Annotated in this window: 37 protein-coding genes; 19 read left to right on the top strand and 18 right to left on the bottom strand. The window is 61.8% G+C overall.

The features are described from left to right. Window positions 1-32: 32 nt before the first annotated feature. The 7 genes from urtE (at window position 33) to ureC (ending at window position 5169) form a co-directional block, all read left to right on the top strand. Window positions 33-731, top strand: a complete 699-nt coding sequence (gene urtE / locus ACTJK9_RS15755) for an urea ABC transporter ATP-binding subunit UrtE (RefSeq protein ID WP_039766753.1) — start codon at window positions 33-35, stop codon at window positions 729-731. A gap of 43 nt (window positions 732-774) precedes the next feature. Next, a complete protein-coding gene (locus ACTJK9_RS15750; RefSeq protein WP_440814752.1) occupies window positions 775-1614 on the top strand; it encodes an urease accessory protein UreD in 840 nt (279 codons plus the stop codon). Between the two features lie 33 nt (window positions 1615-1647). Continuing rightward, window positions 1648-1950, top strand: coding sequence for an urease subunit gamma (gene ureA / locus ACTJK9_RS15745; protein ID WP_039766748.1), 303 nt, complete (start codon window positions 1648-1650; stop codon window positions 1948-1950). 9 nt (window positions 1951-1959) lie between these two features. Beyond that, window positions 1960-2493, top strand: coding sequence for a GNAT family N-acetyltransferase (locus ACTJK9_RS15740; protein WP_007950603.1), 534 nt, complete (start codon window positions 1960-1962; stop codon window positions 2491-2493). Window positions 2494-2498: 5 nt separating this feature from the next. Next, window positions 2499-3032 (top strand): GNAT family N-acetyltransferase, encoded by a 534-nt coding sequence (locus ACTJK9_RS15735; RefSeq protein ID WP_039766745.1) that lies wholly within the window; start codon window positions 2499-2501, stop codon window positions 3030-3032. After that, the gene (locus tag ACTJK9_RS15730; RefSeq protein ID WP_085611034.1) at window positions 3032-3337 is read left to right on the top strand and encodes an urease subunit beta; all 306 of its coding nucleotides are present in this window, start codon (window positions 3032-3034) and stop codon (window positions 3335-3337) included. The genes ACTJK9_RS15735 and ACTJK9_RS15730 overlap by 1 nt, the downstream gene beginning before the upstream one ends. 131 nt (window positions 3338-3468) lie before the next feature. Then, entirely contained in the window at window positions 3469-5169 is a 1701-nt protein-coding gene (gene ureC / locus ACTJK9_RS15725; RefSeq protein WP_085685440.1) for an urease subunit alpha, read from the top strand. A 49-nt stretch (window positions 5170-5218) separates the two neighbouring features. Here ureC and ACTJK9_RS15720 read toward each other — a convergent pair whose 3' ends face one another. After that, on the bottom strand, window positions 5219-12268 hold the full coding sequence (locus ACTJK9_RS15720) for an NEL-type E3 ubiquitin ligase domain-containing protein (protein WP_440814749.1): 7050 nt from the start codon (window positions 12266-12268) through the stop codon (window positions 5219-5221). A 178-nt stretch (window positions 12269-12446) separates the two neighbouring features. On the opposite strand from ACTJK9_RS15720, the gene ACTJK9_RS15715 reads away from it, so the two are divergent. Then, window positions 12447-13574, top strand: a complete 1128-nt coding sequence (locus ACTJK9_RS15715) for a sensor histidine kinase (protein ID WP_221398592.1) — start codon at window positions 12447-12449, stop codon at window positions 13572-13574. A gap of 4 nt (window positions 13575-13578) precedes the next feature. Here the strand turns inward: ACTJK9_RS15715 and ACTJK9_RS15710 are convergent, their stop codons facing one another. Then, on the bottom strand, window positions 13579-13884 hold the full coding sequence (locus ACTJK9_RS15710) for a chaperone modulator CbpM (RefSeq protein WP_074689662.1): 306 nt from the start codon (window positions 13882-13884) through the stop codon (window positions 13579-13581). Window positions 13885-13907: 23 nt separating this feature from the next. Then, window positions 13908-14858 carry a DnaJ C-terminal domain-containing protein gene (locus ACTJK9_RS15705; protein WP_064600657.1) on the bottom strand — a complete coding sequence of 317 codons (951 nt, stop codon included), beginning with the start codon at window positions 14856-14858 and terminating at the stop codon, window positions 13908-13910. Window positions 14859-15150: 292 nt separating this feature from the next. Here ACTJK9_RS15705 and ACTJK9_RS15700 point away from each other — a divergent pair, with 292 nt between their 5' ends. Then, window positions 15151-16425 carry an Hsp70 family protein gene (locus ACTJK9_RS15700; RefSeq protein WP_221398591.1) on the top strand — a complete coding sequence of 425 codons (1275 nt, stop codon included), beginning with the start codon at window positions 15151-15153 and terminating at the stop codon, window positions 16423-16425. A gap of 89 nt (window positions 16426-16514) precedes the next feature. Here ACTJK9_RS15700 and ACTJK9_RS15695 read toward each other — a convergent pair whose 3' ends face one another. The 3 genes from ACTJK9_RS15695 to ACTJK9_RS15685 form a co-directional block, all read right to left on the bottom strand. Beyond that, a complete protein-coding gene (locus tag ACTJK9_RS15695; RefSeq protein ID WP_064593159.1) occupies window positions 16515-17528 on the bottom strand; it encodes an AI-2E family transporter in 1014 nt (337 codons plus the stop codon). 229 nt (window positions 17529-17757) lie between these two features. Beyond that, window positions 17758-18063 (bottom strand): PsiF family protein, encoded by a 306-nt coding sequence (locus ACTJK9_RS15690; protein WP_011332224.1) that lies wholly within the window; start codon window positions 18061-18063, stop codon window positions 17758-17760. 63 nt (window positions 18064-18126) lie between these two features. Continuing rightward, on the bottom strand, window positions 18127-18921 hold the full coding sequence (locus tag ACTJK9_RS15685) for an AraC family transcriptional regulator (protein WP_440814745.1): 795 nt from the start codon (window positions 18919-18921) through the stop codon (window positions 18127-18129). Between the two features lie 98 nt (window positions 18922-19019). Between ACTJK9_RS15685 and ACTJK9_RS15680 the strand changes: the two genes are divergently transcribed. Further along, window positions 19020-19907: a DMT family transporter gene (locus ACTJK9_RS15680; RefSeq protein ID WP_085611040.1), complete on the top strand. Its 888-nt coding sequence runs from the start codon at window positions 19020-19022 to the stop codon at window positions 19905-19907. Window positions 19908-20027: 120 nt separating this feature from the next. Here ACTJK9_RS15680 and ACTJK9_RS15675 read toward each other — a convergent pair whose 3' ends face one another. The 3 genes from ACTJK9_RS15675 to ACTJK9_RS15665 form a co-directional block, all read right to left on the bottom strand. Continuing rightward, window positions 20028-20918, bottom strand: coding sequence for an esterase/lipase family protein (locus tag ACTJK9_RS15675; RefSeq protein ID WP_207984881.1), 891 nt, complete (start codon window positions 20916-20918; stop codon window positions 20028-20030). A 91-nt stretch (window positions 20919-21009) separates the two neighbouring features. Next, on the bottom strand, window positions 21010-21315 hold the full coding sequence (locus ACTJK9_RS15670) for a DMT family transporter (RefSeq protein WP_011332220.1): 306 nt from the start codon (window positions 21313-21315) through the stop codon (window positions 21010-21012). After that, on the bottom strand, window positions 21316-21954 hold the full coding sequence (locus ACTJK9_RS15665) for an FMN-dependent NADH-azoreductase (RefSeq protein WP_440814741.1): 639 nt from the start codon (window positions 21952-21954) through the stop codon (window positions 21316-21318). It abuts the gene before it with no gap. Between the two features lie 120 nt (window positions 21955-22074). Here ACTJK9_RS15665 and ACTJK9_RS15660 point away from each other — a divergent pair, with 120 nt between their 5' ends. Next, the gene (locus ACTJK9_RS15660; RefSeq protein ID WP_074689655.1) at window positions 22075-22977 is read left to right on the top strand and encodes a LysR substrate-binding domain-containing protein; all 903 of its coding nucleotides are present in this window, start codon (window positions 22075-22077) and stop codon (window positions 22975-22977) included. A 98-nt stretch (window positions 22978-23075) separates the two neighbouring features. Continuing rightward, complete coding sequence (locus tag ACTJK9_RS15655; RefSeq protein WP_064593148.1) at window positions 23076-23606, top strand: ferritin-like domain-containing protein; 531 nt, start codon at window positions 23076-23078, stop codon at window positions 23604-23606. Between the two features lie 111 nt (window positions 23607-23717). On the opposite strand, the gene ACTJK9_RS15650 is transcribed toward ACTJK9_RS15655, so the two are convergent. Continuing rightward, window positions 23718-25793: an AsmA family protein gene (locus ACTJK9_RS15650; RefSeq protein ID WP_440814738.1), complete on the bottom strand. Its 2076-nt coding sequence runs from the start codon at window positions 25791-25793 to the stop codon at window positions 23718-23720. Between the two features lie 380 nt (window positions 25794-26173). Between ACTJK9_RS15650 and ACTJK9_RS15645 the strand changes: the two genes are divergently transcribed. The 7 genes from ACTJK9_RS15645 to ACTJK9_RS15615 all read left to right on the top strand — a co-directional run bounded on the left by ACTJK9_RS15645 (window position 26174) and on the right by ACTJK9_RS15615 (window position 31281). Then, entirely contained in the window at window positions 26174-26638 is a 465-nt protein-coding gene (locus ACTJK9_RS15645) for a hypothetical protein (protein WP_064379127.1), read from the top strand. Between the two features lie 174 nt (window positions 26639-26812). After that, complete coding sequence (locus ACTJK9_RS15640; protein ID WP_039766718.1) at window positions 26813-27445, top strand: TetR family transcriptional regulator; 633 nt, start codon at window positions 26813-26815, stop codon at window positions 27443-27445. 199 nt (window positions 27446-27644) lie between these two features. Continuing rightward, window positions 27645-28145: an urease accessory protein UreE gene (gene ureE / locus ACTJK9_RS15635; protein ID WP_011332214.1), complete on the top strand. Its 501-nt coding sequence runs from the start codon at window positions 27645-27647 to the stop codon at window positions 28143-28145. Further along, on the top strand, window positions 28142-28816 hold the full coding sequence (locus tag ACTJK9_RS15630) for an urease accessory protein UreF (protein ID WP_085648087.1): 675 nt from the start codon (window positions 28142-28144) through the stop codon (window positions 28814-28816). The genes ureE and ACTJK9_RS15630 overlap by 4 nt, the downstream gene beginning before the upstream one ends. A 22-nt stretch (window positions 28817-28838) precedes the next feature. After that, window positions 28839-29453: an urease accessory protein UreG gene (gene ureG / locus ACTJK9_RS15625; RefSeq protein ID WP_007950645.1), complete on the top strand. Its 615-nt coding sequence runs from the start codon at window positions 28839-28841 to the stop codon at window positions 29451-29453. A gap of 27 nt (window positions 29454-29480) precedes the next feature. After that, window positions 29481-30053 (top strand): HupE/UreJ family protein, encoded by a 573-nt coding sequence (locus ACTJK9_RS15620; RefSeq protein ID WP_064593142.1) that lies wholly within the window; start codon window positions 29481-29483, stop codon window positions 30051-30053. A gap of 100 nt (window positions 30054-30153) precedes the next feature. Beyond that, the gene (locus tag ACTJK9_RS15615) at window positions 30154-31281 is read left to right on the top strand and encodes an AGE family epimerase/isomerase (protein ID WP_085611046.1); all 1128 of its coding nucleotides are present in this window, start codon (window positions 30154-30156) and stop codon (window positions 31279-31281) included. A gap of 30 nt (window positions 31282-31311) precedes the next feature. On the opposite strand, the gene ACTJK9_RS15610 is transcribed toward ACTJK9_RS15615, so the two are convergent. From ACTJK9_RS15610 to amaA, 8 genes are all read right to left on the bottom strand, one after another. After that, window positions 31312-32217 (bottom strand): cation diffusion facilitator family transporter, encoded by a 906-nt coding sequence (locus tag ACTJK9_RS15610; RefSeq protein ID WP_440814734.1) that lies wholly within the window; start codon window positions 32215-32217, stop codon window positions 31312-31314. Window positions 32218-32347: 130 nt separating this feature from the next. Then, complete coding sequence (locus ACTJK9_RS15605) at window positions 32348-33112, bottom strand: SDR family oxidoreductase (protein ID WP_011332209.1); 765 nt, start codon at window positions 33110-33112, stop codon at window positions 32348-32350. Window positions 33113-33851: 739 nt separating this feature from the next. Then, window positions 33852-34568 (bottom strand): ABC transporter ATP-binding protein, encoded by a 717-nt coding sequence (locus ACTJK9_RS15600; protein WP_011332208.1) that lies wholly within the window; start codon window positions 34566-34568, stop codon window positions 33852-33854. Beyond that, entirely contained in the window at window positions 34565-35437 is an 873-nt protein-coding gene (locus ACTJK9_RS15595) for an ATP-binding cassette domain-containing protein (protein ID WP_007950657.1), read from the bottom strand. The genes ACTJK9_RS15600 and ACTJK9_RS15595 overlap by 4 nt, the downstream gene beginning before the upstream one ends. Then, window positions 35434-36735 (bottom strand): high-affinity branched-chain amino acid ABC transporter permease LivM, encoded by a 1302-nt coding sequence (gene livM / locus ACTJK9_RS15590; RefSeq protein WP_064593135.1) that lies wholly within the window; start codon window positions 36733-36735, stop codon window positions 35434-35436. The genes ACTJK9_RS15595 and livM overlap by 4 nt, the downstream gene beginning before the upstream one ends. A gap of 3 nt (window positions 36736-36738) precedes the next feature. Beyond that, complete coding sequence (locus tag ACTJK9_RS15585) at window positions 36739-37653, bottom strand: ABC transporter permease subunit (protein ID WP_039766704.1); 915 nt, start codon at window positions 37651-37653, stop codon at window positions 36739-36741. Window positions 37654-37882: 229 nt separating this feature from the next. Further along, window positions 37883-39016, bottom strand: a complete 1134-nt coding sequence (locus ACTJK9_RS15580; protein ID WP_039766703.1) for an ABC transporter substrate-binding protein — start codon at window positions 39014-39016, stop codon at window positions 37883-37885. Between the two features lie 364 nt (window positions 39017-39380). Then, window positions 39381-40664: an L-pipecolate oxidase gene (gene amaA / locus ACTJK9_RS15575; RefSeq protein ID WP_039766701.1), complete on the bottom strand. Its 1284-nt coding sequence runs from the start codon at window positions 40662-40664 to the stop codon at window positions 39381-39383. Between the last annotated feature and the right edge of the window lie 52 nt (window positions 40665-40716).

Raw genomic sequence — 40716 nt, 5'->3', positions numbered from 1 at the left:
CTCCCACAGGGGGATTTGAGGAGAACTTGAACATGCTGCAAGTCGACAAGCTGCACCAGTACTACGGCGGTAGCCACATCCTGCGCGGCCTGAGCTTCGACGTGAAGGTCGGCGAAGTGACCTGCCTGCTCGGGCGTAACGGTGTGGGCAAGACCACGTTGCTCAAATGCCTGATGGGCCTGTTGCCGGCCAAGGAAGGCGCGGTGAACTGGGAAGGCCAACCGATCACCACGTTCAAGCCGCATCAACGGGTGCATGCGGGGATCGCCTACGTGCCGCAGGGCCGGGAGATTTTCGGCCGGCTGACCGTGGAAGAGAACCTGCTGATGGGCCTGTCGCGCTTTCCCGGCAGCGAAGCCAAAGAGGTTCCGGCGTTCATCTACGAGCTGTTCCCGGTGCTGCTGCAAATGAAACAGCGGCGCGGCGGCGATCTGTCCGGCGGTCAGCAACAGCAGCTTGCGATTGGCCGCGCACTGGCCAGCCGTCCGCGTCTGCTGATCCTCGACGAGCCCACCGAAGGCATCCAGCCGTCGGTAATCAAGGAAATCGGCGCGGTGATCAAAAAACTCGCCGCCCGTGGCGACATGGCGATTCTGCTGGTGGAGCAGTTCTACGATTTCGCCGCCGAACTGGCCGATCAGTACCTGGTGATGTCCCGGGGCGAGATCGTGCAGCAGGGCCGTGGCGAAAATATGGAAGCCGAAGGCGTACGCGGGCTGGTGACTATTTGAGGTTACGGTCTAATCTGTAGCGTCCTAACGATAATCAGAAAACATGAACTTACCTGTTGCGACTGCCCTGTTTACCCCGAGCTGGCACGCCGAGCTGGAGCTGGCGTACGCCCGCTTCGGCGATTGCACGCGGCCGACCCGACGCCGGCACCTCGGCCCGTTGCGGGTGCAAAAGCATCTGTACGCCGAAGGCCCAGAGGTCTGTCAGCACATCATCGTCCACCCGCCGGGCGGGATTGCCGGCGGCGACCGGCTCGACATCAGCGCCCGCGTCGAACAAGACGCCTGGGCGCAAATCACCAGTCCCGGCGCGGCCAAGTGGTATCGCGCGGCCGGCCCCGCCTATCAGTCGCTGAACCTGCTTGTCGCTGATGGCGCGACACTGGAATGGCTGCCCCAGGAAACCATCGTCTACAGCGCCGCCCAGGCGGAACTCACGACCTCGATCGACCTTGAAGGCGATGCGCGACTGTTTTACTGGGACGTGGTGGCGCTGGGTCGTCCGGCCAGTGGCGAGCGCTTTGACCTCGGGCATTTCCAGGCGCATCTGGATATTCGCCGTGATGGGCGGTTGTTGTGGCATGAGCGCCAGCGCATCGTTGGCGATGACGGCTTGCTCGATTCGCCGATTGGTCTCGATGGCAGTCCGGTGTTTGCGACGTTGCTGGTGACCGGCGAAATCGATGCCGAACTGCTGGAGCGCTGCCGCTCGCTGGGGCATGAAGTGCGAGGGGATCTGACGCAGTTGCCCGGTCTGTTGGTCGCCCGTTGCCTGGCCAGTGAAGCGTTGCTGGCGCGAGCCTGGCTGATCGATCTGTGGCGTTTGCTCAGACCTGCGCTGCTCGGCCGCGAAGCCCTGCCCCCCCGAATCTGGAACACCTGATTTTCTTCAACTGCCGACAATGGATTTCAAACGATGGACCTGACCCCACGCGAAAAAGACAAGCTGCTGATCTTCACCGCCGGCCTCGTGGCCGAGCGGCGACTGGCCCGTGGCGTGAAGCTCAACTACCCGGAAGCCATGGCCTACATCTCGGCGGCGCTGCTCGAAGGCGCCCGTGACGGCCAGACCGTGGCCGAACTGATGCACTACGGCACCACCCTGCTGACCCGCGATCAGGTGATGGAAGGCATCCCGGAAATGATCCCGGAGATCCAGGTCGAAGCGACGTTTCCCGACGGCACCAAACTGGTCACCGTCCATCAACCGATCGTCTGAGGCCGCGCCATGACTTACACCATCCGCGATGCCCTGCACGCCGACCTGCCGGCGATCCGCGACATCTACAACGACGCCGTGCTCAACACTACGGCGATCTGGAATGAATCCGCCGTCGACCTCGGCAACCGTCAGGCGTGGTTCAGCGCACGTCAGGCCCAAGGCTATCCGATCCTGGTGATCGTCGACGCCGACAACACCACCCTCGGCTACGCTTCGTTCGGTGACTGGCGGCCGTTCGACGGTTTCCGCCACACCGTCGAGCACTCGGTCTACGTGCGCAGCGACCAGCGCGGCAACGGTCTCGGCCCGCAACTGATGACCGCACTGATCGAACGCGCGAAAACCTGCGACAAACACGTCATGGTCGCCGCCATCGAGAGCGGCAACGCCGCATCGATCCGCCTGCACGAGCGCGCCGGTTTCATCACCACCGGGCAGATGCCGCAAGTCGGCACCAAGTTCGGCCGCTGGCTCGACCTGACTTTCATGCAACTGACCCTCAATCCTGGCGCGGAGCCGCCGCCCGCCCACAAGGAGTGACACCGATGAACCCCGCCCAACTGCGACGCGTCAATGCTGAAAGTTTTGCGCACTATCGTCAGGGCCTGATCGACCTGCTGCTCGACGCCGTGGGGTATGGCGCCAGCGTCGGTTTCATGGCCGACCTCGATGCCACTCAGGCACGCGCCTATTTCGACGACGTGCAGGACAACCTGAACAAGGGCAACGTGTTGCTGTGGGTGGTGGTCAAGGACGAACAGGTGCAGGCCAGCGTCCAGTTGAGCCTGTGCCAGAAGGCCAACGGCCTGAACCGCGCCGAGGTGCAGAAATTGCTGGTGCGTGAACACGCCCGGCGGCGCGGCCTCGGCCAGCAGTTGATGCAAGCGCTGGAACAGACCGCGCGTCAGTACAAGCGCGGCATGCTTTACCTCGACACCGAGGCCGGCTCCCCCGCCGAAGATTTCTACAAGGCCCTGGGTTACACCCGCGCCGGGGAAATCCCCGACTACGCCTGCGACCCGAACGGCACCTATCGCCCGACGGCCCTCTATTACAAAGTCCTGCAAGGAGCGAACTGATGATTCCCGGCGAATACCGGATCCAGCCCGGCGATATCGAACTCAATGTCGGTCGCCGCACCGTCAGCCTGAAAGTGGCGAACAGCGGCGACCGGCCGATCCAGGTCGGCTCGCACTACCATTTTTTCGAGACCAACGACGCCCTGACCTTCGACCGCGACGCCAGCCGTGGCATGCGCCTGAACATTCCGGCGGGCACCGCCGTGCGCTTCGAGCCGGGGCAGAGCCGCGAGGTGGAACTGGTGGATTACGCCGGGCACCGGCGGGTGTTCGGGTTTGCCGGGCGGGTCATGGGTGACCTCTGAATTTTGCGGTGCCGCCATCGCGAGCAGNCGAGTTCCTCCAGCTGGAATCCGATCCTCTGTGGGAGCGAGCCTGCTCGCGAAAGTGAGCGCAGCGAACGATCTCAAAACCAATTGAATTCCAAGGCGAACACATGAAGATCTCGCGTCAAGCCTACGCCGACATGTTCGGCCCCACCGTCGGCGACAAGGTGCGCCTGGCCGACACCGAGCTGTGGATCGAAGTCGAACAGGACTTCACCACCTACGGCGAAGAAGTGAAATTCGGCGGCGGCAAAGTGATCCGTGACGGCCAGGGCCAGAGCCAGTTGCTGGCGGCCGAAGTGGTCGACACCGTCATCACCAATGCGCTGATCATCGACCACTGGGGCATCGTCAAGGCCGACGTCGGCCTCAAGGACGGGCGCATCGCCGCCATCGGCAAGGCCGGCAACCCGGACGTGCAGCCCGGCGTGACCATCGCCATCGGCGCCAGCAGCGAAGTGATCGCCGGCGAAGGCATGATCCTCACCGCCGGCGGCATCGACACCCACATCCACTTCATCTGCCCGCAGCAAATCGAAGAAGCGCTGATGAGCGGCGTCACCACCATGATCGGCGGCGGCACCGGTCCGGCCACCGGCACCAATGCCACGACCTGCACTTCGGGGCCGTGGCACCTGGCGCGGATGCTCCAGGCGGCGGACGCGTTCCCGATGAACATCGGCCTCACCGGCAAGGGCAACGCCAGCCTGCCGGAACCGCTGATCGAACAGGTCAAGGCCGGCGCCATCGGCCTCAAGCTGCACGAAGACTGGGGTACCACCCCGGCGAGCATCGACAACTGCCTGAGCGTCGCCGACCAGTACGACGTGCAGGTGGCGATCCACACCGACACCCTCAACGAGTCCGGTTTCGTCGAAACCACCCTCGGCGCGTTCAAGGGTCGCACCATTCACACTTACCACACCGAAGGGGCCGGTGGCGGCCACGCACCGGACATCATCAAGGCCTGCGGATTCGCCAACGTGCTGCCGAGCTCGACCAACCCGACCCGGCCGTTCACCCGCAACACCATCGACGAACACCTCGACATGCTGATGGTCTGCCACCACCTCGACCCGAGCATTGCCGAAGACGTGGCGTTCGCCGAGAGTCGCATCCGCCGCGAAACCATTGCCGCCGAAGACATCCTGCATGACCTCGGCGCGTTCTCGATGATCAGCTCCGACAGCCAGGCCATGGGCCGCGTCGGCGAAGTCATCACGCGCACCTGGCAGACCGCCGACAAGATGAAAAAGCAGCGCGGCCCGCTCGCGCAGGACGGCGAAGGCAACGACAACTTCCGCGCCAAACGCTACATCGCCAAGTACACGATCAACCCGGCGATTACCCATGGCATCAGCCATGAAGTGGGTTCGGTGGAAGTCGGCAAGTGGGCCGACCTGGTGCTCTGGCGCCCGGCGTTCTTCGGCGTGAAACCGACGCTGATCCTCAAGGGCGGCGCCATCGCCGCCAGCCTGATGGGCGACGCCAACGCCTCGATCCCGACCCCGCAACCGGTGCACTACCGCCCGATGTTCGCCAGCTACGGTGGCTCGCTGCACGCCACCAGCCTGACCTTCATCAGCCAGGCGGCGCAGGCGTCGGGACTGCCCGAAGCGTTGGGCCTGAAGAAGAAAATCGCCGTGGTCAAAGGCTGCCGCGACGTGCAGAAAACCGACCTGATCCACAACGATTACCTGCCGAACATCGACGTCGACCCGCAGACCTATCAGGTCAAGGCCGACGGCGTGCTGCTCTGGTGTGAACCGGCCGAAACCCTGCCGATGGCGCAGCGTTACTTTCTGTTCTGAGACAAAGCCTCGGTCGTCGAAGTGTTCGACGACCGGGGCTGGCGGCGCCTCAGCGGGTTGAGGTGTCCATCAAATAGCGCGAAGGGCCGAGCTGCTCGTCGTCGAGCGCGACCACCACCGGCTCACCGGTTTCCAGGCGCGACAGGGCAATCAGTTGCTGATTGCGCTCAATGCTGCGTTCAACTTCAAGCATCTGTACCGCCTCCTGGTAAGCCGTGCTGGTCACGTCGTCATATTGATCCTCAAGGCGTTGCAGCTTTTCATCTGCGCTGCGCTTGAGCGCGCCGAGTTCGTCCGGATACTTCTCGTTCAAGTACTGCACCCAGTAATCGCGGCTGATCAGTTCTTCATAGAAGCGCTCGCCTTTTTCCGCCTTCACGACCGCATCACGCGCGGTCGCCAGCGCCTCCCCTCTGAGCGGTCGGGCGAAGCGCATATGGCCGGGTTGCCCCGGCAATTGCAGGCCATCCTCCCAGCCGGAGGTCAGGCCGATCCGATACTGCAGGCGCACTTCCGCAGGATCCGCATCACGGCCCATGCTGCGCGCGGCCAGTTTTTCCACCTCGCCCAGGCGGAACAGCTGACGCGACAGGTCGAGCAAGGCACGCCCCTTGACCGCCAGGCCCGGAGGCAGGTAGCGCAAGGCGTTGTACTCGAACACCTTGACCTCGATTTCACTGAACGCCAGGGTGCGTCCATCGACGCAGGTCGTGTGCGTGGTGGCCATGGAAAACAGCGTATCGCGCAGTTCCTGACTGTTATTGGCCGCCTCGACAACCTCCCACACCCGGCGTGTCAGATCAGCGCGAAACACCCGGAACTCCTCGGTGTCCGGCATCCGCGAAAGCAGATGGAAGAACGCTCCGTTATCAGGCTCCGCTGCCAGCCGCTGCCACATGGCCCGACAGCGTACGGCATCCTCTTGCGGAAGGTTTTCAATCCACGGTGTCGCTTGCAGTTCGAGGACACTTTCGGCGAGTGTCGGCACCACTTCATCCGGTTCCACATCACTTTCGCTCCCCGTGTCTTCACCCCCGCTCTCAGTGGTGCTGTCCATGTCATCGATCATCCGGTCGATCTCGGCATACGTCAGCCCCAGCACATCGTCACGTCCATGGGCATCGGCGTATTCACGCAGACGGATCAGGCTTTGCTGCGAGATTTCGAAGTTATCCGACAGATTGCTGCCGGCAATCAGTGCAGCATGGGTGCCGTCATACAACTCGGACGGAATCGAGGTTATTTCATTGCTGCTCAAGTCGACCGCCTGCAGACGCGGGGCTCGCAGCAGCCCCTCCGGCCACACAGTCAGCAGGTTGTCACGCAGGTCCAGCCGTTCCAGTCGCTGCAGACGGTCGATGCGCAAGGTTCGCAGGCCGTTATGGCTGAGATCCAGCCACCGCAGTTGCGGCAGGCTCTCGAGCGTTTGATCAAGCGCTTCGGAATCCACAAGACCGGTGAGCGACAGTTCCAGTCGTTCCAGTTGCAGCATGTGCCCGACAGGCTCAGGGATAGCCAGCAAGTGATTGCCGCTCAGATTGAGTCGGCGCAATTGCGTGAAGGCCCGAAGGAAAGCATTGGAGCCATTGGTGGTGAGCTTGACTCCCGAGAGGTTCAGGGTGCGCACCGCCGCGAATGTTTGGTCCAGTGCGGGCAGGTCGCCCACCTGCAGACCGTCAAGGTTGAGTTCTCGGTCAGACACGCCATTCCAGTCGACGGTACTTTCACGCCAGCATTCCATGATGCGCCGGGCGGCAAGCTGGCGGGTGCGCGATGACACGACCCAATCCATGCCTCGGGTTTCATGGGTGAACAGCCAATCGTTCAGCCGCCGTGTCAGCACCTCGAATGCCTGCTCCCATGCATTGATCCGTGCACCGATCTGCACCTCGGTCAGCCCTTCGCCCCGCATCCGCTCAATCGTCTGCTGCGCCTGCGCCTCTTCGAACGAGGGGCACAGGCGCTGGATGCGCGAGCCCCACCCGCCAGGCCCCACGCCTGCCGGACGCGGCGCAAGCGGCAGTAACCGCCGGGCGATCACCGAACCGCTTTCGGCGGGCGGCGTACGATGGCGCGGCTCTTCCAGTGCAAAGCGTTGCAACGACCCCGGCAACAGGCCTCTGGCGTCTTCGATGCGCTGGCGCGCGGTAGCCAGTGCCACTTTGGCCTGCGCATTCAGCGGGGTCCCGGCGAGGCTGGTATCGAGCAACAAGTCATCACGCCCCAGCAACACCTGCGGCAGCGAGGTCAACCGGCTGTCGCTGAGATCCAGCCAGGTCAGTTCCGGCAGCAACTCCGCCCCCACTGGCCATTCGCGCAGGGCCGTTGCACTCAGGTCCAGGGCCTTCAGGCGATTCATGCCGCGCACGTCGATACTGCTCAGCGGGTTGCCATGCAGGTTCAGGGTTTCGAGTGCCGGCAGGTCGCTTGAATCGAGCGGCAGTTCTGCCAGGCCACAATCGCTCAGATCGAGGGTATCGACCCCGCGGAAGGTACAGATGAAACGGCGCAACTGCTCGACCGGGGCCTGCAATCCGGGCAGTTGCAGACTTCTGACATGGTTGAACCCGTCAGCCGAGAGCGTCGGCAGGCTGTCCAGCGGTGAGCCTGGAATATCCAGCACCGTGGCATCATTGGGCAGGCTGACATACAAGTTGTAGAACACGCTTTCGGTACGCGCGCCGTAGCGCTGGAACAACCCGCTGCGCCAACTGGCTTTCAGCGCCTCGGCCACCGCCGCGCGTGCAGCACCACCGTTGGAGGCCGTTGGATCGGAACCGATCCACTCCTCAAGCCGGTCAAGTTTACTGAACTGCTCGCTCAAGGTTTTGATCGCGGCAAACCGGCTGCCGACATCCGTCCATTGCGCCTTGAACCCCGTATTCAAGACATCCGGAAGACTCCTTTCCATGCCGACAAAACGCTTGAGCTCACCGCGACAATAGTCTGCGACCATTTCGTCCAGATCGATGAGGTGCCGAGGCTGACTCCGAACGAATTCGTAGATCGGCTTGAACACCCGGCGCGGGAACTTCGACCAGTCCAGTGACAGGCCGGACAACAGCCGCTGATGGCCCTCATAGATTTCCATCGGCAGGGTGTTGATTGCCGTTGATCGCAGGTTCAGGCGCTCCAGCCGTGGCAAATCCAGAACACCGTGTGGCCATTGGTGCATCTGCGGACTGCCGATTTCCAGCCTGCGCAGTTGGCGCATGCCGCCGACGTCGAGGGTCATGGGCACCACCGGGCTCATGCCCCCGGAGGAACAGCGCAGCTCCAGCTCTTCAAGCCGGGTCAGCTCCCGAAGTCGCGACGCCACCTGTCCGGTAATCGGTGTGGAGAGTCTCAGGCGTGTCATCTGGCGCAGCGTCTTCAACGTCGCGAGCACTTTGTCGAACTCCGCAATGCTAGAGGTCAGGGACAGTTTCTCGACATTGGGAAACGCCGAAAGCGTATCGCTGACCACCGGCGCCTGCAGCGTCAGCTCTCTGACATGCGTAAAGTCTGCGGTCAATGACGGCAGCGGCACTTCACTGATCAGCGTCAGGCGAGCCGCCAGCGGATCATGTTCGGCCAACGGCGCATTTCGCCAGCACTCCTTGATGTTCTGCACCACGCTGACGAACTCGTCAGGGGTCGTGCGCAGGCGCAGGTTTTGCGACGTCAGCCATTGCTCGAGGGTTGTTTCCAGTTCTCGCCACTCGCCCAACCGGTTGTTGAGCAAATGAAAGATCTGCTGATCGCTCTTGCCCAGACGCCACTGTTCAAGAATGAAGCCGCGAGCCTGCACGTCGGTCAACTGCGGGTAGACGCTCTGGACATGAGCCGTCAACGCCGGACTGGGTCCTGGCCCATCACCATTGGCGGGATAGCCAAGCAGTCTGGGAGCAATGCGTTGCGGGGGTTTGAACCATGGTTGTTCGGCGCTGCGTGCACGCAGAATCCGGGCCGATTCACTGCGCTCGGTGAAAGCCCGTTCGATGATCGCAGCTTGCAGATCGACGCTCTGCCCAACATTCGGCAGCCCCAATGCATGACGCGCCTGATCGGGCAAGGCATGCATCAGCGAGGCGTAAAAGTTGTCGCCCCGATGGGGAATACTGTTGAGCGGTTCGCCACGCTCATTGGCGGCCTGCCAGGCATCTGCGTACTTGACCAGATACTTGCGTGTGCTGGCCGTTTCGCTGCCGATGGCATCCAGCATCGGGCCGCCGATACTGCCTTCACGTATTTCCAGACGCACGTCATCGGACCAGCCTGGCAAGCGGCGCAACGTCTGCAAGGCCAGATGGCGGCTGTCGGGCGAAGCCATGGTTTCACTGCGCAACCCGGCCAGAGCACGGGTCAGGCGCCCCTCCCCGCCATACCAGCGGGCGAGCTCCTGCAAATGCAGCGGGACCGTTGCCGCGCTTTCCAGGCGCGCCAGCTCCGCGGCGTCGGCCTGCTCCAGAGCGGCGACGGCCGCACGCTCGGTCAGGCCGGGTACGGCGCGTTGCAGCCTTGCAGTCCTGGGCTCCACAGGTCCGCCCTCCTTGAGAAGGCTGTTGAAGAGCGCGGGCTGTTGCGCGCTGGCGAAGTCGGCAATCTGTCTTGAGAACTCTCGGGCCCGGGTCTGCCGAACACGAGCAGGCTCGCCGCCCAGCAGGTGAACCGTCTCCGCCTCATCCAGCGTCGCGAGTATTCGGGTCGGCAACGCACCGCTCAGCACTTCGGCCCGGCTGACCCGGATCGGCGCCTTGCCGCCGCGCTGAGTCCCGTAACGGATGGTACGCCCCGAGAAATCAGAACTGTCGTAGATCTGTAGCTGGCGCCCGAACGGCCAGCGTGGCATGTCGGGAAGCAGCGGCAACAGATGCATGAATCGACTGTCGACTGCCTGAGTACCGGCTGCCTGCTCGACGATCGATCCGGCATCGCGCTCGGCGTTGAACAGTTGCATGGCATCCGTCAGTTCAGGTGGCGGCAAGGCGTGGTCCAGGTGCATCTTGCGCAACGCGTTGTCACTGACACCGGCGATATCGGCCATCGTCAATAATTGCTCGTCAGCAAACGCGTCAGTGCTGTGGCCGATACGCCGCAACAGCGTCAACCGGTTCCAGTCCTGCGGGCGCTCCAGAGTATGCCGCCATGCGCCGGCGCCGTTGTGCGTCAAGGGCGGCTGATAGGCCTGCGGATCGCTCGGATGCTGGATGCGCCAGGCTTTGAGCGACTCGTCGTAGATCTGCTGATAAGTCTTGCCATCGAGGCGTATGCAGGTTTTTTCTCCCGACTCGTACTGCCCCAGCGCATTCGGTACAGCATTCTCGTCCAGTGTGACCGGACTCTCGTAGCCACTCAGATCAGGCCTCCACAAGCGAGTCGTGCCGTCCGGCATTTCCACCTGGTGCAGGTCCTCGATGACCGGTGTCGATCGGGCGGCGGTCAGCCGGGCGAGCCCTTTGCCGGCGCCCGCCATCAAGGCAATCAACGCCAGATTCTGCGCGACATCGATCAGATGCGCCTTGGCGGCCTTGCGATCACCCTCACTCCACTCGATGGCGCCTTCAAGGGTTTCTTCGAACAGTTGCGCGGCCATCACCGCCATCATCACTTCACCCAATACCGGCACGAACATCGAGACGCCCATCAGCACCAGCTTGCCGATGTTCAACAATGTGGCGAGCTTCTCCGAGCGCACTTTGGCGTCGACATCCGCTGTGGACACGGCATGGCTGCGGGCATCGGCGATCAAACGGTCGCGATGCTGCTCGAACTGGTAACCCCACAGATCGATGTTTTCCGACCAGATCCCGCCGCCCTTGCGCGACAGGTCAACCGGGTTCAAATACGGATCTGCGTTCGGCACCTGCTCGACCGGCGGCGCAGGCGGCAACTCGTGAATGCCGGTCAGTGCCGCGTTGATGGGATTGAGTGCCTTGAAAAACTCATTGAGCAGCGGCTCGTAAGGAGCGAGTCTTTGCGAAAACGTGCGGTTCGGCGTGTCGTCGGTGAACTGGCCGAAGTAGTGCGGTCGGTCGGCATACGCGACGAACTGGCTGAAAAACCGCTGGTAGCTATTGGGTTCTGCAGGATGAGCCTGAGTCGCATCGGACGCGGTGAACCGCTGCTTGAACATCGCTGCGATTTCCCGCCCCTTGTAGCGTTTGAGCGGATGGTAGGGATCCCCCGGGATGTACAGGATCGAGTCGTCACTGGAACGATATTTCTCGCAGATCGTGAACATCACGCAGCCGGTCATGCGCCGGCCCATCAGGCCCAGATCACGGAACCAGATCTGCCGCTGGCCCTGACGCGGTGCCAGTTCGCCGTTGAGGATCGAACGAATCGAGGCGTAGTCCTCGTGTCCGATGTCACCTTTGACCAACGCCAGTTCTGCCGCCGCATGCATAGCGCTTTTATGCGCGTCGATGAATTTGTCGCGCAGTTCCTGTTCGGCGACCGCGTCCCGGTGGTGCAGGAAATCCTTGAGGTAAGCCTGATATTTCGCACCGATGTCCAGCGAACGGCACAGACTAGTGAACTGCTCGACCGTCAGCGGTGTGTTCAATGGCGCAAGCGTGCCGGATGTCGAGGTTTCACGGCGAAATCCCGACGTTTCATGGAAGGCGCCACTTTTACATTCACGGTTTTCGAAGTTGTGCAGCGCCGCTTGCAGCAAAGGCTGTTTCAAGACTTCGAAGAAGCCGATGTCGATGGCAAAAATCCCCACCTCCACCGGTTTGTTCAGTACCAGCCAGGTCTTGTTGACGTCCAGCGTCACGTTGAACCGGTCCTTGAGGGCCTTGATGAGCAACGGCGCGGCGAAACTGTCGATGTCCTGGAGGGTCGACATGGCCTTATCCAGAGATGCCTGGGCGGCGAGCCTGGCGGTTACGGCATCCCCTACAGCCTTGCGTTGATCGCGTGATGCGCGCCGGTACCAGTCCGGCGTAGCGGAATCGGCATTTTTCAGGGCCTGGCGCTGGTTTGGCGATGCATTGATCAACCACTGCGGGCTGGACTGCTGAAGAAAATCAGCGTGCAGACTTTGCGTCACGACCGTCACCCGCGGCGCTGCTGCGGTGTCCGGCGAAGGTGGGGCGACAGGCAATTCAAACATGGTTTCGCTCCTTGAAATGGAGCAAAAGCAGACCACGGCGACGCTCTGCGAGTGTGGTACATAGGTCTCGCAACACGACATCCTGTCAGCAGAAATTTCAAGCCCGAGCGGCGCTTTCATTCCCGCGCAAAGAGACTAATATTCGAACGCCCCGCCTTGAATTTCCAGGAACCCGGACATGCGTTTATCCGAATTTATCCGGCAACATGCAGATCGCATCGTCGAGGAGTGGGAACAGTTCGCCAGGACCATCACCCCGGCGGCCGAGACCATGGACAGGGCAGCGCTGCGCGATCATGCCAGAGAGATTCTGTTGGCCGCCGCACGCGATATGGACACCGCGCAGACCGCCAGCGAGCAGATTGCCAAAGCCAAAGGCGAAGGCCCGGAAAAAACCCCGAGCCTGGACGAGGCCGGCGCCAGCCACGGTGAGTTGCGGCATACAGTGGGCTTCGACCTGGTGCAGATGACGTCCGAGTTCCGCCATTTGCGCGCCTGTGTGATCCGCCTCTGGGTCGACAGCCTGGAATCGCCCGACATGGCGTATTTTCAGGACATGATCCGTTTCAACGAAGCCATCGATGAAGCCCTGGCCGAATCGACGGCTGCCTACGCCGAGCAGGTTGCTCATTCACGGGATATCTTTCTCGCGATCCTCGGCCATGACCTGCGCGCGCCTTTGCAAGCGGTGACCATGTCGATCGAACTGCTGATGCGCAAGACCGCGTTACAGGACGATGCCCTTCAGTGCGCCCTCAACATCAAGCAGGGTTCGCGGCACATGGCGGCGATGGTCAGCGACCTGCTGGAACTGGTGCGCAGCCGCCTGGGCAAGAGCCTGCCGATCGAACCGGCGCCGATGGACCTGGCTGACGCGGCGCGCGCGGCCATCGCCGAAGCCTGCGCCGGTAATCCGGAAAGTGATCCGACACTGAAAACCGAGGGTGACACCCGTGGCAACTGGGACGCCGGACGGATCGATCAACTGCTGCAGAATCTGATCGGCAATGCCTTGCAGCATGGGTCTGATCCGCGCGAAGTGATCGTGACGTTGAAGGGAGAAGCCAGGCACGTGCTGCTGACCGTGCACAACTGCGGCAACCCCATTCCCGCAGAAGCCATCGGCACGATTTTCGATCCATTGGTGCGCAGTGCCGACGAAGAACTCGGCCAGCCGTCGACCAGCCTCGGTCTGGGCCTGTTCATCATCAAGGAAGTGGTGACCGCCCACGGCGGGGCGATCGAAGTCAGTTCAAGCGAAGCCGACGGAACACTGTTCAGCGTGACGCTGCCCAGACAGATTTGAAACGCTACTCGACCACCAGCCGCGCCAGACGCTGACGGAGCATGCGGTTCTCGGATCGCAACTCCTGCACTTCTTCCAGCAGGTCCAGCGCCAGGGCGACGCCTTCCCATTCCAGCTCCAGGTCGCGCCGCAGCTTGGCGGCGCGTTTGGCCAGGGTCAGTTCGTAGTCGGTGAAGCGCCATTCCCTGGGCTGCGCGCCCTGAGGTTCGAGGATGCCGTGCTCGACGATTTCGATCACGTAGACGTCCGACAGGTCGGCCGCCTCACAGAATTCTGCCATGTCCAGTTGAACGATCAGGGGGCTGCTCATGATGGGCTACTCCGTCGTCAGTATCAGAAGTTCTCTCGCGGGTTGAAGGCGGCCTTCTTCGCCAGTTCCTGCCACAGCGCCTTGACGTCATCGCCGTTGGCTTTGGGCATCACGGCCTTGAGCTGGACGAACAGATAACCGCGCTCGCCCGCCTTGTTCTGCAGACCGTGGCCCTTGGCACGCATGCGCTGGCCGTTCTGGCTGCCGGCCGGGACCTTGAGGTTGATCTTGCCGGTCAGGGTCGGCACGGCCACTTCGGCGCCCAGCGCCAGCTCCCACGGTGCCAACGGCAAGGTGATGATCAGGTTTTCGCCTTCAACGTCGAATTTCGGGTGCGGCGCGAAACGGATGGTCAGGTACAGATCGCCATTGGCGCCGCCACCGATGCCCGGTGCGCCCTGGCCCTTGAGGCGGATGCGCTCGCCGTCGGCCACGCCGGCCGGGATCTTCACGTTCAGGCTCTTGCTGGTGTTGCTGACATGCTGGCCCGAACCGTTGTATTGCGGGACCTGGAAGCTGATCTTTTTCGATTCGTTCGAAAGCGTCTCTTCCAGAAAGATCGGCAGTTCCAGTTCCACGTCTTGCCCTCGCCGTCCGGCGCTGCGGGATTGCCGGCCAGCGCCGCCACCGAAACCGGGGCCGCGATTGCCGAAGATCGAACTGAAGAAGTCCGAGAAGTCACCGGTGTCGCCACCGCCGCCACCAAAGCCGCCACGGCTCTGCCAGCCCGGCGGCCCCTGAAACGGCTGACCGTGCTGGCCATAACGACGCAGTTCGTCGTATTCGGCGCGCTTGTCGGCGCTTTTCAGCGCTTCATAGGCTTCCGAGGCGTCCTTGAACTTGGCCTCGGCGTCCTTTTCCTTGCTGACATCGGGGTGGTATTTGCGCGCCAGCTTGCGATAGGCAGCCTTGATCGCCTTGTCGTCAGCCGTCGGCTCCACGCCGAGTATCTTGTAATAGTCTTTGAAGTCCATCGAAGGAATCACCATCCGTTATCGATTTCGCGCCGATGCCAGCATGCGCCGATTCGCACGTGCCGGGTTGACCGATCTCAAGGTTGTGACCGGGTGGCGCAGCAGAAGTTTATCGGCAGTGGACGGCGGTTCTTGCGACCGCCGGTATGTCTGCCGGCCCATGCCAGCAAGTTTGGGGCAAAGCGCCGAGTTTCAAGCAAGCTTAGTCGTGAAATAGCAGATGACCGGCCTTCGAATCTGTCGCGCACTGACATACACTGCGCGGCCGTTTTTTGACCGGAACCGAAAGACCATGAAAGACGCCTCTCCAGCCCGTGCCTGCGGCATCGACTTCGGCACGTCCAACTCCACCGTCGGCTGGCTGCGCCCCGGCATGGAAACGATGATCGCGCTGGAAGACGACAAGATCACCCTGCCGTCGGTGGTCTTTTTCAACATCGAAGAGCGCCGTCCGGTTTACGGCCGTCTGGCGCTGCACGAATACCTGGAAGGCTACGAAGGCCGGCTGATGCGCTCGCTCAAGAGCCTGCTGGGTTCCAAGCTGATCAAGCACGACACCAGCGTCCTCGGCACCGCGATGCCGTTCAAGGACTTGCTCGGGCTGTTCATCGGCCAGCTCAAGAGCCGCGCCGAAGCGACCGCCGGTCGTGAGTTCGAGCAAGTGGTGCTGGGCCGTCCGGTGTTCTTCGTCGACGACGATCCGCTGGCCGACCAGGAAGCCGAAGACACCCTGGTGGAAGTGGCGCGCAAGCTCGGCTTCAAGGACGTGTCGTTCCAGTACGAGCCGATTGCCGCGGCCTTCGACTACGAGTCGACCATCGAAAAGGAAGAGCTGGTCCTGATCGTCGACATCGGCGGTGGTACCTCGGACTTCTCGCTGGTGCGCCTGTCGCCCGAACGTCGTGGTGTGGATAACCGCCACGACGACATCCTCGCCACCGGCGGCGTGCACATCGGCGGGACCGACTTCGACAAACAGCTGAGCCTGCAGGGCCTTATGCCGCTGTTCGGCTACGGCAGCCGCATGAAAAGCGGCGCGTTCATGCCGACCAGCCACCACATGAACCTGGCGACCTGGCACACCATCAACTCGGTGTACTCGCAGAAATCGACCCTGGCCCTGGGCAGCATGCGCTACGACATCGAGGACACCGGCGGCATCGACCGTCTGTTCAAGCTGATCGAACAGCGCGCCGGGCACTGGCTGGCGATGGAAGTGGAAGAAACCAAGATCCACCTGACCCACAACGACAGTCGCCATGTGCCGCTGGATCGCATCGAGTCGGGCCTGAGCGTGGAACTGACCCGGGCATTGTTCGAGTCGGCCATCGAGTCGCAGCTCGAGCGCGTGCGCGGCAGCGTCACCCAATTGTTGGCCGACGCCAATGTGGCGGTGGGTCAGGTCGATACGGTGTTCTTCACCGGCGGTTCCAGCGGCATCCCGGCACTGCGCAACAGCGTCTCGGCGATGCTGCCGAACGCGCGGCATGTGGAAGGGAACATCTTTGGCAGCATTGGTAGCGGTCTGGCGATTGAAGCCATGAAACGTTACGGCTCGGTGAACTGATCCAAAAGCGGCGGTGCACCCTTCGCGAGCAANTCCTGTGGGAGCGGGCTTGCTCGCGAAAGGGCCAGTTCAGACGCTGGAAGTCTGGATCAAACCATCCCGCCCAGCTTCAACTCACTCTTCAGATACGCGTAATAAATCGGCCCCGCCACCACCCCCGGCAGGCCGAACGCGGCCTCGAACACCAGCATTGCCAGCAGCAACTCCCAGGACTTGGCACTGATCTGCCCGCCGACGATGCGCGCGTTGAGAAAGTATTCGAGCTTGTGGATAAAGATCAGGTAGCCCAGCGCCGCAATCGCCACCCAGATCGACAGCGACAGGCCGACGATGGTAATCAGCGTGTTCGACATCAGATTGCCGATCACCGGTAGCAGGCCGAGCAGGAAGGTCAACACGATCAGGGTCTTGGTCAGCGGCAGCTTGATCCCGAACAGCGGCAGGATCACGGCCAGGAAGATCCCGGTGAAGAAGGTGTTGAGCAGGGAAATCTTGATCTGTGCGAACACGATGTTGCGAAACGCCTGAACCAGCAGGTGCAGACGGTCGAACAGGGCGGCCGCCAGCGGCTTGCGCTTGGTGACGTCCGGCACGCGCTGCAAGGCGATGATCGCGCCGAGCACCATGCCGATCAGCAGCGTCACGAACATGTGCGCCGCGTCTTTGCCCACCAGTTGCAGTTCGGACAAATGCTTGCTCGCCCATTCACCGATGGCCACCCGGAACTCGGCGGCACTGGCCGGCAGGTAGCTATCGATAAACGGCGGCAGTTGCCCGCGGGCGCGATCAACCACACCCATGAATTTGTCGAGGGAAGCACCGGGGTTTTCCGCCTCGTGCAACAGGAAACTGATGGCCCCGGCAAAGATCAGTGCCAGCACACTCACCACCAGCGTGCCCAGCAGCGCCACCGCCAGCCAGCGCGCACGCCGGCCTTCGATCAACCGTTGCAGTTGCGGGGTGAGCATGTTGACCAGTTCAAACACCAGCAACCCGGCCAGCAGACTGGGCAGCAAACGCAATGGCAACACCAGCAACAGACCGCCGAAAATGATGATGCAACTGACCCAGAACACAACATGACGCTCAGAAAACGTTGGCATACAGCCTCAAAACGAACGGCGTAAAAGGATTGGCAGTCTGCCAGCGATCCGAGAGGAGCACTAGGGATATGCGGGCAGCCCTTTCGGGCCTCATCGCTGGCAAGCCAGCTCCCACACGTTAAGTGTCGAACACAAATATTTTGAACAGCCTCACTCCCTGTGGGAGCGCGCTTGGTCCGGGCGGCGATCCGACGACGGGGCCAGCACACTCACCACGAAGCTGCGGGGTTTATTTTTTCTTCAGGCAATCACTCATGAAGGTCTTACGCGCATCGCCGGTCAGGGCCTTGGTGGCCGCGTCGGCGTTACAGGTCTTCATTTTCTGTTGCTGCGGGGTCAGGGCCTTGGCGTCGTTGGCCGCCGGTGCTGCCTTGAGGCAGGTGCTCATGAAGGCTTTGCGCTCGTCGCCCTTGAGGCTCTTGGCCGTAGCGTCGGCGTTGCAGGTGGTCATTTTGTTCTGTTGCGCCGTGGCGGCGAAACCCTGGGAGCACAGCAGCAGACCGATCATCAACAAAGGGACACGCAACATCTTCATGGAGTTTTCTCCTTGGCGCCGCCTCGATGGAGGTGGCCTCTGCTGGAGTGTAGTCAAAGCTTGTTACACCTTCCTAGCCTCAAGATGGCTGCGCCGATACTGCTCCGGGGTACATCCGGCCTGCCGGGCAAACATGGCGATGAAGGCCGAACCGCTGCTGTAGCCGAGATCGAAGGCGATTTCTTGCACGCTGCGCGAACTCTCCAGCGCCTCGATCGCCGCAAGATAGCGCAGCCGCTGACGCCATTCGCCGAAACTCATCCCCAGCTCCCGCACGAACTGCCGGGCCAGGGTGCGCTCGCTGACATGCACCTGCGCCGCCCAGTTCGCCAGCGGCTGGTTGTTGCCGGGCTCGGCCTGCAGGGTTTCAAGGATGGTCAGCAATCCGGGGCTGCTGGCGTAGGGCAGATAGCATTGATGAACCGGCGCCTGGCGCAATTGATCCACCAACACCTGGGCCAGGCGCTGGTCGGCTTCGAACGCGGGAATCTTCACATCGCGGGCGGCGAAGTCCTTGAGGATCGCCTTGAGAATGTCGCTGATCGCAAGAGTGCAGGCCTGCGCCGGCAAATCGGAACACACATCCGGCGCCAGGCACACCGCCCGATAATTGACCGGCTGATGGCTGTAGAAACTGTGCTCGACCTGCGGCGGCACCCACACCGCGTACTGCGGCGGCGACATGAAACGGCTGCCGTCGACATCCATGTGCAGCACGCCGTGGGCTGCGTACTCCAGCGTGCCCCACGGATGGCGGTGCGGCGCGGCGTATTCATGGGCGTTGAAGTCGGCATAGCGGAAATACACTGCCGACGGCAGTTCGCTGAAATCCAGCAGATCGATGTGTTTACTGTTCATGCTGTCCGGAATCAGGGGCGGGTTGTCCGGTTCGCAGTATAGGCCTGTATCCAGACAGGGGATAATCGCCGTTCATCAACGTACTGGTTTCTCCTCCCATGCAATACGCGTTTCCCCTGCTGGCGATTTTCATCTGGGCCGGCAACACCGTGATCAACAAGCTCGCGGTCGGTGCGATCTTTCCCGCCGAGATCGGCTTTTACCGCTGGCTGCTCGCCGGCCTGCTGTTTACCCCGTTCATGCTCAAGAAGGTGATCGCGCACTGGCCGCAGATTCGCCCGAACCTGGGCAAGATCTTCATCCTCGGCGTGCTCGGCATGGCGGTCTATCAGAGCCTGGCCTACTTCGCCGCGACCCTGACCAGCGCCACCAACATGGGCATCATCCTGTCGCTGATGCCGTTGATGTCGCTGGCCATGGCGATCATCAGCCTCGGCCAGCGCCTGACGGCCGGTGCTCTGGTCGGTGCGCTGCTGTCGTTCGCCGGTGTGCTGGTGGTGGTGTCGTCCGGCAGCCTCGGCGCATTGCTGCAACACGGGGTGAACCTGGGTGACGCGATGATGCTGGTCGCCACCCTCGCCTACGCGATCTACAGCACCCTGCTGAAAAAGTGGCAGCTGCGCCTGCCGCCGCTGGTGTTGCTGTATTTGCAGGTGCTGGTGGCGGTGGTGGTGCTGTTTCCGCTGTACGCCGTGTCGCCGAAAACCGGCCTGACCCTGCAGAACATTCCGCTGGTGCTGTATGCGTGCCTGCTGGCCTCGATGCTTGCGCCACTGGCGTGGATGCAGGCCGTGCAGCGTCTGGGCCCGAGCCGGACCACGCTGTTCTTCAACCTGCTGCCGCTGATCACGGCGCTGATTGCAGCACTGGTGCTGAAGGAGCAACTGGCGATGTACCACCTGGTCGGTGGCTTGCTGACCTTGGGCGGAGTGATTCTTTCCGAGCGCTGGACGACGGTGCTCGGCCGCAGACTCCGCGTCGCCTGATCGGGCGCCTTCGCTGGCAAGCCAGCTCCCACAGGGTTGGTGTCGAGCACAGATCTTGTGCACACCTGAATCACTGTGGGAGCGGGCTTGCTCGCGAAGAACGATAACTCGGTTTAACGGTTAAACCCCGGCGGCTTTCAACCGTGCCGCATGCTCGACAAACAGCCGCACCGGATCCGCGCCTTTGCCGACCAGTCCCAGCGACTGGTTGACGATGTCGAAGTGATCCATCGGGTAGTCATCGCCGATGACCGTGCCCAAGTGCGAGCTGTAGCGTCCGACCATGCCGTCGCACTGCCCCGGCTCGCGCACGAAGGTTTTGGCGAACAACCGGCAACTGCGGTTGGTGCCGTCGAACAGGTTGCCACCACGATCGGTCTTGCCCGGCTGCAAGGTGCCGGACCACGAGTAGTAGCGCACGCCGTTGACCTCTTCCGGCCCGTGCCCGCCCCAGGTTTGCGGCAGGCCCTGTGGATAACGCTGGTTGAACAGCGCCACGCCTTCGGTGGTCAGCGAGTGGTGCGAGGCGTGGATATCCACCGGTAGTTTCGGCCCGTGATAGCCGGTTTCCAGCAGTGCCATCAGCCAGCCGACAAAGCGTAACAGCGCCTCAAGAATGCGACCCTTGGCGCTGTCCGCCGGATAGTGTTTGGCCAGGTAGTCGGCCAGTTCCGAACCGTGATTGGGCCCGGCCACCGACGTCACCGAGGCCACCAGGTCCGGACGCTTGGCCGCCGCGTAACGCGCCGTCAGCGAGCCCTGGCTATGGCCGAACAGATTGACCTTGGCCGCGCCGGTCTCACGCAGGATTTCATCGATGCGCGCCAGCAACTGCTCGCCGCGCACTTCGGTGGAATTGAGCGGCGACACCTGCACCGCAATCACCGTTGCACCACCCCGGCGCAATGCTTTGATGATCCCGTACCAGTACGGGTACAGCACCAGACGGATGAAACCGAGCATTCCCGGCACCAGCACCAGTGGATAACGTGTGGCCGAATCTTGCGACATGGGCAAACATCCTTGTGGTCGGTGAGTGGATGCAAGGCGTGCAAAACGCCCGCCAAGCATCCTCCTCGATGATGACAACTCCACGACCAGCCTACTTCAGCCCCACCACCCCCGCCACAATCAGCCCCACCGACAGCAACTTCACCAGCGTCAGACTCTCGCCCAGCAGGGCGAAACCGAGAAACACCGTGCCGAGCGAACCGATGGCGGTCCAGATCGGATAGGCGATGCTCACCGGCAACTCGCGCATCGCCAGGGTCAGGAAGTACACCCCGCCCACCGCCGCGACCACGGTAATCAGCGACGGCCACAGCCGGGTGAAACCCTCGGCATACTTCATGCCCATGGCGAAAGTGACCTCAAACCCGGCCGCGATCAGCAGAAACAGCCAGGCCACCTAGAACTCCCGGGCCAGGTCAAGCAAGCGCTGCTCGGCCTCGGCCACCGACACCGCGAAGGTGCGCTCGGCGGATTCCTCGCCCTCGGCGGCGACCACCGTGACGTCGTTGATACCGATGAAACCCAATGCCGTGCGCAGCCATGGATCGGCGTGGTTCAGCGCCTCCAGCTCGCCACCCGGGCCGAATCCGAAACCGCCGCGACTGGTGACGATCAGCGCCTTCTTGCCCTGCAACAGCGGCGTGTACTGGGCGATGCCGTTGTCGAGGGTGTGATCAAACGTCAGGCCCAACCGGACGATCTGATCGACCCAGGCCTTGAGGCCGCTGGGCACGTTGAAGTTGTACATCGGCGTGGAAATCAGCAGCAGGTCGTGATCGAACAGCTCGCCCACCAGTTGATCGCTGAGCGCCAGATCGGCTTGCATGGTCAGCGGTCGAGCCTCGGGCTCCGGGTAAAACGCCGCCGCGACAAACGCCTCATTAACCGCCGGAATCACCGCCCGCCCGACTTCACGGCGGGTGACCTGAGCCTGTGGATGGCGGACTTGCCAGGCGCTGAGAAAGCTTTCTGCCAGACGCCGCGAATGAGAACGTTCACCGCGTGGGCTGGCATGGATTGCAAGAATCTTGCTCATCTGAATCTCCTTGAGGTCTAGACTTGAGTGACTGTGTGGCGCCAGATTGCAGGCATCACATCACCGCCTCAAATGAGCAAAAATCAGTCGGGATGAATTGATCTCATCCGTGGAGTTTTCATGTTCGCAGCCTTGCCCCTGACCGCCCTGCGCGCGTTCGAATCCGCCTCACGTCTGTTGAGTTTCAAGGCGGCCGCCGAAGAACTGGCGGTGACGCCCACGGCGATTTCCCATCAGATCCGCTCGCTGGAGGACTGGCTCGGCGTGGCGCTGTTCGAACGCCTGCCGCGTCAGGTGCGCCTGACCGAGGGCGGCGAGCGGCTGTTTCGCAGCCTGCACGGCGCATTTCTGGAAGTGGCGCAAAGCGTCGACACCCTGCGCCCGCAACGCAGCGGCAGCAGCTTGACGCTGTCGACCACCGCCGCGTTTGCTGCGCTATGGCTGGTGCCGCGCCTGGGGCGGTTTTACGCCAGGCACCCGAATATCAATGTGCGCCTGGATACGCATTGCGAAGTCATCGACCTGCATCAGGACGCGAGCGTCGACCTGGTGTTGCGCTACAGCCTCGACGATTACCCGAACCTCTACGGGTTGTGCCTGTTCGATGAATCGTTCGGCGTGTACGGCTCGCCGGAACAGGTGGCGCTGGCCGCCCGTCGCACCCCGGCGCTGATCAGCGTGCATTGGCACAATTCGAAGCTCTACGCCCACGGCTGGGAGGCCTGGTGCGCGCAGTCGGGCGAGAACTGGCTGAATCAACACCCGGCCGTCCGCGAGTACGACGAAGAGCATTACGCCCTGCAAGCGGCCATTGCCGGACAGGGGCTGGTGCTGGCGAGCAACATTCTGGTGTCGCAGAGCGTCGCCAGCGGTCTGCTGGTGCCGTACAAGGGCGAGGTCCAGGTCGATGGCGCCGGATACAGCGCACTTTGCGTACCGGGCCGCGAGCGGCACCCGCCGGTGAAGGCGTTTTTTGCCTGGCTGCGCGAGGAGGCATTGCTTTCGGGACATGCCCCGCGCTGAATCCGACAAAACTTTTTGCCGCGTTCATCACTCACAACCAGGTAACGATCACGTCAGCAGAACGTGACGCCAATCGGATTAGCCTCCAGGAGACTGAAATGAGTGATCTGCATTTGTCTGATGTTCAAACCCTGCGCGAGCGCGCACGACTGCATGTGGAAAATGGCGCGGTGACCGAAAGCTACAGCGCCAACCGTGAAGAAGTGCTGCGCCTGCTCAACGAGTCGCTGGCCACTGAACTGGTCTGCGTCTTGCGCTACAAGCGCCACTACTTCATGGCCAACGGCCTGAAAGCCAACGTCGCCGCCAACGAGTTCCTCGAGCACGCCACTCAGGAAGCCGAACACGCCGACCGTCTCGCCGAACGCATCGTGCAACTGGGCGGCGAGCCCGAATTCAACCCTGACCTGCTGTCGAAGATGTCCCACGCGCAATACGTGGCCGGCAACACCTTGAAGGAAATGGTCTACGAGGACCTGGTGGCCGAGCGGATCGCCATCGACAGCTACCGCGAGATCATCCAGTACATCGGTGAAAAGGATCCGACCACCCGCCGGATCTTCGAAGACATCCTGGCTCAGGAAGAAGAGCATGCCGATGACATGGCCGATATCCTGAAAGACCTCTGACTCCTCCAGATCCAATCGCGGGCAAGCCCGCTCCCACAGGTTCAGTGAAACGCTGTGGGAGCGGGCTTGGTCCGGGCGGCGATCCGACGAAGAGGCCCTGTCAATCACCGATCATTTTGTAGGTTTCACTGTGACGGGTGCCTTGCCCGCCTTCATCTGCTCCAGCAACGGCGCGCACTGATTCGGCTCGCCGCCGCTCGGCGCCACCAGTGCCAGCAGCCCCGCCGCCGGGGCCGCGATCACGCCCAGCGCCACCATCCCCGCCCCGCGCAACATCAACGGCACCGCTTTCACCCCGGCATCCGGCTTGATGAACTTGCCGCGTACATACAACGGCGAACGCAGGGAAATCAAACGCCAGCCCTTGGACTCCGGCGTCACCGTCAGATCCAGTTGCTCGGTGGCCATGTTCGCCGTGCCGTCGATGTAGATGATCGCGTTCTCGGTATCGAACACAAACAGCCGCGTACTGGCCAGGCCGGTCTTGATGTCGAAGTCCGCCGCCGCGCAGTTGATCTTCACTTCCTTGTCGCCAAAGATCTTGCCGACCACGTAGTTGCCGACGTTCAGGCCTGCCAGCTCCATCAACTCGCGACTGATGGCGCCGTCGTTGATCAGCATCTTCAGGTTGCCATTGGCGCCGCCCAGCAGCTTCGCCACCGAGTTGCCGCGACCGGCGATGTCGGCATCACCGTTGAGCTCGCCGAAACTGGTCTTCATCGGTTCGAAGGTCGGGAACAGCTGTTTGAGCTTGAACTTGCGCGCGGTCAATTTGGCCCGGCCTTCCAGTGGCTCGGTACGACCGTTGAGGCGAATCTGCGCATCGAGATTGCCGCCGGCTACACCGAAGCGCAGTGGCTCCAGACTCAGTTCGCCGTCGTTGAGTTTCAGGTGGGTATAGAGATCGGTGAAAGGCAGTTCTTCACTGTGGACGATGCGTTTGCCGGTGAATTCGACGTCGGCGTCCATGTCGCGCCAGCGCTCGGTCTTGAATTCTTCCACCGGCAACACCTTGTCCGCCGGCTGCTTGCTTTCGCCGCCACGGGCCTTCTGCTTGGCATTGGAGTCGGCACCGATCAGCGGCGCGAGGTCGGCAAACAACAGTTGATTGGACAGCAGCGCGCCACTCAGCTTGGGCCGTGGCTGGCTGGCGACGTAAGCCAGATCGCCATGGATGTCGCTGCTGCCGATCTTGCCGTTGAACTGTTCGTAGCGGAACTGCGCGCCGCCCGGCTCATGCAGCTTGGCGATCAAATGGCCGTCGGTGGCATAAGGCGGGGTGTCCGGTAGGGTCACGCCGGTCAGCGGATACAGATTGCCGAGGCTGGCGCCCGCCAGTTTCAGGCGCAGGTCGAGGGCGCCGAGATTCAGCGGATCGGTCAGGGTGCCGGCGAGTTCGATGCTGGTATCGCCGATCTTCGCCTGGGCCTGCAACGGGAACGGTTTGCTCGCATCCTGTAGCGCCAGCAGACCGCCGATCTTGCCCTGGCCGGCGAGTTTCTGGCCGTGGTACTGGCCGGTGACTTTCAGGCCGAAGGCGTAATCCTGAGGTGCGCCGCCCTTGTCCTGCGCGGTTTTCGCGGCTTTGTCGCCGACGATGTCGCTGAACGGAATCGGCTTGCCCAGCGGATCGATCAGCAAGTCGAGGTTGGTCCTGAGGGTCTGGTCATCCAGGGTGACGTGGCCCTTGTCGAAACCGATGGCGCCGATGTCGACCACCCAGTTCGAGGGCTCGGTGTTCGGGTCCTTGGGATCGAACTTGAAGGTCCAGTTGGCGCGACCGTCGGCCAGGCGCTGCAATTGTGCGTTCGGCTCAGTCAGGTCGATCCGAGGGATCGTCACCCGTTGCGCCAGCAAGGCCAGTGGCGAGATGCGCAGCTCGACCCGTTTGAGGGTGACCATCTGCGGCTGTTTCGACCAGTCCGGATTGCCCAGCGTCAGGTCTTCGGCCACCACATGCGGCCACGGCACCCAGGCGCGCCAGCCGCCCTCGTCGATTTCGCGCCGCCAGACCACCGACAGGTTGCCGTTGATGGCGAACGGTCGGTGCAATTCTTCCGAGACTTTGGCATTGAGCGGCGGCTTGATCCGGTTCCAGTCGAAAAACACGATGACCAACACCAGCACCGCCAGAAGCAGCACAAGGGTGGCGAAGGTCCAGGCGAAGATTTTACGGGTGCGCGTCATGCACAAAGCTCCTGAAGACGACTGCATCCATTGGCACGACGCAGCTGAAACGGCAGGCCATGATGGCCCTCATGAAATCTGTGACTGACAAACAGCCCGCAGGTTTAATCCAAAGCCCCAGCGAGGGAAAAAACGGTCGTCATTCTGACCGATCGGTCGAATTGGCGTTACCGCCCCCGCACATTTGCGGGGCGCACGTGGGTGGAAAATACCCACCGCAGTGCAAAACCGCCCGCCCGAAACGCCCGAGCTAGAGCCTCCCAATGGAACAATCAATTCTGTTGATTATTACCATTGTGTTTATGAACTTTTATATCGACTTATCGAGAGTAGCATTAGCTTCGTACCCACTTTATCGCCCTCCCAAGGAGCAACCCATCATGAAACGCCAACTTCTGTTCAGTCTTACCCTCTCGATGCTGGCCAGCACCGCTTTCGCTCTGCCAGCTGCCGATCAAGCGACTCCGCAAGTCAAAACCAGCCACTCGGTGTTCAGCCAGACCGTTGCTGCTGATGGCTCGGACCGCACTCCACAAGGCCAGACCCTGGCTGAAAACGGTCGTAACCGTCTGGAAGAAAAAGGCCTGGTTCAAGATGGCTATGACAAAACCCCACAAGGTCAAACCGTAGCTGAGGGCGGTCGCGATCGTCTGGAAGAGAAAGGTCTGGTTCAAGACGGTTCGGATCGCACTCCACAAGGTCAAACCCTGGCCTCTGACGGCGGCGACCGTACCCCACAAGGCCAGACCCTGGCATCGGACGGTGGTGATCGCACCCCACAAGGTCAAACCCTGGCCGAAGGCGGTGGTGACCGTGTGATCGAACGCAACAGCGCTTTGAGCTAAGCCCATGGTGGCCTGGAAAAAAAGCCCAATCCCCGGATTGGGCTTTTGACTTTTCAGCAGCCTGTATAAAGAAGTCGCGATTTCCCTGCTCCATCTCCCCCGCTGCCGTTCGACGCCGACAAAGCCGATTTGCTAGAGTGCGGCGCTTGTCTTGCCTAAGAACACACCCTTGCGATGCTGCCCCGCGCCGAACAGAAACAACAGACCCGCAACGCCCTGATGGACGCTGCCCGCCACTTGATGGAAAGCGGCCGAGGATTCGGCAGCCTGAGCCTGCGTGAAGTGACGAAAACCGCCGGCATCGTGCCCACCGGTTTCTACCGGCATTTCGCCGACATGGACGAACTCGGCCTGGTGCTGGTCAGTGAAGTCGGCCAGACCTTCCGCGAAACCATCCGCCTGGTGCGCCACAACGAATTTGTCATGGGCGGCATCATCGATGCGTCGGTGCGGATCTTCCTCGACGTGGTCAGCGCCAACCGTTCGCAATTCCTGTTTCTGGCCCGCGAGCAGTACGGCGGATCGTTGCCGGTGCGTCAGGCCATCGGCCGCTTGCGTGAAGACATCAGCTCCGACCTGGCGGCGGACCTGGCCCTGATGCCCAAGCTTCAGCATCTGAATCGCGATGGCCTGAGCGTGATGGCCGACCTGATCGTCAAATCGGTGTTCGCCACCCTGCCGGACATCATCGACCCGCCCGCCGAAGCTCTGCCGGAGCATCTGACGCCCCAGGCGAAGATCACCCAGCAGTTGCGCTTTATCTTTATCGGGCTGAAGCACTGGCAAGGGCTCGGCAGTACCGAATAGTTCTCCTCCAGATCCCACACGGGCTCCTGTGTCACAGCTCACATTTGGTGCATGTAAAAAACTTCATGCACCAAAACATCTCACAATCCTGCAACATCTTGAAACATCCACTACGCTCCGACAGGGTTTTCCTACATCTCGTCCGATTGGCAAGCCCCTTGCTCTAGCCTGAGCATTGTCCACTGCTGGAAGCTTTCCGATGCTGGTGATTCACCGCAGAATCGACCCCCAACCCGTCTGGGCCGCCGAGTTGCACCTGACCTTCGAAGCCAGGAGCAAAAGCCGCTTGCGCTGTTTCAGTGCCGAAGGCGAGGACGTCGGACTGTTTCTGGAGCGCGGTCAGCCGCCGCTGTATGACGGTGAGTGCCTGCAAGCCGAAGATGGCCGGATCGTCCGGGTCTGCGCCCGCCCCGAACAATTGCTGCACGTCACCTGCGCCAATGCTTTCGAACTGACCCGCGCCGCCTATCACCTGGGCAATCGCCATGTGGCGCTGCAAGTCGGTGACGGCTGGCTGCGGCTACTCGACGATTACGTGCTCAAGGCGATGCTTGAACAACTGGGCGCGCAGGTCGAATCGATCGAAGCACCCTTTCAGCCCGAGCACGGCGCCTACGGTGGCGGCCATCATCATTCGCGGCACGGTGACGAAGACTTCAACTACGCGCCGAAACTCCATCAGTTCGGCGTCCGTTTGTGAACCCGGCCTGGGCGCTGCTGCGCCTGGCCAGTCCGCAATTGCCGATTGGCGGCTACAGCTATTCCCAGGGCCTGGAAATGGCTGTGGATAACGGCCGCGTCGACAGCCCGGACAGCGCCCGCCGCTGGATCAGCGATCAATTGCTGCTCAACCTCGCGCGGTTCGAAGCGCCGATGCTGCTCGCCCATTGCCAAGCTGCGGCGGATGAAAACTGGGATGAATTGCGCAAGCTCTGCGAAAGCCACCGCGCCAGCCGCGAAACCCGCGAACTGCATCTGGAGAGCCGGCAGATGGGCTACTCGTTGCAGCAATTGCTCAACGGCTTGCCCGAGCTCGATCAGGCCGCGCGGGACTTCCTTGAACACTGCGCCGAACCGCATCTTGCTCTGTGCTGGGCACTGGCCGCGCGCGCCTGGCAGATCAGCCCGCAGGACGCCCTCGCTGCGTGGCTGTGGAGCTGGCTGGAAAACCAGCTCGCGGTGCTGATGAAAACCCTGCCGCTGGGCCAGCAAGCCGCCCAGCGCCTGACCAGCGAACTGCTGCCGCTGCTGCAACAGGCCCAGCAGGACGCCACCCGAATCAATCCCGAACACCTCGGCAGCGCCGCGTTCGGTCTGTCCCTGGCGTGCATGGCCCATGAGCGCCAGTACAGCCGCCTGTTCCGTTCCTAGGGCCTTTTATCTGGAGAAGCACATGAACACACAACCCCTGCGCGTCGGCATCGGCGGCCCGGTCGGTTCCGGCAAGACCGCGTTGACCCTGGCCCTGTGCCTGGCCCTGCGCGAGCGCTACAACCTGGCTGTAGTCACGAACGACATCTATACCCGCGAAGACGCCGACTTTCTGGTGCGCAACGAAGCCCTGGCGCCGGAACGCATCATCGGCGTGGAAACCGGCGGCTGCCCGCACACGGCGATCCGCGAGGACGCCTCGATCAACCTCGAAGCGGTGGATCAACTGAACCGACGTTTTCCGGGGCTGGACCTGATTCTGGTGGAGTCCGGCGGCGACAACCTTTCCGCAACCTTCAGCCCGGAACTGTCCGACCTGACCATCTACGTGATCGACGTTTCCGCCGGCGACAAGCTGCCGCGCAAGGGCGGGCCCGGCATTTGCAAATCCGACCTGCTGGTGATCAACAAGATCGACCTTGCGCCGCTGGTCGGCGCCTCGCTGGAGATGATGAACAGCGACACCCAACGCATGCGCAACGGCAAGCCGTTCGTGTTCAGCAACCAGAAAACCGGTCAGGGCCTGGAAGACATCATCGCCTTCATCGAACGCCAGGGCCTGCTGACTGCAGCCTGATTCACTGCTCAACAAGGAAGCTTATCCATGACACTCAAACGTATTCTCGGCGCCGTCGCGCTGCTGCTGACCCCGGCCCTGGCCTTCGCCCACCCTGGCCACGGCGACTCTGGTCTGGTGGCCGGCATCAGCCACCCGATCGGCGGCCTCGACCATTTGCTGGCAATGCTGGCCGTCGGCCTGTGGGCCGCGCAGCAGCAAGGCGCCGCACGCTGGGCGCTGCCATGCACCTTTGTCGGCACCATGCTGATCGGTGGCCTGCTCGGCTTTGAAGGGCTGGAATTGCCGGTGCTGGAAAGCGGGATTGCCGCCTCGGTGCTGGCGCTGGGTCTGGCGGTGGCGCTGGCGGTGCGTCCACCACTGATGATGGCGGTGGCGGCGACGGCGCTGTTTGCGCTGTTCCACGGCGTGGCCCACGGCCTCGAGTTGCCGGACATGTCGAGCCCTTGGGCGTATGCCGCCGGTTTCGTGGTCGCGACCGCGGCGCTGCACGCAGCGGGTTATGCGGTCGTGCGTTTTCTGCCTCAGGCGGCCGCGCCGCTGGTTCGACTGGCCGGAGCGGCTTCGGCAGTGACAGGCGCGTGGTTGCTGGCCGGCTGAACTGCACCTCTGATCGTTCCCGCGCATGGCGCGGGAACGATCGATCGCCACTCTCTGCTACCATGTCGCGCAATCGCCCCTGCCGTGACGACGTCCGCCCATGCCCCACGCTTCCCGCTCCACCTCCCTGCCTGAACTGACCGCCCTGTTCGGCGAAGTGCAACAGCACTTTCTGAACGTGATCGTGCCCCTCTGGCAAGGACCGGGCTGGAACGCCGACATGGCGTTGCCTTACGAGGCGCTGGACGCCGCGCATCAGCCGCTGCCACCGCAGCGCTATCGGGCCATGGCCTGCGCACGGCAGCTGTACCTGTTTTCCAGCCTGATCGGGGTTGTGGATAACGCCGAAATCCGCGCGGCTGCACTGTTCCGCTCCCTGCAACGGCACTTCCACGATGCCGAGCACGGCGGCTGGTTCTACAGCATCGATCCGCAGGGCAAACCGCTGGATCAGCGCAAGGATCTCTACACCCACGCCTTCATCCTGTTCGCTTGCGCGCATTACTGGGAAAAATCCCGCGAGCCCTTGGTGGAATCGACGCTCAACGCTGCGCTGGAAGTGATCGGCCGGCGCTTCGCAACGGGCGACGGCCTCTACGAAGCCTGCCTTGATCGCGACTGGATCACGCTGGAAACCGGCCCGCTGCAAAATCCGCTGATGCACCTGGCCGAAGCCTTCCTGGCCACCTTGGCGGTGCGCGAAGATCCGCAGACCCGGCAGGCGCTGAGCGAGTTATGCACAGCCATGCACAAGCGCTTCATCGAATCGCAACAGGGCGTGTTGATGGAAAAGCCGCTGGGGGCTGTGGATAACTGGTTTGAACCGGGGCATCAGTTCGAATGGTATTTCCTGCTCGAATCCTCACCGCTGCTACGCGGCTCGAAGCTGCACGCGGCACTGGATCGTGCGTTTGCCTTCACCGAACAACAGGGCGTCGAGGCCGACACCGGTGCGGTGCTGGCCATGCTTGATCCGCAAGGACACGGGAAGGATTCGACCCAGCGCATCTGGGCCCAGGCCGAATACCTGCGCGCCCTGACCTTGCGCCCGAACAGCGAGAGCGCGGTGCGGCGCCAGTTGCAGGCGTTGCAAGAGCGCTTTCTGCATGCCGGCGGCTGGCACGAGTGCCGTGACGATCAGGGCGAGGTCAGCCGCAAGGACATGCCGTCGACCACGCCGTATCATTTGGCGACCTGCTATCGCGGCATCGCCGACTATCTGAGCTGACGTCGTGGCGAGCCCGCGCGCCCGCACAAGTCAAGCAATCCACTTCCTGTCGCCAGTGAAGCTGATGGTCAGCCAGCGCGCCGCATCCGGTTTGCCCAGCTTCGCGGAAATCTCTTCACGCAGCACATCCAACTGCCCGACGCTCTGCAGCCGGTAGTCCGCTGGCAACACCACATGAATCTCGATGAACCGCGCCCGCCCGTGCTTCTGCACGTAGGACACGTAGTCGTCGAAACCATGCTCGACCTTGACCGCGTCCATCACCTGGCGCACCTGATCGTCCAGCGTGTCCGGCGCAATGCCGAGCACGTCCCGCAACGCCGGGCCGAGGATCTTGAAGGCCGGCGGCAGCATGGTCAGGGCCAGCACGATCAGGATCAGCGGGTCGACAAATTTCGCCCACTCGCCGTAACCCTGGGACTGGAGCAACAGCGCCGCGAGGAAACTGATCAGCAGGCCCACCGACAGCATCGCGTCCACCAGCCAACTGATGTTGTCGAACTGGATCAGGCTCGACTTGAGCGTGCGATTGCGGTGGCGCACGTAGAAGAAGTAGGCGAACTCGACAACGGTGAACACCGCCGCGTAGATGATCACCAGGCCCAGTTCGATTTCACGACCGCCATTGATGATGCCGAACACACCGTTGAGAAACGCGTAAATGGCGATCAGCAGCAGGAAACTGCCCTCGATCAGCAGCACCATCGGCTCCAGGTGCCAGAAACCGAACTGGAAACGCTGGTTGCTTTGCTTGGCGATCAGCTTCGCGGTGATCAGCATCAGGACTTTGATGAAGGTGGCGATCAGCGAAAAAAAGCCATCGAACAGGATGGACTGGGAACCCGAAACAAAACCGGTGACGATCCCGGCGACCGACACGGCCAACATTAGAAGGGTGGATTGTTTGAGCAGCGACTGCTCACCTCGGTTACTCACTTTGACTCCTCGAAAAACCTTGAAAACCGCAGGGTGCGGTGGGGTTGTTGAGGAGTGAGTCTACCTTACTGCCAGAATTTGGCCGATTTGCCCTCTTCGCCAACAGATTGGCGAAGAGGGCAACACCGTATCAGGCCTTGTTACGCTCGATGGCAAAACCCGCCCAGGTCTGACTCACCGGCATCAGTTCCAGGCTGTTGATGTTGATGTGCGCTGGCGCGTTCAGCACCCAGAAGATGGTCTCGGCGATGTCCTGCGGCTGGATCGGCTCGGCACCGGCGTAGGTGGCGTCGTAACGCGCCTGATCGCCGGCGAAACGCACCAGCGAGAACTCGCTCTCGCACAGGCCCGGCTCGATGTTGCTGACGCGCACGCCGGTGCCCTGCAGGTCGCAGCGCAGGTTCAGCGAGAACTGTTTGACGAAGGCCTTGGTCGCGCCGTAAACGTGGCTGCCCGGGTACGGGTAGTTACCGGCGATGGAACCGAGGTTGATGATGCCGGCGCCACGACCGTGGGCGATCAGCCGAGGCAGCAACAGGCGAGTGCTGTACATCAGACCTTTGACGTTGGTGTCGACCATGGTGTCCCAATCGTCGAGGTCGCACTTCGGTGCAGGGTCCACGCCCAGCGCCAGCCCGGCGTTGTTGATCAGGCCGCGCAGCTTGGCGAACGATGGCGGCAGATTGGCAATCGCCTCCTCCATCGCCTTGCGATCACGCACGTCTAGCACCAGGCCATGTACTTCGGTTTGTTTCGACAGCTCGGCGCACAGCGCATTGAGGCGTTCTTCACGACGACCGGTCAGCACCAGTTTCCAGCCGGCCTCGGCAAAACGACGGGCACAGGCTTCACCAAAACCGGAGGTCGCGCCGGTGATAAACAGGGTGTTGGACATCGTGTTCTCCTTGCTTCGGCCGCCGGGGCAGCCATTGGAATAGAAAATCAGCGGGCAGCATGCCCGGCCCCGCTTTAACCGGCAACCATCGAATCCTGCTCATTAATTGATCAACGGCCGCTACGCCATACGCGCCGTGGCCTGTAGCCATGTGCACGCACGTTATCCACAAGCCCTTCCACAGTTTCCGGGGGCAAGTGGAAAAGCGCAAAGCCGCGCCCCACAAGGCTTTGCGGGTGATCTGGAAAGTTTTTTTCTTGACCCTGAACAACCAGTTGTGCCGGGCAGGGCATTTTGCACGACCGGCCGGTCATGCCCATGATTGCGCGAGGCCAGCAATTACGGCCCTCAGCCGAGTCTTTCCAGAGTTTAATCACAGACTTATCCACAGGATTGACCACAACGATCTGCACCTTTTTGTACCCTATAAAAAAGGTTGACAAACAGGCCTGCCCTTCAGCAAAAACACACTGATCAAAAAACAACCACACCCCTGCAAGCCTCGGTTTACAAGGCGTTCAGCGAGCTACACCCACGTTATTCACAGCCAGCTCCACAGCAAACGGGGACAAGTCAAAACTATGGAAAAACAGCCATTTGCAGCGTCTATATGTCGCGCTTTGGCAGGTTGGCAATTTTGTTTTCCACAATTTCCCGAACGTGTCTGTCTTCGGTGAACAGGCAGGCGCAAAAAAGCCCCGACACTTTCGCATCGAGGCTTGTGGACAACTTCAACCGATCAGTGACCGCCGAGGTAAGCGTTACGCACCTCCTCGTTCACCAGCAGTTCCTGGCCGGTTCCCGTCAGGCGGATCTCGCCGTTGACCATCACGTATGCCCGGTCGGACAGCTTCAACGCATGATTGGCGTTCTGCTCGACGAGGAAAATGGTCATGCCGGTTTTCGCCAGTTCCCGCAGGGTGGCGAAGATCTGTTTGACCACGATCGGCGCCAGTCCCAGGCTCGGCTCGTCCAGCAGCAACAGCTTGGGCCGGCTCATCAACGCCCGGGCGATCGCGAGCATCTGCTGCTCGCCGCCGGACATGGTCATGGCCCGCTGATTACGGCGCTCCTCGAGCCGCGGGAACAGCTCGAACATGCGCTGCATGTCTTCTTTGGCGTACTTGTCGCCGATCGGAATGGTGCCCATCAGCAGGTTTTCCTCGACGGTCATGTCGGGGAACACCCGCCGCCCTTCCGGCGACTGCGCGATGCCGTTTGAGGCGATGTAGTGCGATGACTTGTGGGTAATGTCCACGCCTTGATAGAGGATCTGCCCGCCCGCTGCCCTTGGCTGGCCGAAAATCGACATCAGCAGCGTGGATTTGCCGGCACCGTTGGAGCCGATCAGGCTGACGGTTTCCCCTTCGTTGATCTGCAGCGAAACACCTTTGAGGGCCTGGATCGGGCCGTAGAACACGTCCAGATCCTTGAGTTCGAGGATGGGTTGCGTCATACGACTTCCTCTTCGTCGGCGCCCAGGTAAGCGGCGATCACTTTCGGATCGTTACGAATGGCATCCGGTCCGCCCTCGGCGATGACGATGCCGTGGTCCAGCACCACGATGTGATCGGAAATGCTCATTACCATGCCCATGTCGTGTTCGATCAGCACCACGGTCAGATCGTGCTCGTCGCGCAGCAGCCGGATCATCGCGCTCAGCGCTTCGGTTTCCTGAGGGTTGAGGCCGGCGGCCGGTTCGTCGAGGCAGATGATCTGCGGCCGCGTGCACATGGCCCGGGCGATCTCCAGACGCCGTTGCTGGCCGTAGGAAAGCTCACCGGCCAGACGGTTGGCGCAGTCCACCAGATCCACCACTTCCAGCCAGTAGAACGCGCAGTCCAGCGCGTCGCTTTCGGCCTTGCGATAGCCCTTGGTGTTGAGGATGCCGGCCAGCATGTTGCGGTTGACCCACATGTGCTGGGCCACCAGCAGGTTCTCCAGCACCGACATTTCCTTGAACAGGCGAATGTTCTGGAACGTCCGGGCCAGGCCCGCGCGGTTCACCAGGTGGGTGCCGCCGAACATCTTGTAGTACAGGCGACTGGCGAAGTTTTTCGGCGAGACGAAGTCAGTCGGCTTGAACGATTCGCCCAGCAGCTGGATGACGTTGGTCTGCTGGCCGCGCACGTTGAGTTCGATCTTGCCGCCGGAGGCCTTGTAGAACCCGGTCAGGCAGTTGAACACCGTGGTCTTGCCGGCGCCGTTGGGGCCGATCAGGGCAAAGATCGAGTTGCGTTTGACCTTCAGGCTGACATCGCTCAAGGCCTTGATGCCACCGAAATGCATCATCAGTTTTTCAACAGAGAGTACGACTTCACTCATGGCGCAGTCCTCTCATAGTGAATGGCACCTTTGCGTGGAGTGACCCCGGTACGGCTGATGCGGATCAGCCCGCGAGGTCGCCAGATCATCATCAACACCATCAGGATCCCGAACAGCAGCACGCGGTATTCGGCGAAGCCGCGCAGCAGTTCCGGGGCGACGGTCAGCACGAACGCTGCGATCACCACACCGATGGTCGAGCCCATGCCGCCGAGCACCACGATGGCGAGGATCAGCGCCGATTCGAAGAAGGTGAACGAGGTCGGGTTGACAAAGCCTTGATAGGTGGCGAAGAACACACCCGCCAGACCGGCGGTGGATGCACCGATGGTGAACGCCGAGAGCTTGACCAGCACGTGGTTGAGGCCCATCGAGCGGCAGGCGATCTCGTCTTCACGCAAGGCTTCCCAGGCGCGGCCGACCGGCATTTTCACCAGACGATGCTTGATATACAGCACGGCCAGCACCACCAGGAACAGCACCGCATAAATGAAGTAGTACTTCACGTCCGGGTTGTAGGCGATGCCGAAGAACTCGTGGAACGGCACCCCGCCATCCTTCGCCCGCTTGCCGAATTCCAGACCGAAGAAGGTCGGCAGTGGCGCCGGCATGCCGTTCGGGCCGCCGGTCAGGGACAGCCAGTTGTTGAGCACCAGACGGATGATTTCACCGAAGCCCAGGGTCACGATCGCCAGGTAGTCGCCGTGCAGGCGCAGTACCGGGAAACCGAGGATGCAACCGGCAAGGCCAGCGGTGATCGCCGCCAGTGGCAGCACGGTCCAGAAGCCCAGGCCGAGGTACTGATACCCGAGCGCCAGACCATAGGCGCCGATGGCGTAGAACGCCACGTAACCCAGGTCGAGCAGGCCGGCCAGGCCTACCACGATGTTCAGTCCCAGCCCCAGCAGCACGTAGATCAAACCGAGGATGACCACGCCCAGCAGGTAGGAGTTGGAGAAGAACGGCAACGCCACGGCGATGGCGATCATCAGCGGGATGATCCAGCGCAGGCGCGATTTGTAGTCCGGGGCCAGCACATGTACGCCGGAACCGGTGCTCTCGAATCCGTCGAGAATGCGCAGGCCCTTCGGGGTTTGCAGGAACAGACTGAGGGCAAACCGGCCGGCCATGACGATGGCAATGATCCACGCCACGCGGGTCGGTTCGAGGTTGAAGCTGTAGCCGTCGAGTACGACGCCGACGATCGGCCCGAACACGATCAGGGCGATCAGACCGGCGAGAATCGCCTCAACCAGGCTTTTTTTGACATCAATGGATTTTGCAGTGGTTGAAGACATCGCTTACACCTTCGACACAAGAGGACGGCCCAGCAGGCCCTGAGGCCGGAAGACCAGAACAAGTACGAGCAGCGAGAAGCTGAACACGTCTTTGTAGTCGGAGTTGACCAGGCCCGAGAACAGCGACTCGGAGATCCCGAGGATGATCCCGCCGAGCATGGCGCCAGGCAGCGAACCGATCCCGCCCAGTACTGCCGCGGTAAATGCCTTGATGCCGATGATGAAGCCGGCATAGAAGTCGAAGGTGCCGTAGTTCATGGTGATCAGCACGCCGGCCAACGCCGCCATGGCCGCACCGATGATGAACACGTAGGAAATCACTCGGTCGGTGTTGATGCCGAGGATCGAAGCCATTTTGCGGTCCTGCTGGGTCGCACGGCACATGCGCCCGAGCTTGGTGTACTTGATGACATAGGTCAGCAGTCCCATGCCGACGAATGCGGCCACCAGGATGAAGACTTTGGTGTAGGTCAGCTGCACGAAGCCGGTACCGACTTCGACTCGCCATGCACCGGTCAGCAGGGTGGGAACGCCCTGTTGTTTGGCGCCTTGGGCGATCTGTGCGTAGTTCTGCAGGATCAGGGAGATGCCGATGGCGCTGATCAACGGTGCCAGTCGGGTGGAGTTGCGCAGGGGTTTGTAAGCGACTCGCTCGATGACCCAGCCATACACCGCCGTGATCACGATGGTGAATACCAGGGTGCCGAGCATCAGCAGCGGGAAGGATTCAATACCGAAGTAAGCCAGCAGAGCCAGACTGATTGCCGCCAGGTAAGCAGAAATCATGTAAACCTCGCCGTGGGCGAAGTTGATCATGCCGATGATGCCGTAGACCATTGTGTAGCCGATGGCGATCAGGCCATAGACCGACCCGAGGGTCAGGCCGTTGACCAGTTGCTGCAGGAAAATACCATCCATAACGCAATCTCACGCAGTGAGAACCTGCACACCCTGAGGCGCGCGGTTCTTCTAGGAAAAATACAGATTTACGTCGGAGCAATGTCAGACAGGAAACCGCAGCCCCCTTGTGGGAGCTGGCTTGCCAGCGATAGCGTTAGAACATTCAACAAAGTTGTCGACTGTCAGGCCGTCATCGCGGGCAAGCCCGCTCCCACAGGGAATGTGGCGCCCGGTTGATCAGGTGCCGTTATTTCTGTTTTTCCAGCTGGTGATATTTGCCGTCCTTGTCCCACTGGTAGACCACGTAGTCGGAGACCTTAAGGTCGCCTTTGGAATCCCAGGTCTTCTCGCCCATGACGGTCTTGACCGGGTTTTTCTTCAGCCAGGCAGCGGCCTCCTCACCCTTGTTCGACTTGGCGCCGTTGAAGGCGGCGGCCAGGGTCTGAACCGATGCATAGGCGTACAGCGTGTAGCCTTCAGGCTCGGTGCCAGCCTTGCGGAATGCATCTACCACGGTCTTGCTGTCTGGCAGCAGGCGTGGGTCGGCACCGAAGGTCATCAGCACGCCGTCGACGAACTGCGGGCCACCGGCGGTGGTCACCAGTTCGTCGGTCACGATGCCGTCGTCGGACATGAACTTGACGTCTTTCAGGCCTTGTTCACGCAGTTGGCGAACCAGCGGGCCGGCTTCCGGGTGCAGGCCGCCGAAGTAGACGACATCGGCACCGGCGCCACGGATCTTGGTGACGATGGTGCTGAAATCTTTTTCGCCACGGGTCAGGCCTTCGTACAGCACTGGCTTCACGCCGCGTTTTTCCAGCTGAGCCTTGGTCGCGTCGGCCAGGCCTTGACCGTAGGTGTCCTTGTCGTGCAGCACGACGACTTTCTTGCCCTTGAGCACGTCGACGATGTAATCGCCGGCGACGATGCCTTGCTGGTCGTCACGGCCGCACATACGGAACATGGCGCTCAGGCCGCGCTCGGTCACTTGCGGGTTGGTGGAACCCGGCGTGATGGCGATGATCCCGGCTTCGTCGTAGATCTCGGACGCAGGAATGGTGGAGGACGAGCAGAAGTGGCCGACCACACCGGCGACTTTCTGGTTGGTGAGGTCCTTGGCGACCGTCACCGCCTGTTTCGGCTCGCAAGCGTCATCGCCCTTGACCAGGACGATCTTCTCCCCGTTGACGCCGCCCGCCGCGTTGACCGCGTCGGCCGCCGCTTGTGCCCCTTTCATGTATTGCTCGCCAAATGCCGCGTTGGCGCCCGTCATCGGACCCGCCACACCGATTTTCACATCAGCTTGTGCAAACGCAGAAACACCCAGCGCAGTAGCCACTGCGAGGGCCAGAAAGCCTTTCTTGTAAAACGTCTGGGACATGAGGTGGTGCTCCAAGGTTTTTTTTAGTTGGCACTGCGACTTCACTTGAATGCTCAGAGCAAGGGCCGTGCCATCGGTTTTTTATTCTTCAAAAAGTCGCTGCTTTCTTGTTATTTCGACTGTTTCGTTCCCATTTTCATTGGGCGTGCAACCGTCTAAACCGCGGAAGGTGAAACCATTTATTTTTTCAGGCGCAACCCGCACGCGCCATCATTGCAACCGCGGCGCCAAACGACGTGCAACCAGCCTGTAACAGCCCGCGTCACCGAACTGCACACTGCTGGTGCGGGACTGCTACAACCCGCACCATTACAGGCTAGTCGCTACATCGAAAAGCGCCGCTTCCGGCAACATATTTCAACACTCAGATGACGATCCGCAGGCACTGGCCCGCGTGATACAGCGAGAACCCGGCCTCGTACAGACAACTGCGCAAGCCAACTCCCGCCAGCGGCTGCATCGGTGCGAACGGAATCGGCAATGCCTGAGGATTTCCGTTACACAGGTAATCGGCGAAGGCCTTGCCGACCACAGTGCCGGTAGTCACGCCCCGGCCGTTGTAACCGGTGACGGCCACCAGTCCCGGCGCCGGTTCGAACAGGCGCATCAAATGATCAGGGGTGAACGCGATGCGCCCGGTCCAGGTGCATTCCCATTCCACAGGCTTGAGATTGGGGAAGTAATGTTGCTGCACCCGGTCGGCCCAGGCCTTGAGGAACCAGGTCGGTTTCTGATTGCCGTTGCCGAGGCTGCCCAGCAACAAACGCCCGTCCTTGTCTCGGCGGATGCTGCTCAGCACCTGGCGGGTATCCCACGAGCCCTGCCCGCCCGGGAGGATTTCCTGGGCAGCGTCTTCGGTGAGCGGCACCGAAGCGACCTGATAGTAGTAACCGGGGAAGAAATTGCGCTTGAGTTCGGTCCAGTCGCCTTCGGTGTAGGCGTTGGAGGCGATCACCACTTGTTCGGCCAGCACCGAACCCTGCTCGGTCTGCACCGACCATTTCTGCCCTTGCCGTTCAAGACGCGCGACCGGGGAGTGATCGAACATCTGTCCGCCAAGACTGATGACCGCATTGGCCAGCCCGGTGACATAAGCCATCGGATTGAGCGTACCGGCGCGCCGGTCGAGCAGCGCGGCGGCGATCTTCTGTGTACCGGTCGCCTGCTCACAGGCCTTGCCAGTCAGCAGTTCGACCGGCGCACCGCGGCGCTTCCATTGTTCTTCGCGACTGCGCAGATCAGCCTCACCCTTGGCGTTGTGCGCCATGTGCAGGGTGCCTTCGCGGCGCAACTGGCAATCGATGTTGTATTTATCCACAAGGCTGAACACCAGCGCCGGCGCCGCCCCGAGCATGCGGTTGAGCTGGCTGCCGACCGCCTCGCCGAACCCGGCCTCGATCTCGTCCGGCGGAATCCACATCCCGGCGTTGACCAGCCCGACGTTGCGCCCGGAGCCGCCATGCCCCGCGCGATGGGCTTCGAGCACACAGACGCTCTTGCCCTTTTCCAACAGATGCAGCGCCGCCGACAGCCCGGTAAACCCGGCGCCGATCACGCAGACATCGACTTTGACCTCGCCCCTGAGCGCCGTGTTATCCGGTCGTTGCGGCGTGAGTTTTTCCCACAGACATTCTTCGCGTAACGGCATTGCCAGACTCCAACAGAAACCTAACAAACACTGCATACCCTGTGGGAGCGGG

This window comes from Pseudomonas sp. 22082, from assembly GCF_052046055.1.
GTDB classification, from domain to species: Bacteria; Pseudomonadota; Gammaproteobacteria; order Pseudomonadales; family Pseudomonadaceae; genus Aquipseudomonas; species Aquipseudomonas pharyngis.
This window is presented reverse-complemented; position numbering and strand designations above follow the sequence as displayed.

Excerpts from the sequence above, each read along its gene's own strand:
- urtE (WP_039766753.1), top strand. The coding sequence starts at position 33 with ATGCTGCAAGTCGACAAGCTGCACCAGTACTACGGCGGTAGCCACATC.
- ACTJK9_RS15750 (WP_440814752.1), top strand. The coding sequence starts at position 775 with ATGAACTTACCTGTTGCGACTGCCCTGTTTACCCCGAGCTGGCACGCC.
- ureA (WP_039766748.1), top strand. The coding sequence starts at position 1,648 with ATGGACCTGACCCCACGCGAAAAAGACAAGCTGCTGATCTTCACCGCC.
- ACTJK9_RS15740 (WP_007950603.1), top strand. The coding sequence starts at position 1,960 with ATGACTTACACCATCCGCGATGCCCTGCACGCCGACCTGCCGGCGATC.
- ACTJK9_RS15735 (WP_039766745.1), top strand. The coding sequence starts at position 2,499 with ATGAACCCCGCCCAACTGCGACGCGTCAATGCTGAAAGTTTTGCGCAC.
- ACTJK9_RS15730 (WP_085611034.1), top strand. The coding sequence starts at position 3,032 with ATGATTCCCGGCGAATACCGGATCCAGCCCGGCGATATCGAACTCAAT.
- ureC (WP_085685440.1), top strand. The coding sequence starts at position 3,469 with ATGAAGATCTCGCGTCAAGCCTACGCCGACATGTTCGGCCCCACCGTC.
- ACTJK9_RS15720 (WP_440814749.1), bottom strand. The coding sequence starts at position 12,268 with ATGTTTGAATTGCCTGTCGCCCCACCTTCGCCGGACACCGCAGCAGCG.
- ACTJK9_RS15715 (WP_221398592.1), top strand. The coding sequence starts at position 12,447 with ATGCGTTTATCCGAATTTATCCGGCAACATGCAGATCGCATCGTCGAG.
- ACTJK9_RS15710 (WP_074689662.1), bottom strand. The coding sequence starts at position 13,884 with ATGAGCAGCCCCCTGATCGTTCAACTGGACATGGCAGAATTCTGTGAG.
- ACTJK9_RS15705 (WP_064600657.1), bottom strand. The coding sequence starts at position 14,858 with ATGGACTTCAAAGACTATTACAAGATACTCGGCGTGGAGCCGACGGCT.
- ACTJK9_RS15700 (WP_221398591.1), top strand. The coding sequence starts at position 15,151 with ATGAAAGACGCCTCTCCAGCCCGTGCCTGCGGCATCGACTTCGGCACG.
- ACTJK9_RS15695 (WP_064593159.1), bottom strand. The coding sequence starts at position 17,528 with ATGCCAACGTTTTCTGAGCGTCATGTTGTGTTCTGGGTCAGTTGCATC.
- ACTJK9_RS15690 (WP_011332224.1), bottom strand. The coding sequence starts at position 18,063 with ATGAAGATGTTGCGTGTCCCTTTGTTGATGATCGGTCTGCTGCTGTGC.
- ACTJK9_RS15685 (WP_440814745.1), bottom strand. The coding sequence starts at position 18,921 with ATGAACAGTAAACACATCGATCTGCTGGATTTCAGCGAACTGCCGTCG.
- ACTJK9_RS15680 (WP_085611040.1), top strand. The coding sequence starts at position 19,020 with ATGCAATACGCGTTTCCCCTGCTGGCGATTTTCATCTGGGCCGGCAAC.
- ACTJK9_RS15675 (WP_207984881.1), bottom strand. The coding sequence starts at position 20,918 with ATGTCGCAAGATTCGGCCACACGTTATCCACTGGTGCTGGTGCCGGGA.
- ACTJK9_RS15665 (WP_440814741.1), bottom strand. The coding sequence starts at position 21,954 with ATGAGCAAGATTCTTGCAATCCATGCCAGCCCACGCGGTGAACGTTCT.
- ACTJK9_RS15660 (WP_074689655.1), top strand. The coding sequence starts at position 22,075 with ATGTTCGCAGCCTTGCCCCTGACCGCCCTGCGCGCGTTCGAATCCGCC.
- ACTJK9_RS15655 (WP_064593148.1), top strand. The coding sequence starts at position 23,076 with ATGAGTGATCTGCATTTGTCTGATGTTCAAACCCTGCGCGAGCGCGCA.
- ACTJK9_RS15650 (WP_440814738.1), bottom strand. The coding sequence starts at position 25,793 with ATGACGCGCACCCGTAAAATCTTCGCCTGGACCTTCGCCACCCTTGTG.
- ACTJK9_RS15645 (WP_064379127.1), top strand. The coding sequence starts at position 26,174 with ATGAAACGCCAACTTCTGTTCAGTCTTACCCTCTCGATGCTGGCCAGC.
- ACTJK9_RS15640 (WP_039766718.1), top strand. The coding sequence starts at position 26,813 with ATGCTGCCCCGCGCCGAACAGAAACAACAGACCCGCAACGCCCTGATG.
- ureE (WP_011332214.1), top strand. The coding sequence starts at position 27,645 with ATGCTGGTGATTCACCGCAGAATCGACCCCCAACCCGTCTGGGCCGCC.
- ureG (WP_007950645.1), top strand. The coding sequence starts at position 28,839 with ATGAACACACAACCCCTGCGCGTCGGCATCGGCGGCCCGGTCGGTTCC.
- ACTJK9_RS15620 (WP_064593142.1), top strand. The coding sequence starts at position 29,481 with ATGACACTCAAACGTATTCTCGGCGCCGTCGCGCTGCTGCTGACCCCG.
- ACTJK9_RS15615 (WP_085611046.1), top strand. The coding sequence starts at position 30,154 with ATGCCCCACGCTTCCCGCTCCACCTCCCTGCCTGAACTGACCGCCCTG.
- ACTJK9_RS15605 (WP_011332209.1), bottom strand. The coding sequence starts at position 33,112 with ATGTCCAACACCCTGTTTATCACCGGCGCGACCTCCGGTTTTGGTGAA.
- ACTJK9_RS15600 (WP_011332208.1), bottom strand. The coding sequence starts at position 34,568 with ATGACGCAACCCATCCTCGAACTCAAGGATCTGGACGTGTTCTACGGC.
- ACTJK9_RS15595 (WP_007950657.1), bottom strand. The coding sequence starts at position 35,437 with ATGAGTGAAGTCGTACTCTCTGTTGAAAAACTGATGATGCATTTCGGT.
- livM (WP_064593135.1), bottom strand. The coding sequence starts at position 36,735 with ATGTCTTCAACCACTGCAAAATCCATTGATGTCAAAAAAAGCCTGGTT.
- ACTJK9_RS15585 (WP_039766704.1), bottom strand. The coding sequence starts at position 37,653 with ATGGATGGTATTTTCCTGCAGCAACTGGTCAACGGCCTGACCCTCGGG.
- ACTJK9_RS15580 (WP_039766703.1), bottom strand. The coding sequence starts at position 39,016 with ATGTCCCAGACGTTTTACAAGAAAGGCTTTCTGGCCCTCGCAGTGGCT.
- amaA (WP_039766701.1), bottom strand. The coding sequence starts at position 40,664 with ATGCCGTTACGCGAAGAATGTCTGTGGGAAAAACTCACGCCGCAACGA.